This is a genomic window from Synechococcus sp. CCAP 1479/10, assembly GCF_019038515.1.
Lineage (GTDB): Bacteria > Cyanobacteriota > Cyanobacteriia > PCC-6307 > Cyanobiaceae > Cyanobium.
The window spans coordinates 1-48,653 of sequence record NZ_JAFKRJ010000020.1; the positions used below are offsets into that span (position 1 = coordinate 1).

50 protein-coding genes, 1 tRNA gene, 1 other RNA gene, 1 pseudogene and 1 riboswitch are annotated in these 48,653 nt (G+C 64.9%); of the genes and pseudogenes, 33 read left to right on the forward strand and 20 right to left on the reverse strand.

All coding sequences use genetic code 11. The features are described from left to right. Nucleotides 1-61: 61 nt before the first annotated feature. Nucleotides 62-562: an SsrA-binding protein SmpB gene (gene smpB / locus KUG39_RS05620; protein ID WP_216913476.1), complete on the reverse strand. Its 501-nt coding sequence runs from the start codon at nucleotides 560-562 to the stop codon at nucleotides 62-64. A 62-nt stretch (nucleotides 563-624) separates the two neighbouring features. Here smpB and ruvB point away from each other — a divergent pair, with 62 nt between their 5' ends. From ruvB to KUG39_RS05685, 13 genes are all read left to right on the forward strand, one after another. Continuing rightward, the gene (ruvB, locus tag KUG39_RS05625; RefSeq protein ID WP_216913478.1) at nucleotides 625-1,695 is read left to right on the forward strand and encodes a Holliday junction branch migration DNA helicase RuvB; all 1,071 of its coding nucleotides are present in this window, start codon (nucleotides 625-627) and stop codon (nucleotides 1,693-1,695) included. Beyond that, nucleotides 1,692-2,474 (forward strand): tetratricopeptide repeat protein, encoded by a 783-nt coding sequence (locus KUG39_RS05630; RefSeq protein ID WP_286192953.1) that lies wholly within the window; start codon nucleotides 1,692-1,694, stop codon nucleotides 2,472-2,474. The genes ruvB and KUG39_RS05630 overlap by 4 nt, the downstream gene beginning before the upstream one ends. 13 nt (nucleotides 2,475-2,487) lie before the next feature. After that, nucleotides 2,488-3,708: an amidohydrolase gene (locus KUG39_RS05635; RefSeq protein WP_286192954.1), complete on the forward strand. Its 1,221-nt coding sequence runs from the start codon at nucleotides 2,488-2,490 to the stop codon at nucleotides 3,706-3,708. Beyond that, the gene (locus KUG39_RS05640) at nucleotides 3,705-3,968 is read left to right on the forward strand and encodes a DUF3188 domain-containing protein (protein WP_216913480.1); all 264 of its coding nucleotides are present in this window, start codon (nucleotides 3,705-3,707) and stop codon (nucleotides 3,966-3,968) included. Before KUG39_RS05635 ends, KUG39_RS05640 begins: the two co-directional genes overlap by 4 nt. 5 nt (nucleotides 3,969-3,973) lie before the next feature. Continuing rightward, on the forward strand, nucleotides 3,974-4,573 hold the full coding sequence (locus KUG39_RS05645; protein WP_216913482.1) for a HEAT repeat domain-containing protein: 600 nt from the start codon (nucleotides 3,974-3,976) through the stop codon (nucleotides 4,571-4,573). 179 nt (nucleotides 4,574-4,752) lie between these two features. After that, a riboswitch (TPP riboswitch) is annotated at nucleotides 4,753-4,869 on the forward strand. 32 nt (nucleotides 4,870-4,901) lie between these two features. Continuing rightward, nucleotides 4,902-6,290, forward strand: coding sequence for a phosphomethylpyrimidine synthase ThiC (gene thiC, locus KUG39_RS05650; protein WP_106222913.1), 1,389 nt, complete (start codon nucleotides 4,902-4,904; stop codon nucleotides 6,288-6,290). 116 nt (nucleotides 6,291-6,406) lie between these two features. Beyond that, nucleotides 6,407-6,772 carry a cupin domain-containing protein gene (locus KUG39_RS05655; protein WP_353617336.1) on the forward strand — a complete coding sequence of 122 codons (366 nt, stop codon included), beginning with the start codon at nucleotides 6,407-6,409 and terminating at the stop codon, nucleotides 6,770-6,772. A gap of 80 nt (nucleotides 6,773-6,852) precedes the next feature. Continuing rightward, nucleotides 6,853-7,068, forward strand: a complete 216-nt coding sequence (locus tag KUG39_RS17555) for a type II toxin-antitoxin system HicB family antitoxin (RefSeq protein WP_106222915.1) — start codon at nucleotides 6,853-6,855, stop codon at nucleotides 7,066-7,068. Beyond that, complete coding sequence (locus KUG39_RS17560) at nucleotides 7,065-7,289, forward strand: type II toxin-antitoxin system HicA family toxin (RefSeq protein WP_216913486.1); 225 nt, start codon at nucleotides 7,065-7,067, stop codon at nucleotides 7,287-7,289. Before KUG39_RS17555 ends, KUG39_RS17560 begins: the two co-directional genes overlap by 4 nt. 73 nt (nucleotides 7,290-7,362) lie before the next feature. Then, entirely contained in the window at nucleotides 7,363-7,620 is a 258-nt protein-coding gene (locus tag KUG39_RS05670) for a hypothetical protein (RefSeq protein WP_286192955.1), read from the forward strand. 13 nt (nucleotides 7,621-7,633) lie between these two features. Next, on the forward strand, nucleotides 7,634-8,749 hold the full coding sequence (locus KUG39_RS05675; RefSeq protein ID WP_216913489.1) for a rhodanese-like domain-containing protein: 1,116 nt from the start codon (nucleotides 7,634-7,636) through the stop codon (nucleotides 8,747-8,749). 237 nt (nucleotides 8,750-8,986) lie between these two features. Then, nucleotides 8,987-10,600 (forward strand): ATP-dependent nuclease, encoded by a 1,614-nt coding sequence (locus tag KUG39_RS05680; RefSeq protein WP_216913491.1) that lies wholly within the window; start codon nucleotides 8,987-8,989, stop codon nucleotides 10,598-10,600. Nucleotides 10,601-10,746: 146 nt separating this feature from the next. Further along, nucleotides 10,747-11,493, forward strand: coding sequence for an NYN domain-containing protein (locus KUG39_RS05685; protein ID WP_216913494.1), 747 nt, complete (start codon nucleotides 10,747-10,749; stop codon nucleotides 11,491-11,493). Nucleotides 11,494-11,521: 28 nt separating this feature from the next. On the opposite strand, the gene KUG39_RS05690 is transcribed toward KUG39_RS05685, so the two are convergent. Both KUG39_RS05690 and KUG39_RS05695 read right to left on the reverse strand, forming a co-directional pair. Then, nucleotides 11,522-12,565, reverse strand: a complete 1,044-nt coding sequence (locus KUG39_RS05690) for a hypothetical protein (protein WP_216913496.1) — start codon at nucleotides 12,563-12,565, stop codon at nucleotides 11,522-11,524. 4 nt (nucleotides 12,566-12,569) lie between these two features. Next, nucleotides 12,570-13,130, reverse strand: coding sequence for a J domain-containing protein (locus tag KUG39_RS05695; protein WP_216913499.1), 561 nt, complete (start codon nucleotides 13,128-13,130; stop codon nucleotides 12,570-12,572). 190 nt (nucleotides 13,131-13,320) lie between these two features. Between KUG39_RS05695 and rfbF the strand changes: the two genes are divergently transcribed. From rfbF to KUG39_RS05725, 6 genes are read left to right on the forward strand one after another with little or no spacing between them, the layout of a single operon-like run. Beyond that, the gene (gene rfbF, locus KUG39_RS05700) at nucleotides 13,321-14,094 is read left to right on the forward strand and encodes a glucose-1-phosphate cytidylyltransferase (RefSeq protein WP_216913502.1); all 774 of its coding nucleotides are present in this window, start codon (nucleotides 13,321-13,323) and stop codon (nucleotides 14,092-14,094) included. 2 nt (nucleotides 14,095-14,096) lie between these two features. Next, nucleotides 14,097-15,230, forward strand: a complete 1,134-nt coding sequence (gene rfbG / locus KUG39_RS05705) for a CDP-glucose 4,6-dehydratase (protein WP_216913504.1) — start codon at nucleotides 14,097-14,099, stop codon at nucleotides 15,228-15,230. Then, complete coding sequence (rfbH, locus tag KUG39_RS05710; protein ID WP_216913505.1) at nucleotides 15,227-16,717, forward strand: lipopolysaccharide biosynthesis protein RfbH; 1,491 nt, start codon at nucleotides 15,227-15,229, stop codon at nucleotides 16,715-16,717. The genes rfbG and rfbH overlap by 4 nt, the downstream gene beginning before the upstream one ends. Next, nucleotides 16,717-17,583 (forward strand): NAD-dependent epimerase/dehydratase family protein, encoded by an 867-nt coding sequence (locus KUG39_RS05715; RefSeq protein WP_216913507.1) that lies wholly within the window; start codon nucleotides 16,717-16,719, stop codon nucleotides 17,581-17,583. Before rfbH ends, KUG39_RS05715 begins: the two co-directional genes overlap by 1 nt. Before the next feature lie 5 nt (nucleotides 17,584-17,588). Continuing rightward, nucleotides 17,589-18,644, forward strand: a complete 1,056-nt coding sequence (locus KUG39_RS05720) for an SDR family NAD(P)-dependent oxidoreductase (RefSeq protein ID WP_094584312.1) — start codon at nucleotides 17,589-17,591, stop codon at nucleotides 18,642-18,644. A gap of 19 nt (nucleotides 18,645-18,663) precedes the next feature. Beyond that, on the forward strand, nucleotides 18,664-20,439 hold the full coding sequence (locus tag KUG39_RS05725) for a hypothetical protein (protein WP_216913508.1): 1,776 nt from the start codon (nucleotides 18,664-18,666) through the stop codon (nucleotides 20,437-20,439). Here the strand turns inward: KUG39_RS05725 and KUG39_RS05730 are convergent. Then, the gene (locus tag KUG39_RS05730) at nucleotides 20,436-20,777 is read right to left on the reverse strand and encodes a hypothetical protein (RefSeq protein ID WP_216913509.1); all 342 of its coding nucleotides are present in this window, start codon (nucleotides 20,775-20,777) and stop codon (nucleotides 20,436-20,438) included. The genes KUG39_RS05725 and KUG39_RS05730 overlap by 4 nt on opposite strands. 6 nt (nucleotides 20,778-20,783) lie before the next feature. Between KUG39_RS05730 and KUG39_RS05735 the strand changes: the two genes are divergently transcribed. The 6 genes from KUG39_RS05735 to KUG39_RS05760 all read left to right on the forward strand — a co-directional run bounded on the left by KUG39_RS05735 (nucleotide 20,784) and on the right by KUG39_RS05760 (nucleotide 27,382). Beyond that, the gene (locus tag KUG39_RS05735; protein ID WP_094584315.1) at nucleotides 20,784-21,749 is read left to right on the forward strand and encodes a glycosyltransferase family 2 protein; all 966 of its coding nucleotides are present in this window, start codon (nucleotides 20,784-20,786) and stop codon (nucleotides 21,747-21,749) included. Nucleotides 21,750-21,822: 73 nt separating this feature from the next. Further along, on the forward strand, nucleotides 21,823-22,551 hold the full coding sequence (locus tag KUG39_RS05740; protein ID WP_216913510.1) for an SDR family NAD(P)-dependent oxidoreductase: 729 nt from the start codon (nucleotides 21,823-21,825) through the stop codon (nucleotides 22,549-22,551). A 19-nt stretch (nucleotides 22,552-22,570) separates the two neighbouring features. Continuing rightward, on the forward strand, nucleotides 22,571-23,707 hold the full coding sequence (locus KUG39_RS05745; protein WP_216913511.1) for a 3-dehydroquinate synthase: 1,137 nt from the start codon (nucleotides 22,571-22,573) through the stop codon (nucleotides 23,705-23,707). Next, nucleotides 23,707-25,512: a thiamine pyrophosphate-binding protein gene (locus KUG39_RS05750; RefSeq protein WP_216913513.1), complete on the forward strand. Its 1,806-nt coding sequence runs from the start codon at nucleotides 23,707-23,709 to the stop codon at nucleotides 25,510-25,512. The genes KUG39_RS05745 and KUG39_RS05750 overlap by 1 nt, the downstream gene beginning before the upstream one ends. A 48-nt stretch (nucleotides 25,513-25,560) precedes the next feature. Further along, nucleotides 25,561-26,364: an aldolase/citrate lyase family protein gene (locus KUG39_RS05755; RefSeq protein ID WP_094584319.1), complete on the forward strand. Its 804-nt coding sequence runs from the start codon at nucleotides 25,561-25,563 to the stop codon at nucleotides 26,362-26,364. An 82-nt stretch (nucleotides 26,365-26,446) separates the two neighbouring features. Next, the gene (locus KUG39_RS05760) at nucleotides 26,447-27,382 is read left to right on the forward strand and encodes an NAD-dependent epimerase/dehydratase family protein (protein WP_216913515.1); all 936 of its coding nucleotides are present in this window, start codon (nucleotides 26,447-26,449) and stop codon (nucleotides 27,380-27,382) included. On the opposite strand, the gene KUG39_RS05765 is transcribed toward KUG39_RS05760, so the two are convergent. The 3 genes from KUG39_RS05765 to KUG39_RS05775 all read right to left on the reverse strand — a co-directional run bounded on the left by KUG39_RS05765 (nucleotide 27,372) and on the right by KUG39_RS05775 (nucleotide 29,982). Continuing rightward, nucleotides 27,372-28,523, reverse strand: a complete 1,152-nt coding sequence (locus tag KUG39_RS05765) for a class I SAM-dependent methyltransferase (protein WP_216913516.1) — start codon at nucleotides 28,521-28,523, stop codon at nucleotides 27,372-27,374. The genes KUG39_RS05760 and KUG39_RS05765 overlap by 11 nt on opposite strands. Nucleotides 28,524-28,607: 84 nt before the next feature. Continuing rightward, entirely contained in the window at nucleotides 28,608-29,006 is a 399-nt protein-coding gene (locus KUG39_RS05770) for a hypothetical protein (protein WP_216913518.1), read from the reverse strand. Then, nucleotides 28,999-29,982 carry a glycosyltransferase gene (locus KUG39_RS05775; protein ID WP_216913519.1) on the reverse strand — a complete coding sequence of 328 codons (984 nt, stop codon included), beginning with the start codon at nucleotides 29,980-29,982 and terminating at the stop codon, nucleotides 28,999-29,001. Before KUG39_RS05775 ends, KUG39_RS05770 begins: the two co-directional genes overlap by 8 nt. 384 nt (nucleotides 29,983-30,366) lie before the next feature. Here KUG39_RS05775 and KUG39_RS05780 point away from each other — a divergent pair, with 384 nt between their 5' ends. Beyond that, entirely contained in the window at nucleotides 30,367-32,073 is a 1,707-nt protein-coding gene (locus tag KUG39_RS05780) for a hypothetical protein (RefSeq protein WP_216913520.1), read from the forward strand. Nucleotides 32,074-32,127: 54 nt separating this feature from the next. Here KUG39_RS05780 and KUG39_RS05785 read toward each other — a convergent pair. The 5 genes and pseudogenes from KUG39_RS05785 to acpP all read right to left on the reverse strand — a co-directional run. After that, nucleotides 32,128-32,298 (reverse strand): annotated as a pseudogene (locus KUG39_RS05785) (transketolase-like TK C-terminal-containing protein); the annotation flags it as partial. A 121-nt stretch (nucleotides 32,299-32,419) separates the two neighbouring features. Next, on the reverse strand, nucleotides 32,420-33,997 hold the full coding sequence (locus KUG39_RS05790) for a glucosyltransferase domain-containing protein (RefSeq protein ID WP_216913523.1): 1,578 nt from the start codon (nucleotides 33,995-33,997) through the stop codon (nucleotides 32,420-32,422). 57 nt (nucleotides 33,998-34,054) lie between these two features. Then, nucleotides 34,055-36,073 carry a transketolase gene (gene tkt, locus KUG39_RS05795; RefSeq protein ID WP_190612523.1) on the reverse strand — a complete coding sequence of 673 codons (2,019 nt, stop codon included), beginning with the start codon at nucleotides 36,071-36,073 and terminating at the stop codon, nucleotides 34,055-34,057. 75 nt (nucleotides 36,074-36,148) lie between these two features. Then, nucleotides 36,149-37,396 (reverse strand): beta-ketoacyl-ACP synthase II, encoded by a 1,248-nt coding sequence (gene fabF, locus KUG39_RS05800; protein WP_190612524.1) that lies wholly within the window; start codon nucleotides 37,394-37,396, stop codon nucleotides 36,149-36,151. 7 nt (nucleotides 37,397-37,403) lie between these two features. Further along, nucleotides 37,404-37,646: an acyl carrier protein gene (gene acpP, locus KUG39_RS05805; protein WP_035833476.1), complete on the reverse strand. Its 243-nt coding sequence runs from the start codon at nucleotides 37,644-37,646 to the stop codon at nucleotides 37,404-37,406. Between the two features lie 149 nt (nucleotides 37,647-37,795). Here acpP and psaC point away from each other — a divergent pair, with 149 nt between their 5' ends. After that, nucleotides 37,796-38,041: a photosystem I iron-sulfur center protein PsaC gene (gene psaC, locus KUG39_RS05810; protein WP_011377242.1), complete on the forward strand. Its 246-nt coding sequence runs from the start codon at nucleotides 37,796-37,798 to the stop codon at nucleotides 38,039-38,041. Between the two features lie 77 nt (nucleotides 38,042-38,118). Beyond that, nucleotides 38,119-40,017 carry a glutamine--fructose-6-phosphate transaminase (isomerizing) gene (gene glmS, locus KUG39_RS05815; protein ID WP_216913525.1) on the forward strand — a complete coding sequence of 633 codons (1,899 nt, stop codon included), beginning with the start codon at nucleotides 38,119-38,121 and terminating at the stop codon, nucleotides 40,015-40,017. A 232-nt stretch (nucleotides 40,018-40,249) separates the two neighbouring features. Here the strand turns inward: glmS and KUG39_RS05820 are convergent, their stop codons facing one another. The 3 genes from KUG39_RS05820 to rimM form a co-directional block, all read right to left on the reverse strand. Next, a complete protein-coding gene (locus tag KUG39_RS05820; protein WP_216913527.1) occupies nucleotides 40,250-41,284 on the reverse strand; it encodes an ATP-grasp domain-containing protein in 1,035 nt (344 codons plus the stop codon). Further along, nucleotides 41,281-42,729: a mannose-1-phosphate guanylyltransferase/mannose-6-phosphate isomerase gene (locus KUG39_RS05825; protein ID WP_094584331.1), complete on the reverse strand. Its 1,449-nt coding sequence runs from the start codon at nucleotides 42,727-42,729 to the stop codon at nucleotides 41,281-41,283. Before KUG39_RS05825 ends, KUG39_RS05820 begins: the two co-directional genes overlap by 4 nt. Nucleotides 42,730-42,821: 92 nt before the next feature. After that, entirely contained in the window at nucleotides 42,822-43,337 is a 516-nt protein-coding gene (gene rimM, locus KUG39_RS05830; RefSeq protein ID WP_216913543.1) for a ribosome maturation factor RimM, read from the reverse strand. Between the two features lie 185 nt (nucleotides 43,338-43,522). Here rimM and KUG39_RS05835 point away from each other — a divergent pair, with 185 nt between their 5' ends. Then, on the forward strand, nucleotides 43,523-43,702 hold the full coding sequence (locus KUG39_RS05835; RefSeq protein WP_015109734.1) for an NAD(P)H dehydrogenase subunit NdhS: 180 nt from the start codon (nucleotides 43,523-43,525) through the stop codon (nucleotides 43,700-43,702). Here KUG39_RS05835 and rnc read toward each other — a convergent pair. The 4 genes from rnc to KUG39_RS05855 form a co-directional block, all read right to left on the reverse strand. Then, nucleotides 43,680-44,435 (reverse strand): ribonuclease III, encoded by a 756-nt coding sequence (rnc, locus tag KUG39_RS05840; RefSeq protein WP_094584332.1) that lies wholly within the window; start codon nucleotides 44,433-44,435, stop codon nucleotides 43,680-43,682. The genes KUG39_RS05835 and rnc overlap by 23 nt on opposite strands. Nucleotides 44,436-44,447: 12 nt before the next feature. Beyond that, an RNA gene (gene rnpB, locus KUG39_RS05845) (RNase P RNA component class A) lies at nucleotides 44,448-44,861 on the reverse strand. Nucleotides 44,862-44,895: 34 nt separating this feature from the next. Beyond that, the gene (locus KUG39_RS05850; RefSeq protein ID WP_216913529.1) at nucleotides 44,896-45,663 is read right to left on the reverse strand and encodes an HpsJ family protein; all 768 of its coding nucleotides are present in this window, start codon (nucleotides 45,661-45,663) and stop codon (nucleotides 44,896-44,898) included. A gap of 146 nt (nucleotides 45,664-45,809) precedes the next feature. Next, nucleotides 45,810-46,403 (reverse strand): hypothetical protein, encoded by a 594-nt coding sequence (locus KUG39_RS05855; protein WP_216913531.1) that lies wholly within the window; start codon nucleotides 46,401-46,403, stop codon nucleotides 45,810-45,812. 359 nt (nucleotides 46,404-46,762) lie between these two features. On the opposite strand from KUG39_RS05855, the gene KUG39_RS05860 reads away from it, so the two are divergent. From KUG39_RS05860 to KUG39_RS05875, 4 genes are all read left to right on the forward strand, one after another. Continuing rightward, nucleotides 46,763-46,836: transfer RNA gene (locus tag KUG39_RS05860), tRNA-Arg, on the forward strand. Between the two features lie 43 nt (nucleotides 46,837-46,879). Beyond that, complete coding sequence (locus tag KUG39_RS05865) at nucleotides 46,880-47,131, forward strand: hypothetical protein (RefSeq protein ID WP_216913533.1); 252 nt, start codon at nucleotides 46,880-46,882, stop codon at nucleotides 47,129-47,131. An 89-nt stretch (nucleotides 47,132-47,220) separates the two neighbouring features. Beyond that, nucleotides 47,221-47,538 (forward strand): DUF8670 family protein, encoded by a 318-nt coding sequence (locus KUG39_RS05870; protein WP_094584336.1) that lies wholly within the window; start codon nucleotides 47,221-47,223, stop codon nucleotides 47,536-47,538. An 81-nt stretch (nucleotides 47,539-47,619) separates the two neighbouring features. After that, nucleotides 47,620-48,099: a DUF8661 family protein gene (locus KUG39_RS05875; RefSeq protein WP_216913535.1), complete on the forward strand. Its 480-nt coding sequence runs from the start codon at nucleotides 47,620-47,622 to the stop codon at nucleotides 48,097-48,099. A gap of 16 nt (nucleotides 48,100-48,115) precedes the next feature. On the opposite strand, the gene KUG39_RS05880 is transcribed toward KUG39_RS05875, so the two are convergent. Continuing rightward, a partial coding sequence (locus KUG39_RS05880) for a glycogen/starch/alpha-glucan phosphorylase (protein ID WP_216913537.1) occupies nucleotides 48,116-48,653 on the reverse strand: 538 nt, incomplete at its 5' end.

Consider the following 48,653-nt stretch of genomic DNA (forward strand, 5'->3'; position numbering starts at 1 on the left):
GGCGGCCCCGGCCCCCGCGACCCCACCGGCGCCCCCCGCACCGCCCAGCAACTGAGGCCGCTCAGAGCCTGGCGACGGCGGCCCGGGTCTCCTTGGCGATCTGCTTGTTCTTCTCGTCCGCGCGCTTGTCGTGCAGCTTGCGGCCCTTGCCCAGGCCGATGGTGATCTTGATCCAGGAGCCCTTGAGGTGCAGGTTCAGCGGGATCAGGGTGAGTCCCTTCTGATCGAGGGCGACGCGCAGCTTGTCGATCTCGCGGCGATGGGCCAGCAGCTTGCGCACCCGCAGGGGCTCGTGGTTGAAGAACTTGCTGGCGTGGCTGTGGGGGGAGATGTGGACGTTGTGAAGCTGCATCTCGCCGTTGCGGATCAGGCAGAAGCCGTCGCGCAGGTTCACCTGGCCGGCCCGGATCGACTTCACCTCGGTGCCGAGCAGTTCGATGCCGGTCTCGAGGGTTTCGAGAATCTCGTACTGGTGTCTGGCCAGGCGGTTGTCGGCCAGCAGCCGGTTGGCCGGGTCGGCGCCCTTGGCGCCACCACCCTTCCTGCCGGGCCCCTTCGCCATCGCCGCGTTCCTGATCACCTGGGTGCTCCCCGACCCTAGGCAGCAGCCGGTACCCTCCAACCATGGCGATCATCTCTTCGGGAGGAACGGCCGCACCCGCTCCCCGGGGGCCACGGTCCGGGGCGGCTCCGGAGCGGCTCGTGGACCCCACCGCCGCCGTCGAGGAGCCCCCCGTACGGGAGGACGGCCTGCGGCCCCGCCGGCTGGATGACTACATCGGCCAGAGCGAGCTGAAGCAGGTGCTGCGCATCGCCGTGGAGGCCACCCGCCGCCGCCAGGAGGCCCTCGACCACGTGCTGCTCTACGGCCCCCCCGGCCTCGGCAAGACCACCATGGCCCTGGTGCTGGCCGAGGAGCTGGGGGTGCGCTGCCGGATCACCAGCGCCCCGGCCCTGGAGCGCCCGCGCGACATCGTCGGCCTGCTGGTGAACCTGCAGCCCCGCGAGGTGCTGTTCATCGATGAGATCCACCGCCTCAACCGGGTGGCCGAGGAGATCCTGTATCCGGCCATGGAGGACTTCCGCCTCGACCTCACCGTCGGCAAGGGCACCACGGCCCGCACCCGCAGCCTGGAGGTGGCCCCGTTCACCCTGGTGGGGGCCACCACCCGCGCCGGCTCGCTGAGTTCGCCGCTGCGGGATCGCTTCGGCCTGATCCAGCGGCTGGAGTTCTACGGCCTCGATGACCTCGAGGCGATCGTGCAGCGGGCCGCCGGCCTGCTGCAGCTGGCCCTGCAGCCCTGCGCCGCCCAGGAGGTGGCCCGCCGCTGCCGGGGCACGCCCCGCATCGCCAACCGGCTGCTGCGCCGGGTGCGGGATGTGGCGGCGGTGGGGGGTCACGGCCGGATCGATGCGGCGCTGGTGGAGGAGGCCCTGTCCCTGCACCGGGTGGATGGCCGCGGCCTGGATGCCAGCGACCGGCGCCTGCTGGGCCTGATGCTGGAGACCTACGGCGGCGGGCCGGTGGGGCTGGAAACCCTGGCGGCGGGGCTGGGGGAGGATCCCGCCACCCTGGAAGCGGTGGTGGAGCCCTACCTGCTGCAGCTGGGCTTCCTGCAGCGCACGCCCCGGGGGCGGGTCGTCACCCCCGCCGGCCGCGCCCACCTCGACGGTGCCTCCGCGGTGGCGGCATGAGACGGCGCGCAGTGGCGGTGCTGCCCCTGCTGGTGCTGCTGGTGGGGCTGTTGGCCTGGCCGCCGAGCGCGGCGGCGTCACTGCCGGCCCTGTTCGAGCAGGCCCTGGCCGCCAGCCGCGAGGGGCGCTTCGGCGAGGCCCTGCCCCTGTGGGACCGGGTGGTGGATCTGGCCCCCGAGGACGCCTCGGCCTGGAGCAACCGCGGCAACGTGCAGCTGGCCCTGGGGGACGCCCGGGCGGCGATCGCCGACCAGGACCGGGCGATCGCCCTGGAGCCCGCCAGCGCCGACCCCCACCTCAACCGCGGCACCGCCGAGGAGGCCCTGGGCCTTTGGAGCGCCGCCGCTGCGGATTACCGGTGGATCCTGGAGCGCAATCCGGAGGATGCCTCCGCCCTCTACAACCTGGGCAACGTGGAGGGCTCCCGGGGTGACTGGCCGGCGGCCCGCCAGTGCTTTGAGGCGGCCGCCGCCGCCCGGCCGGGCTTCGCCATGGCCCGCTCCAGCGCCGCCCTGGCCGCCTTCCAGCTGGGGGACATCCCGGTGGCGGAGAAGCAGCTGCGCGACCTGATCCGCCGCTACCCGCTGTTCGCCGATGCCCGCGCCGGCCTCACGGCGCTGCTGTGGCAGCGGGGGGCCCGGGGCGAGGCCGAGAGCCACTGGGCCGCGGCCTCCGGCCTCGATCCCCGCTACCGGCAGGAAGAATGGCTGCTGCAGATACGGCGCTGGCCGCCCGTGCCCGTGCAGGCTCTGGCCCAGTTCCTGGCCCTGGCCTCCTGAACCACCCCCGTCCATGACGCCTCCCCCCCTGTCCCCCATGGCCCCGGCTGATGCCACCTGGGACGCCCTGGGGCTGGAGGACACCCTGCAAACGCTGCTGCCGGAGCTGATCCAGATCCGCCGCCACATCCACCGCCACCCCGAGCTGAGCGGCCACGAACAGCAGACCGCCGCCCTGGTGGCCGGTGAGCTGCGGCGCTGGGGCTGGGAGGTGCGTGAAGGGGTGGGCCGCACCGGGGTGGTGGCCGAGCTGGGGCCGGTGGGGGCGCCGCTGGTGGCCCTGCGGGCCGACATGGATGCCCTGCCGATCGAGGAGCGCACCGAGCTGCCCTATGCCTCCAGCCGCCAGGGCCTGATGCATGCCTGCGGCCACGACATCCACACCACCGTGGGCCTGGGGGTGGCGCGGCTGCTGGCCGGCGTGGCCGACCGGCTCACGGCCCGGGTGCGGCTGCTGTTCCAGCCGGCGGAGGAGACGGCGGAGGGGGCCGCCTGGATGCGGGCCGATGGGGCGATGGAGGGGGTGCAGGCCCTGTTCGGCGTGCACGTGTTCCCGAGCCTGGAGGTGGGCACGGTGGGGGTGCGCAGCGGCAGCCTCACGGCCGCGGCTGGGGAGCTGGAGGTGGAGGTGCTGGGGGAGGGGGGCCACGGCGCCCGGCCGCACCAGAGCACCGATGCGATCTGGATCGCCGCCCGGGTGGTGAGCGGCCTGCAGGAGGCGATCAGCCGCCGCCTCGACCCGCTCCATCCGGTGGTGGTGAGCTTCGGGTTGATCGAGGGGGGCAAGGCCTTCAATGTCATCGCCGACCACGTGCGGCTGCTGGGCACGGTGCGCTGCCTGGATCTGGAGGTGCACGCCCAGCTTCCGGGCTGGATCGAAGACACGGTGCATGCCCTCTGCCAGGGCCACGGCGGCGAGGCCCGGGTCCATTACCGCTGCATCTCCCCGCCGGTGCACAACGATCCGGAGCTCACCCAGCTGGTGGCCGACACGGCCGTGGGCCTGCTGGGCCGCTCCAAGGTGCAGTGGTTGGAGCAGCCGTCCCTGGGGGCCGAGGACTTCGCCCAGCTGCTTGAGGGCACCCGCGGCACCATGTTCCGGCTGGGGGTGGCCGGGCCCGGCGGATGCACGCCCCTGCACAGCAACAGCTTCGATCCCGACGAGGGCTGCCTGGAGGTGGGCATCAAGGTGCTCACCCTCAGCCTGCTGCGCTGGATGGAGCAGCCGGTTTGAGCGGCCGTCGGCCCTCCCGCTTCCGGGCGGCACTGCTGGCGCTCTCCTCGCCGCTGCTGATCCTGCTGGCCCTGCTGGTGCTGTTCACCCGCCAGGGGGCCGACAAGCTGCCGGCCGTGCCGGCTCTGGTGATCGGCTCCGGCCTGCTCACCACCAGCTGGATCCGCCGGCGGCGGCGCCGGGCCGAGCTGCTGCGGGCCCTGCGCCAGGCCCCCCCGGCCAGCGGCGAGCTGCGCCAAGGTGAAGGATCCCCGCCCTGATCCCCGTGAGTGAGTCCACCCCCGATCTGGAAGCGGTGCGGCAGGCGATCGCTTCGGGTGATCCGAGCCGGGCGATGCCGGCCCTGGCGGGGCTGCGGGGGGTGGAGCCGGAGGCGGCGATTCCGCTGCTGCTGCTGGGGCTGGAGCAGACCACCTTCGTGATCCGTTCACTGGCCTGCGCCGGGCTGGGGGTGAAGCGCAGCGAGGCGGGCTGGGCGGCCCTGGAGACGGCAGTGCGCCAGGACGAGGACGCCAATGTGCGCGCCGAGGCCGCCAACGCCCTGGCCAGCTACGGGGTGGAGCGGGCCTGGCCTCTGCTGCGGGATGCCTTCGTGGCCGACGACCAGTGGCTGGTGCGCTGCAGCATCCTCTCGGCCCTGGCCGAGCAGGAGGCGATGCCGGCGGCCTGGCTGCTGGAGCTGGCCCGGGAGGCGGTGACCGATGGCGACGGCACGGTCCGGGCCGGTGGGGCCGAGATCCTGGGCCGCCTGGTGCGCGACGGCCGGGGGCCGGAGGCGGCCCAGGCCCGCGAGGCCCTGGCGGCGCTGCAGGGCGACGGCGACCATCGCGTCACGGCCATTGCTTTGGACGGGCTGCAGGCCTGAGGCCTGCGCCCTCGCCAGCGGGCGTTCGTGGCCCCGGGGATGCGCGCGCGCGCCGTTTCCCGAACCTGTACAGCCTGTACAGAATCGGGAAACATGGATTCGGAACCCTGTCCCCGTTCCGCCTTGGCCCTGCCCCCTTCCGGCCCTGGCCCCACCCCCGTCCAGCCTTGCTAGGTTTCGAGCGTCACTAGGGGTGCCCGGCGCAGGATCCACCGATCGCTTCGCCCAGGGCTGAGATCACACCCTCCGAACCTGATCCGGGTCATGCCGGCGCAGGGAAGTGCGGAAGCTCTCAGGCTGCGCCCAACAGTCCTTCGTCATTCCTGTCATGCGCAGCGCCTGGATCCAGAAGCGTCGTGGTCAAGCCAACGTCACCCAGCTGCATTACGCCCGCCAGGGGGTGATCACCGAGGAGATGGCCTACGTGGCCAAACGGGAGAACCTGCCCGAGTCGCTGGTGATGGAGGAGGTGGCCCGGGGCCGCATGATCATCCCCGCCAACATCGAGCACCCTGGCCTAGAGCCGATGGCGATCGGCATCGCCAGCAAGTGCAAGGTGAACGCCAACATCGGCGCCTCCCCCAATGCCTCCGACCTCGATGAGGAGGTGGCCAAGCTGAAGCTGGCGGTGAAGTACGGCGCCGACACGGTGATGGACCTCTCCACCGGCGGGGTGAACCTCGATGAGGTGCGCACGGCGATCATCAACGCCTCCACGGTGCCGATCGGCACGGTGCCCGTGTACCAGGCGCTGGAGAGCGTGCACGGGATGATCGAGAAGCTCGATGAGGACGACTTCCTGCATGTGATCGAGAAGCACTGCCAGCAGGGCGTCGACTACCAGACGATCCATGCGGGCCTGCTGATCGAGCACCTGCCGCTGGTGAAGGGCCGGCTCACCGGCATCGTCAGCCGCGGCGGCGGCATCCTGGCCCAGTGGATGCTGTACCACCACAGGCAAAACCCGCTGTTCACGCGCTTCGAGGACATCTGTGAGATCTTCAAGCGCTACGACTGCAGCTTCTCCCTCGGGGATTCCCTGCGGCCCGGCTGCCAGCACGACGCCTCCGATGCGGCCCAGCTGGCCGAACTGAAGACCCTGGGTGAGCTCACCCGCCGGGCCTGGAAGCACGACGTGCAGGTGATGGTGGAGGGTCCGGGGCATGTGCCGATGGACCAGATCGAGTTCAACGTCAAGAAGCAGATGGAGGAGTGCAGCGAGGCGCCGTTCTACGTGCTCGGCCCGCTGGTGACGGACATCGCCCCCGGCTACGACCACATCACCAGCGCCATCGGCGCGGCCCTGGCCGGCTGGCACGGCACGGCGATGCTCTGCTACGTGACGCCGAAGGAACACCTAGGCCTGCCCAACGCCGAAGACGTGCGCGAGGGCCTGATCGCCTACAAGATCGCCGCCCACGCCGCCGACATCGCCCGCCACCGCCCCGGCGCCCGCGACCGCGACGACGAGCTCAGCCGCGCCCGCTACGCCTTCGACTGGAACAAGCAGTTCGACCTGAGCCTGGATCCGGAGCGGGCCCGCGAGTACCACGACGAAACCCTGCCGGCCGACATCTACAAGCAGGCCGAGTTCTGCTCGATGTGCGGGCCGAAGCACTGCCCGATGCAGACCAAGATCACCGACGAAGACATCGAGGGTCTCGAGCAGGTGCTTGCCGAGCAGAAGAAGGCGCAGGGGGAACCGCTGGGGGTCTGAGGTTGGGGGTGGTACAGCCAACGGCCCAGAGGAGGTGATCACCCTCCTGGGCCTGGAGCCCCACCGCACCTGCGGCCTGGTGGCCCAGAGCTACACGGCCGGAGCAATCCCTGGCGGTGCCCTTTACTTCCTGGCCAGCCCGGAGCGCGGCATCCAGCTGCATCGCATCGGCCCAGGATCAGGTGTATCTCCACTACCTGGGAGATCCACTGGAGGTGCTGCTGGTGGCTGCCGAGGGCGTGGTCTCACGGCATCGGGTGGGGAGTGACCTGGCGGCGGGGCAGCGACCCCAGTTGGAAATTGCCGGTGGCACGTTTCATGCCGCACGGGTGGCTCCGGGTGGCGCCTTCGGCTACGCGCTGCTGGGCACCAGTGTGTGGGGGCGGGTGGATCCGGAGCGGGTGGAGCGCATGGAGTTGGGGGCTCTGGGTGAGGTGTTTCCGGCGGCGCTGCCAGTGTTCGAAGCGTTTGCCTCCTACTGACCGGGAGGGTCTGGTCGGCTTGTGAGCCAGGGCGGAGGGCAGAGGCAAAGCCGCTAGAGTGAATTAAGGAGGTGTCTTCAATGTCTAGACAATTTGATGTCGTCGTCGAAAGGGATTCAGAAGGTTTCTTTGTGGCGACCGTCCCGGCACTGCCCGGTTGTCATACGCAGGCCCAATCCTTGGATCAATTAATGGAGCGAGTCAAGGAGGCTATTGAGCTCTGCCTTGAAGTCGCCGGTACCGCTCCTGAGTCGCTTGACTTCGTAGGAGTGCAGCGCGTTACCGTTGAGGTGTGACGAGATATTCTGCGGTTTCAGGAAAGGCTCTCATCGCAGCGTTGAAAGACATTGGCTTTGAAGAAATCAGGGTGAAAGGTAGTCACCATTTCCTGAGGCACCCAGACGGTAGAGCGACGGTTGTGCCCGCTCATTCCAATGAAATGTTGGGGCCTGGCCTTCTGGCAAGCATTCTTCGTGATGTCAAGGTCACAAGAGCCAGACTGCAAGAGCTTCTGTAACCCGTCCACGGCCGGGAGTTGCCTCCCGCCACCGATGTGTTTATGGTCCAAGCGTCGTTGTTGACCGCATCGATTGGGCTTTCCTTTCCCCAATCGCGTCACGTCCTATCTGTTCGGGGGGCTGTTCCTCGGACTGCTGCTGGTGATGGCGGCGACCCTGACGGTCACTACCATCGGCTTCCGGCTGGCCCCGCGGCTGCGGGAGTCCACGCTGCTGGGGCTGCCCATCTCCCATGAGCTGAAGCCGATGCTGATCGGCCTGGCCGGGATGTTCGTGGGCGCCTACCTGCAGGGCGTGCTGGCGGAAGGCCGCCCCAAGCTGCAGGGCTGACGCCCCCGACGCGATGGCTTCCCACGCCCCCTTCGCCCTGGTGGCCGCCGCCGGCGGTGCGCCGCTGCTGCTGCGGCAGCTGTTTGACGCCGAGACCAGCACCTTCACCTACCTGCTGGCGGATGTGGCCTCCCGGCAGGGGGTGCTGATCGATTCGGTGTACGAGCAGCACCCCCGCGATCTCTCCCTGATCCGGGAGCTGGGCATCCAGCTGGTCGCCAGCCTCGACACCCACGTGCACGCCGACCACGTGACCGGCAGCTGGCGCCTGCACCGGGCCACCGGCTGCGCCATTGCCCTGGCCGCCGTCGCCGGGGCCGAGAACGTGACCCTGCCCCTGCGCCATGGGGATCGGGTGAGCTTCGGCGGCCGCCATCTGGAGGTGCGTGCCACCCCCGGCCACACCGACGGTTGCCTCAGCGTCGTGCTCGATGACCACAGCGTGGCCTTCACCGGTGATGCCCTGCTGGTGCGGGGCTGCGGCCGCTGCGACTTTCAACAGGGGGATGCCTCTACCCTCTACCACTCGATCACCGGGCAGATCCTGTCGCTGCCCGAGCACTGCCTGCTCTACCCGGCCCACGATTACAGCGGCCGGGCGGTGAGTTCGGTGGCCGAGGAGAAGGCCTACAACGCCCGGCTCGGGGGCGAGGCCGACGAGCGCGACTTCGTGGGCTACATGGAGAACCTGCACCTCCCCCACCCCAACCGGATCTCCGTGGCCGTGCCGGCCAACCTGCGCTCCGGCCGGCCCGCCGACGGTGGCCTGGAGGAGGCGGACGACTGGGCGCCGATCGAGCGCAGCTATGCCGGCCTGCCCGAACTGACGGCCGACTGGGTGGCCGACCACCGCGAGGCCCTGACGCTGGTGGACGTGCGTTCCGAAGCGGAAGTGCAGGGCCCGGACGGTCGCATCCCGGGCAGCCTGCTGATTCCCCTGCCCGAGCTGCCGACGCGAGCCGACGAGATCCCCACGTATCGTCCCACGGTGGTGCTTTGCCACTCCGGCAGCCGCTCCGCCCTGGCTACACAGCAGCTGCAGAAGAAGGGGCTCACACGCGTGGCCAACATGCGCGGCGGTCTGCGGGCCTGGAAGGCGCAGGGGCTGCCGTTGGAGCATCCCGCCTAACTCACACCCTTGCGCTTTGTTGTAGCTGAGGGTACAAGTGGTTCACGGACACGTTGACCATGGCTGGCGTTGGTGTCCCTGGTTAAAGTGTCGTCGAGAGCCAAAGGTTTCTGAGACTGTTGCCATGTCCTCAGTCGTCATATCGGAATGGACCTGCAGCAGGCTAAGTGTGGTTCGCGGAACTGCCGAAGAACAAGCTCTTGAAGAAACAGAACGTGTCTGGACTGAGGAAAAGTCATGAAGATAAAAAAAGTGCAATTAAATCGATTTAAGAGATTTACCTCGCTTAAAGTAGTCGAAATACCAGAATCAGCAAGACTTGTTGTGCTGGTAGGGCCAAATGGAAGCGGAAAAACCTCCCTTTTTGAAGCCCTCAATCATTGGTATAAATTCAAAGGCTTTAGCGATCGAGGACATCAAGACTACCTTGAAAAGAGCGATGGCGAAAATTCAAGTCCGAATACATGGAAGCAAGACTCGCCAAACAAAGTATCAATAGAATTTTATGATTCTCAGCAATTAAGCCAAAAGCAAGTTAGAGGAAAGTTCTATTTTAGAACTGCATATAGAAATGAACCAGACTTTACTGTTTCTAATCTGAACAAACAAAATAATCCAGCAGAATCGATAAAGCTACAGAATCTAATGCAGAACGATCAAACGGTGTCTGAAAACTATCAGAGACTCGTTGCTCAAACATTGGCTGGAGTTTATTCAATATCAAATAATACTATGACAGTAGAGCAGCTTAGAACCGAGTTAGTTGGAAAGATTAAGGGCTCTCTCTCGACTATATTCGATGTCCTAAAGCTAAGTACAATTGGCGATCCTCTTTCAAATGGAAGCTTTTATTTCGAAAAGGGCACAGCCAAGGACTTCCATTACAAGAACCTATCCGCAGGCGAAAAGTCTGTCTTTGACCTAGTTCTCGATATGATAATCAAGTCGAGCTTTTATTCTGACGCAATCTTTTGCATTGATGAGCCAAAGGCTCACATGCACACAAGACTCCAGTCAAAAGTTCTTAGGGAGCTTTATAATTTAACACCTGATAACTCCCAGCTCTGGATTTCCACACATTCCATAGGGATGCTTAAAGAAGCTGAAGATATCGAAGAGGTAAATCCAGGAACGGTTGTGTTTTTAGATTTTGACAACAGAGATTTTGATTTATCTGAGGTAATACGACCAACCAAGATAAGCAGAGCAATTTGGGATCGATTCTTTGATCTTGCTTTTGCTGATTTTTCAAAGCTGATCGCACCCAAAAGAATTGTTTTCTGTGAGGGGACAAGTCAAGGAAGAAGATATAAAGACTTTGATGCTCTGATATATGGAAAGATACTTGGCGAAAAGCATCATGATGCAACCTTTATCTCAATCGGATCTTGCTCAGATATTGAAGATATCGAAAACCAGTCTGTAAAGATGATTTCAAACATCCTTAAGTCGTCTGAAATTATAAAAATCGTCGACAGGGATGATAAAAGTAAAGGCGAAGTTGCTGAACTGCTTGCGAAAGGCATTAGAGTCTTATCTCGAAGACATATTGAGAGCTACCTATTCGACGATGAGATTCTTTGCAAGCTTTGCGCTCATTTGCATAAAGAAGAACTAGTGGAGCACTGTTTACAGGTAAAAGCACAGGCTATGGCTGATAGCATTGCCAGGGGAAATCCCCCCGATGATGTTAAGTCTGCTGGGGGGAAGATATTCACAGAAATCAAGAGAATTCTAGATCTAACACAATGTGGAAATAATACGTGTGCGTTTTTGAGAGATACAATTGCACCTTTAGTGTCTGAAGATGCAAACGTCTATCAAGAATTAGAAAATGATATATTCGGTTGAGAGAGTAACATGCGGCAATTCGCTCATTCGTGTGCTCCTTCCGCCGCGCCGCTTAGGCATCATTCTAGTACAGCTAGACGCCATGAAAGCAGAAGCTGCCATGAGTAGAGTGGAACAAATGAAGTAACCTCCAACGCCCGAATCAGATGCAAGCAACAGAATCCAAGATCGCACTGCTAATTGATGCCGACAATGCGCCAGCCGCCAAGATCGCAGCGATTGTCTCTGAAATCGCAAAGTATGGCATTGCCAATATACGTAGGGCCTATGGCAACTGGAAGAACCCAACCCTTAGATCCTGGGAAGAGTGCCTGCAGGAGTATGCGATTTGCCCAGTCCAGCAATTCGATCTTACTAAAGGGAAAAATGCTACCGATGCAGCGATGATCATTGATGCCATGGACTTGCTGTATACGCAGAAGCTGGATGCGTTTGCGATTGTATCGAGTGACAGCGACTTCACCCCTCTGGTGATGCGGATCCTGACCAGTGGGTTGAAGGTGTATGGCTTTGGCGAGAAGAAGACACCTCTGCCATTCGTTTACGCTTGCTCGACGTTCCTGTTCCTTGAGTCAATTGACCAGGTGATGGATTCCACCGAGGCTTCCGTTGTATCTGCGGGCATCAAGAAGACTGGAAAAGAGTTGAAGCAAGATACAAAGCTAATGAATATTCTGAGGAGCGCGGTATCAATCTTTTCAGATGATGATGGCTGGTCGAATCTTGCTCCGGTTGGAGGACACATTGCCAATCAAACATCCTTTGACCCACGCAACTATGGCTACGCAAAGCTCAGTGGGTTGTTTGAGGCGATTGACTTGTTCGAGACGCAGCGAAGAAACAAGGCTGTTTATGTGCGCAGCAAGCAGCGGAACGGCCATCCTCAAAAGTAGGAGGCAAGTGAACTCCTAATAAGGTATTTCAGCTCCGGTGATACCTCACCCTCTGCCCCTCCCGCTCACTCTCGAACCGCTGCAGCCGGTGCGTCAGCGCCCGTAGCCGTTTCATGTGGTGGGAGTTCACCGGATCGAACAGATCCCCCCGCGCAGTCTCGATGAAGATCAGCACATCCTTGGGGGTGCAGGGGCCGCTTTTCCAGCCATGGAATTCCCGGTGCAGGTCGGGCACCAGCACCAGGATGTTCTCCGGCAGGTCGGCCAAATCCGGGCGGCTGCGGCGGTCGAAAAGATGGTGGCCGTCCAGGTCAATCTTCTTGTGTACCTCCGCCTTCCTACCGGTGATCTCGCAGCGATGGCCGGCCGCCGCCTTGGCGCGCTTCATGGCTCGGTCCACGCCTTGGGTGAGGTAACGGATCTCGGAGTTGAAGCAGGCTTCCACCACATCGCCCACGGCTTCGATCCAGGCCTGGCGCGTTTTGGTGATCTTGCTGTTGGCTCGCATGTCGCGGGCCACACGGGCGATGCCTCGCTGGCTGATCAGCACCTGCCGCTCCTCGTTCTCCAGGAAGTCCTTGTTCAGCTCCAGGGCTTCTTCCCCCTCCTCCGTACCGGATGTGCGCAGCCGCTCCCAGGAATTGGATAGGCCCTTGTAGTTGGTCTGCAGGATGCCCACGGTGGTTTTCCGGCTCACGAAGGCCAGATCGCCCCGGATCTCCAGGGTGCCGCCGGCCTCGATGAACTCCTGGGTGATCCGCCGTGACACGAGCAGTTGCTTGCGCTTCTGCTTCACGTTGAACAGTCTTTCGCGGATCTTGCCAAGCAAGCCCGTTTTCTCGGTGGCTTCGATGTAACGGGCTAGCGCCTCCACACCTTCCTCGGTGAAGCGTCGGGGCCGCTGCCCATTCGCACCGGCCACCGCTGGGCCGCTGTATTCAAAGTGCTCGCTCTCCACCAGGTCCCATTCGTCGTCGCCCTTGGCATCGAACGCCTCCACGATCTTGTAGAGGCGTGTGATGCGTTTTCCGAGTATTCCGGCCGTTTCCTTGTCCGTCAGCAGGTCGCGCATCGTTTCAGGGCATTAGTGCAAGGATCGAGTCCTTCATCGTCTGCAGGCGTTCCGCCACGCGGGGATCGCCGCCGTGGTCGGGGTGGTGCACCTGGATCAGGCGCCTGAACGCGTCGCGCACCTCATCCGCCGTGGCGGTCTTCGGGTCGAGGCCGAACACCACCCAGGGCCGGAAGTGCTGCAGCACGTCGATGCCGTTGATCACGGTGGGTCCGTCCGCCAGGTTCCGCTCGTTGGCCGGAATGCCGATGAAGCGCCGGTAGAGCACCAACCAGTCGTCCTTGGTCTTCAGCGCCACCTCTTCGCCCGTCATCGAGAGCTGGAAGTTCTTGTCCTTGCGCAGCTGGGTGACGGTCTTGCACCTGAAGTGGGCCAGCACCTTGCTCTTGATCTCGGTGGCGGTGGGCGGCTTGGGCTTCGGCGGCGGCGGATCCTTGAACGCTGCCCCGTTGACCGTCTGCGCGAAGGCCAGCAGGTCGGCCTCGTCCAGGTCCGGCTTCGCCAGGAGCGCCTGGATCAGCCCCCTGACCTCCGTCAGCGTCAGCTTCTTGCTTCGGGCGGCCACAGGCCAGTGGTGGAAAGGGGTTTCATGCTGGCCAGTGGCCTGTGGCGTTGCCTGGGGGCTTAGGAAACTGTCGTGTTTCGCCTGCCTGCCTGAGCCCGCGGCAGCCACCAGAACGCCTGGCCTGTCTGGGTTCGGTGGTAAGGAGCGCCTTTGCTAGGTTGCCGCCGCCTGCCTGGCCCGTTGCTGCCTGATGAAAGCCGTCATCCTGGCCGGTGGACTGGGTACCCGACTCGCAGAGGAGACCCACCTGCGGCCCAAGCCGATGGTGGAGATCGGCGGCAAGCCGATCCTGTGGCACATCCTCAAGATCTACAGCCACCACGGCATCAACGATTTCATCATCTGTTGTGGCTACAAGGGTTATGTGATCAAGGAATACTTCGCCAACTATTTCCTGCACACCAGTGATGTCACCTTCCATATGGATCTCAACCACATGGAAGTGCACCGCCAGAAGGCCGAACCCTGGAAGGTCACCCTGGTCGACACCGGCGACGCCACCCTCACCGGTGGCCGTCTGGCCCGGGTGCGCAGCTACCTCCCCGACGACGAGTCCTTCTGCTTCACCTACGGCGACGGCGTCGCCGATGTGGACATCACCGCCCTGATCGCCCACCACCAGCGCCAGGGCCTGCAGGCCACCCTCACCGCCGTCCAGCCCCCCGGCCGCTACGGCGCCCTGCACCTCGACGGGGATGTCGTCACCGATTTCGAGGAGAAACCCGACGGCGACAATGCCTGGATCAACGGCGGCTTCTTCGTGCTCGAGCCCCCCGTGATCGACCTGATCGACGGCGACCAGTGCATCTGGGAGCAGGCCCCCCTCAAGGCCCTGGCCACCCAGGGCCAGCTCAACTCCTTCAAGCACCGCGGCTTCTGGCAGCCCATGGACACCCTGCGCGACCGCCAGCGCCTCGAAGACCTCTGGCAGCAGGGCCGCGCCCCCTGGAAGATCTGGAGCTGACCATGGCCAGCACCTCCCTTCGGCGGGCCTGGCACCAGCCCGATCCCGCCTTCTGGCAGGGCAAGCGGGTGCTGCTCACCGGCCACACCGGCTTCAAGGGCAGCTGGCTGGCCCTCTGGCTCTGCGAGCTGGGGGCCCACGTCACCGGCTTCGCCCTGGCGCCGGACACCGAACCCTCCCTGTTCGACCAGCTGGGCCTGGCCGGCCGCCTCGATCACCACGTGGGGGATCTGCGCGATCCGGCGGCCCTCAGCGCGCTGGTGGCCGCCGTCCAGCCGGAGGTGGTGCTGCACCTGGCGGCCCAGCCCTTGGTGCGCCGCAGCTACGCCGAGCCGGTGCTCACCTGGGAAACCAACGTCCTGGGCACCATCCACCTGATCGAGGCCCTGCGGCCCCTGGCCCAACCCTGCGCCGCGGTGCTGATCACCACCGACAAGGTGTACCGCAACAACGAATGGCTCTACGGCTACCGGGAGAACGACCCCCTCGGCGGCCACGACCCCTACAGCAGCAGCAAGGCCGCCGCCGAGCTGGCGATCAGCTCCTGGCGCGCCAGCTACTGCGGCACCCTGCCCCACCAGTCGCCCCACCTGCGCCTGGCCAGCGCCCGGGCCGGCAACGTCATCGGCGGCGGCGACTGGGCTGCCGACCGCATCATTCCCGACACCGTCCGCTCCCTGCGCGCCGGTGAACCCATCACCCTGCGCAACCCCGGCGCCACCCGCCCCTGGCAGCACGTGCTCGAACCCCTCGGCGGCTACCTGGCCCTGGCCGAGGCCCTCGCCGAGCCGTCCGATGGGCTCTCGATGGCCGAAGCCTTCAACTTCGGGCCCCAGCTGGAGGCCAACCGGCCCGTGCAGGAGCTGGTGGAGCAGGCCCTGGCCCACTGGCCCGGCACCTGGATCGATGCCTCCGATCCCACGGCCCCCCACGAGGCGGGTCTGTTGAATCTGGTGGTGGACAAGGCCCACCACCGCCTCGGCTGGTCGCCCCGCTGGGATTTCGCGACCACCACCGCCCGCACGCTTCAGTGGTATCGCCGCGTGATCGAAGCCGGCGACGACCCCGTGTCCTGCTGCCTCGACGACCTCACCGCCTATCTCGCCTGCTGCCCGCCGGGCCGATCCACCCCATGACCGCCGACCTCGACCAGCTCAAGCAGGAGATCCTCCGGCTCACCCGCGATTACGCCCGCCAGGCCCACGCCGGCTTCCGCCCCGGCGATGACCCGGAGCGCACCCCCCACGCCGACGGCCAGACCATCCCCTACGCCGGCCGTGTCTTCACCGAAGACGAAGTCGAAGCCGCCGTGGGCACCACCCTCGACTTCTGGCTCACCCTCGGCACCGAAGGCGCCGCCATGGAGAGCGAGCTGGCCGCCTTCCTCGGGGTGCGCCACAGCCTGCTGGTCAATTCCGGCTCCTCAGCGAATCTGGTGGCCATCTCGGCCCTCACCTCCCACCGCCTGCCCGCCGAGCGGCGCCTGCGCCCCGGCGATGAGGTGATCACCGTGGCCGCCGGCTTCCCCACCACCGTGGCGCCGATCCTGCAGGTGGGCGCGGTGCCGGTGTTCATCGACGCCGATCCGATCACCGGCAACGCCCGCTGCGACCAGCTCGAGGCCGCCTTCACCCCCGGCGTCACCAAGGCCGTGATGATGGCCCACGCCCTGGGCAACCCCTTCGACCTGGCGGCGGTGCTGCGCTTCTGCCGCGCCCACGACCTCTACCTGGTGGAGGACAACTGCGACGCATTGGGGTGCTCCTATTCCATGCCCCGGGAGCTGGCCGAATCCCTCGGCTTCAGCGACAACAGCCCCGGCCTTGATGAGGGCCCCGACCGCGTCATCCGCTGGACCGGCACCTGGGGCGACATCAGCACCCAGAGCTTCTACCCGCCCCACCACCTCACCATGGGCGAGGGCGGCGCCGTCAACATCGTCCGCGACCAGAAGCTCAAGGTGGTGGCCGAGAGCTTCCGCGACTGGGGCCGCGACTGCTGGTGCCCCTCCGGCAAGGACGACACCTGCGGCAAGCGCTTCGACTGGCAGCTGGGCGAACTGCCCGCCGGCTACGACCACAAGTACATCTACAGCCACCTCGGCTTCAACCTCAAACCCCTCGATCCCCAGGCCGCCATCGGCCGGGTGCAGCTGCGCCGCCTGCCGGAGTTCATCGAGGCCCGCAAGCGCAACTGGCAGACCCTGCGCGAAGGCCTGGTGGCCACCGAGCACGTGCTGGAGTTCTCCCTGCCCACCCACGCCACCGGCTGGGATCCGCAGACCGGTTTCTCCTGGGATGCCAGCGGCTGCCGCACCGACTGCTCCTGGTTCGGCTTCAAGATCGCCGTCAAGCCCGACGCCCCCTTCCGCCGCACCGACCTGGCCCGGGAGCTCGATGCCCACCGCATCGGCAACCGCATGCTGTTCGGCGGCAACCTGGTGCGCCAGCCGGCCTTCGTGCAGCTGCGCGCCGATCGCCCCGACGCCCTGCGGGTGGTGGGCGATCTGGCCGGCGCCGACGCGATCATGGTCGACACCCTCTTCCTCGGCACCTACCCGGGTCTCACGGCGCCGATGCTGGCCAAGGAGATCGACGTGATCCGGGCCTTCTGCCAGGCCTGATGCGGCTGTTCCTCACCGGCGGCACCGGCTTCATCGGCTCCCACGTGCTGGCGGCGGCCCTGGCGGCGGGGTACCAGGTGCGGGCCCTGCGGCGCTCGTCCCGCTCCGCCCCGGTGATCCCCCTGCCGCGCCAGCCCCAGTGGTGCGAGGGCGATCTGCTCACCCTCCCGGCCTCCGCGCTGGAGGGGGTGGAGGCGGTGCTGCACCTGGCCTCGGCGGGTGTCAGCCCGAAGCAGGTGCCCTGGGCCGAGCTGGTGCAGGCCAACGTGGCCGGCAGCCTGCGGCTGCTGGAGCTGGCGGCGGAGGCGGGGGTGCGCCGCTGCGTCGTCACCGGCACCAGCCACGAGTACGGCAACGCCGCCCGCCGTTTTGCGGCCATCCCCCCAGACGCCCCCCTGGAGCCCCTGAGCGCCTACGGGGCCAGCAAGGCGGCGGCCTTCCAGCTGCTGCGCACCTTCGCCATCCAGCGGCACCTGGAGCTCTTCTACGGCCGCATCTTCACCGCCTACGGCGAGGGCCAGTTCGCGGGCAACTTCTGGCCCTCCCTGCGGCGCGCCGCCCTGGCCGGGGAGGATTTCCCCATGACCTCGGGCCGCCAGGTCAGTGATTTCGTGCCTGTCGCCGCCGTGGCGGCCCACCTGCTGGAGGCCTGCACGCGCCCCGATGTGGCCCCGGGCCGCCCCCTGGTGGCCAACATCGGCTCGGGCGTCGCCACCAGCCTGCTGGCCTTCGCCGAGGCGGAGTGGAGCCACCTGGGGGCGACCGGTAGATTGCGCCCCGGTGTGCTTCCCGACCGCCCCGATCAGATCGAGCGATACGTTCCGGACCTGGCTGGTTTGAGGCTTCCCGCGTCCCCTCTGCCCTGAATCCGATGAAGGTCCTGATCACCGGCGGTTGCGGCTTTCTCGGCTCCAACCTGGCCGCCTCCTACCTGCAGGAAGGCGCCGAGGTGATCGTGCTCGATGCCCTGTTCCGGCGCGGCTCGGCGGCCAACCTGGCCTGGCTGGAGTCCCAGGCCGCCCCCGGGCGCTTCCACTTCATCCAGGGCGATCTGGCCGAAGCCGAGGCCGTGATGGCCGTCTTCCGCCGCCACGCCCCCTTCGACTACATCGCCCATGTGGGCGGCCAGGTGGCGATGACCACCTCCCTGACCGATCCCGCCCGCGACCTGCAGACCAACGTGCTGGGCACGTTCCACGTGCTCGAGGCGGCCCGGGCCCTCTCCCCGGAAGCGCTGATCGCCTACAGCAGCACCAACAAGGTCTACGGCGACCTGGAGGGCCTCCGCTACGAGGAGACCCCCACCCGCTACCGCCTCCCCGACCACCCCGAAGGCCTCGACGAAGCCCTCGGCCTCGATTTCTCCACCCCCTATGGCTGCTCCAAGGGGGCGGCGGATCAGTACGTGCGCGACTGGGCCCGCGTCTATGGCCTCAAGACGGTGGTGTTCCGCCACTCCTCGATCTTCGGCGGCCGCCAGTTCGCCTCCTTCGACCAGGGCTGGGTGGGCTGGTTCTGCCAGAAGGCCATCGAGCAGAAGCGCGCCCACCAGGCCGGTGTGGCCCCCGAGCCTTTCACCATCGCGGGCACCGGCAAGCAGGTGCGCGATGTCCTCCACGCCGACGACCTGATCCGCCTCTACCGGGCCGCCTACGAGCACCGGGAGCGGATGACCGGCGAGATCTTCAACATCGGCGGCGGCGCCGCCAACTCCCTCAGCCTGCTGGAGCTGTTCGCCCTGCTTGCCGAGCTGCTGGCCATTCCGCCGCTCGTTTACACCCCCACCCCCCGCCGCGCCAGCGACCAGGACTGCTTCATCGCCGACATCGCCAAGGCCCAGCGCCTCCTGGGCTGGTCGCCGGCCATCTCCTGCCGCGACGGGGTCAGCCGCATGCTCGCCTGGACCGAAACCAACCTGATGGGCTGAGGCCGGGGTGAACCGAACCATGCCCGTTGCCCTGCAGAAGCTGCGCCCCCTGCTCGTCTCCGCCGGCTTCATCGGCCTCTGCGCCCTGTTCTATTTCCTGAGGCGGCCCTCCATCACCCTGGAGCCGCTCCTCTATGCGGAAGACGGATCGATCTTTCTGCAGACGGCGATCGATTCAGGCGTCCACTCCATCTTCAAGACCTACGCCGGCTACAGCCACCTGCTGCAGCGCCTGGTGGCCCTGTTCGCCGTCAACAACCTCTCGCCGCTGGATTACCCGCAGTTTTTCCTGGCGGTGGCCTGGGCCAGCTACCTGGTGCCCCTGTGCTGCATGGAGGCCCTGATCCGGATGGGGTTCTTCGGCCGGATCCTGCGCTTCTCCTATATCCCCTATGTCTTCTACCCCTACGGCCAGGAAACCTATCTCAATCTGCCCAACGCCTATATCTTCTTCCCGCTCGGCTTCATCCTGATCGCCTACGCGGTCTATGGCCGCCTGCTGCAGGGCAGCGAGGCGTCGCCCCTCCGGGTGTGGCCGGGCTTCCAGCTGCTGCTGTTCCTCTATGGCCTGGTGGCGGTGTTCACGGGTCCCTTCGTCGCCCTTTACGGCCTGCCCCTGCTGGTCTTCGTGCTGCTGAAGCGGCGTCGTCTCTCGCTGGCCCCGCTCTGGCTCACCGTGCCGGTGCTGCTCTCCTCCGTGCAGCTCTATCTCTCCCAGCTGACCTTCAGCTACAAGGTCTCCACCGCCCAGGCGATCAGCAAGTTGCTGGCACGGCCGGATGTGCTGCTCGACTGGTTCACCATCCACCTGGTCAGCCCCCTGTTCGGCGGCTACAAGCCGGGCTGGTACCTGCGGGTGCTGCCGGAGCCGCTGCAAATGCTGCTGGTGGCGCTCCTGGTGGCCGTTGTGGTGCTGGCCGTGCGGGTGGTGAGTCGCCGGATGCGGCAGCCGTCAATGCTCTATCTGGCCATGTTCTCCACCATGGTGCTCTCCTTCTCCAGCCTGCTGGTGGCGTTGCGCCGGGGTGCTCCCCTCGCCGCCCTGACCGTGGAGGATGCCGGCGGGCGCTTCTTCTTCTGGAACACCGTTCTGTTCCTCACGATCCTGCTCACGGCCTTTGTTCTCCTGGTGCGCGATCGCACAACCCGCCAGGGAACGGCCTCCAGGATCATGGCCTGCTGGCTGATCCTTTCGATCGTCTTCTATCACAACAACGTCGCCCGCCGCGAGGCGCCGATCAGCTACAGCGAACAGCTCGAGCAGCAGTGCAGGGTGCCCGGCAAGCTGCCGATGGAGCTGCAGATCTTCGCGGGCCCGATCTGGAGTTTCCAGCTGGGTCGGCCCCAGATCGACAGACTCTGCGCCGGCGTGATGCACTTCACGCCGATGAATTCGAAGGTCAGCGACCTCCTGCCCAGGCAGCTCCAGCCGATGCCCTTGCACACCGGCCAGACGATGCGCTTCCCCGTCGTTCCACAGGCGGATCTGAAGATGGAGGCCGTCGGTCTGATGATCGGCACCAACAACCGGGTCAACCATGGCGTCCTGCGCCTCTGCGTTCAATCCCCATCGGCTGATGCTCCTGCCTGTTCGGCGGATGTGGACAAGAGCCGATTGCAGGACAACCACATCGCCCGGTTCCCCTTCGCCGATGGCCTGGCGGTGCGCTCCGGCGAGACACTGGAGTTTTCCCTGAGCGATCTGGATCGGCCTGGAAACAGCTCCAAGGGTGAGACGGCCATCTATGTGTCGAGGCTGATCAGCAGCCCCGTGGCCTTTGCGGGAGTGAGCTAGCGGCCCGCCATTCCAAGGGCCACGATCCCATAGCCCAGGGTGATGGCCAGGATGTTGGCCGGAGCCACCGGGGCCGCATCCTTCAGCGAGAAGAACACATACAGCAGCGGATATTGCAGGCTCAGCACCAGCACGGCCAGTTTTCGATCGACCCCGGGAAGCACCAGGGCCGTGATGCCGAAGGAGGCGCCGTAGCAAACAAGCGAAGCCGCCAGGTAGATCGCACCGGTGCGGACGCCTTCGGCCGGCGGCCGGATCCGCAAGATGAATTGGCCCAGGCATGCCGCAAGAACGGCAGCCAAAAGATACACTGCCTGCAGCATGCTTTTTGACAACATTTGCCCATGACGACGTCGACGCATCATATCGCCATTTGCATTCCCTGTTACAACGAGTCGTCCAACGTCGAAGCGCTCTATGTGAGGCTGGCCAAGGTTCTCGAGCAGTTTCCGGACGATGTCTTTTCGATCGTTTTTGCCGATAACTGCTCCACCGACCACACGGTGCAACTGATCGAGGGGCTGGCGGCCAGGGACTCCCGCGTCGGCCTGATCCGCAACGTCTCGAACTTCGGTTTCGTGCGCTCCTCGGCCAATGCCCTGCTGGTGCCCGATGCGGATGCCAATGTCTTTCTGATGGCGGATCTGCAGGATCCCCCCGAGCTGGTGGCCGATCTGATCAGCGCCTGGAAGAAGGGCGATGACCAGGTGATCTTCGCGGTGCGGCGCTCCAGCCACGAAAGCCCGATCCTCTTTCTCTGCAAGAAGATCTATTACGCCACACTCTCGTGGCTGTCCGACTACCCAATGGTGCGCGACACCACCGGTTTCGGCATCTACGACCGCTCCGTGATTCTGGCCCTGCGGCAATCGATCGACTCCTACCCCTTCATCAAGGGCCTGGTCTGCGCCATCGGCTTCAAGTGGTCCACGATTCCCTACGTGAGCGCCGATCGCAAAGGCGGCAGCAGCTCCGCCTCGCTCTCGTTCCTGGTGGATTTCGGCGTGCTCGGCATCGTCACCTCCTCCCGCAAGCCGATGCGGTTGATCACCACCGCCGGCCTGTCGCTCGGGGCCCTTTCGATTCTGCTGTCGTTCGTGGTGATGGTCAGCAAGCTGATCTTCTGGGACAGCTTCCAGTTCGGTGTGGCCATGCTGTCGGTTTCGGCGCTGTTCTTCGCCGGCACCATGATGTTCGCCCTCGGCATCCTGGGCGAATACATCGGCTTCATCAACCAGCGCACCCTGCGCCTGCCCCTGGTGGTGGAGCGCAGCCGCCACAACGTTCCCTCCCGCGAGACGAGGGTCTGAAAATCCGGGGAGTCCCCTTACCATGGGGCACAGCAACGCTTCCTGCTGCTGGCGGCCTAGGGGTCTTGCTTCCATGAGCGCCGTTTCCCCTGACCCGCGACCCCGGAATGTGCTGGTGTTCGGCGCCGGGGGTGCCCTGGGTTCGGCCGTCGCCGAAGCACTGACGGCTGCGGGTGATCAGCTCCACACGGCCGGCTCGGCAGCCGTTTCCCCCTCAGGGAGTGCCCGTTCCCACGTGGCCCTCTCCTATGCCGAGCCGGTGAGTGCCGAGCTGTTTTCGGCCTTGCCGCCGCTGGATGCGGTGGTGTGGGCCCACGGCCTCAACGCCAGTGATTCGATCGCTGATTTCGATCCGACCACCTTCGAGCGGCTCTGGCAATGCAATGTGCTGTTCATTGCGGCCAGTCTTTCGGCGCTGTTGTCGGCGGGGCGGCTGGAGCGCGGCAGTCGCCTCTGCGTCATCAGTTCGATCTGGCAGCTGGAGAGCCGGCTGGGAAAACTCTCCTACACCGTCTCCAAGGCCGCACTGCAGGGCCTGGTGAAGTCCTGCGCCATGGATCTGGGAGAGAAGGGCATCCTGATCAATGCGGTGCTCCCCGGTGTGGTGGATTCACCGATGACGCGACGTCACCTGTCCCCCGAGCAGATCGGGGCGATCACGTCCCAGACGGCCCTCGACCGCCTCGCCCAACCCGAGGACATCGCTGCAGCCACGGCTTTCCTGGTCGGCCCCGGCAATCGCTTCATCACCGGCCAGTTCCTGACCGTGGACGGCGGTTTCATCGGCTTCAAGCACACATAACCAGCACTCCCAGTCCTTCATGACGTCCCTGTCCCTGGCTTCGCTCCCCCCCATCGTCATCCGCAGCTCACTGTCCGACTACAGCATCGACTTCCAGGGGCTGACCGATCTCGGGGCATGGAAGCCTGAGGCGGACCTGATCCTGATGGATGCCTTCTTCCGGGACAGGATCAGCTTTCCAGCAGAGCAGCCCGTCATCTTCGTGGAGGCCACCGAAGACGCCAAGTCCCTGCCGCAGACCATCGAGCTGTTCGTGGCGCTCAAGCAGGCCGGACTCGGTCGCGGCTCCCGCCTGCTCGCCGTGGGAGGTGGCGTCATTCAGGACATCGCCACCTTCGTGACCTCGCTGTACATGCGAGGTATCGCCTGGGACTACGTGCCGACCACCTTCCTGGGCATGGCCGATTCCTGCATGGGGGGCAAGAGTTCGATCAATGTCGGCGCCTACAAGAATCTGATCGGCAATTTCCACCCCCCTCGCTGTATTCAGATCCTTCCTGTCTTCGCACGCACACTGCCTGCCGTGGAGATGGCAGGCGGGGCTGCAGAGGCTGCCAAGATCGCCTTCTGCCGTGGACCTGAGGCCTTCTCCAGCTATCTGGAGCTGGTGCAGCCTGTGTTGGCCGGAGCCTGGAGCGAGCAGGACCTGGCCGCCTTGCTGCACGCCACCCTGCGGGTCAAGCAGTGGTTCGTGGAGAAGGACGAATTCGACCGGGCAGAGCGACGCTGCCTCAACTTTGGCCACACCTGGGGGCACGCCCTGGAATCGGCGACCGAGTTCGCCATTCCCCACGGGCTGGCGGTGGCCCTGGGGATGATGGCGGCGGTCCGCTTTCTCGGGTCACCGTCCGATTGTCTGCCGCTCTGGGATCATTGCCTTCAGCTTCTGCATCCGACGCTTGATCCCACGGCCGTTGAATCGTTTGACCCAGAACGCTTCCGTCGTGCCTTTCTTGCTGACAAGAAGCATTCTCCCGGTTACTATCATCTGATCGTTCCGACCTCCAGCGGTGTGAAGCCAGGATTAGAGCCTTCCAGTGTGCTTGGGGTCGAGGAAATCAAGATCCCGGCCGGTGAGCCCCAGTTGGCAGCCATCCAGCTCGCCATGGAGGAGGCCCTCAAGGCTGTGTCTTCCGTTCCCCAGGAGATTGGTTGATGAAATACTCCGATGTGATGCTGGAGTGGCTCAAGTCCGCGGGCTTCACCCACTGCTACTTTGTCGCGGGGGGGAACATCATGCATCTGCTGAATTCCGCCCGCCATCAGATGGTGTGCGTTCCCACGGTGCATGAGGTGGCTGCCGTCATTGCCGCCGAACATCACAATGCCACCCTGAATTCGGGAACCGCGGCAGAAGGAATCGGCCGTGCCTTTGTCCTGGTCACGGCAGGTCCGGGTCTGACCAATGCCCTCACGGGCCTGGCGGGGGCCTGGTTGGAGAGCCGCGAGCTGCTGCTGCTCGGAGGCCAGGTCAAAGTGAGTGATCTGGCCCCTCCCGGCCTGCGTCAGCTGGGTATCCAGGAGGTGGACGGTGTGGCGCTGGCGGCCCCACTGTGCAAGCAGAGTCTCTGTCTGCGGGAGCCCCTGGATCATCTCTCCTTCCTGGCCAGCGTGGCCCTGAGCTGGCAGGGTCGGCCCGGGCCGGTGTTTCTGGAGCTCCCCCTGGATGTCCAGGCCCATCCGGTCCCCGAGGACTGGCTGGCCGCAGAGGGGGCCCCCCTCACCCCAGCGACCACGGCCGCGGTTCCCGACACCGCCCCCACCGCGGCCCGGATCGCGGCCCGTGTTGCCGCAGCCCAACGGCCGGTCCTGCTCCTCGGTGGTGGTGTCTCGCGGCCCTGTGCCCAGAAGCTTGAGTCCCTCTTGGCGTCCCTGGGGCTGCCGGTGATGACCACCTGGAATGGGGCCGATCGCTATGGGTCCGAGCATTCCAATTACTTCGGTCGGCCTAACACCTGGGGGCAGCGTTACAGCAACATCCTGCTGCAGCAGTCCGACCTGCTGATTGCCATCGGCAGCCGGCTCGGGCTGCAGCAGACAGGCTTCAACTGGCAGGAGTTCCTGCCGGTGGGGGATGTGATTCAGGTGGAGATCGACCCAGCCGAGCTGGCCAAGCCGAATCCGACGCTGGCGGAGGCCATTGAGGCCGATGCCGATGCCTTTCTGAGCCAGCTGCTTCGTCATGATCTTGGCCAGCACCCGGAATGGCTGGCGTTCTGCCATGACGTCAAATCCCGATTGCCCCTCTCAGAGGCCTGCAATGCCACGGCCGAGGGCTATCTGAATCCCTACGACATGGTGATGGACCTCTCCAGGGTCTGCGGTGATGCCGACCACATCGTTCCCTGCAGCAGTGGTGGTGCCTTCACCGTGATGATGCAGGCCTTTCACCTGCGTCAGGGCCAGACGATGCTCACGAACAAGGGGCTGGCGAGCATGGGCTATGGCCTTTCGGCGGCGATCGGTGTGGCCCTCGCCGACCGCCACCATCGCACCGTTCTGGTGGAGGGGGACGGTGGGTTCAGTCAGAACCTTCAGGAGCTGGCCACGGTCGCCGTCAACGATCTGAATCTCAAGATCTTCCTGTTCTGCAATGAGGGCTATGCATCGATCCGCATGACCCAGAAGAACTACTTTCAAGGCTCTTACGTCGGCTGTGACGTTCGCTCCGGTCTGGGGTTTCCCGATTGGAGGCTCCTTGGCAAGGCCTATGACGTGCCCGTCCACACCCTCTCCGCTGGGTGGTGTTCCGACGATCCTGTGTTCCTTGAGTTATGGGAGCGTCCATCGCCAGCGTTGTTCCTTGTGCCCATCGATCCGGAGCAAAGCTATTTCCCCAAGATCTCCAGCCGTATCAGTGCCCAGGGTGGCATGGAATCCAATCCGCTTCACAGGATGACTCCCGACCTCCCCGACGAGATTGCATCTTGTGTTTACCGATACCTGCACACATCCGAGTAATCAAAAGCGTCCATTTCTGGTAAGATTCGACCAATCGTCACGAGACCGATGAACGCTCATGAACGGAAGATGTTGGATATTCTTAAGCGCGGAAGAGAATGTTTCGGTGTGGTTGCAACAAAGGCTGAGTTTGAGGCTGAAGGTACCCGTACGGACGAGCTCCTGAGGTTGCTCGAAATCGCCCATAAGGCCGATGTGGGTATGGCCCTGAAGGTGGGTGGCTGCGAGGCCATCCGTGACATGCTTGAGGCGCGGCAATTTGGGGTCAATTACATCATTGCACCCATGGTGGAATCCCCCTATGCCTTGGGGAAATTCATTGCCGCCAAGAACAAGGTCTTTGCTCCCGAGGATCAGGAGGATGTCAAGTTCCTGTTCAACGTGGAAACGATCGCGGGCTATCGCTGCATCGATGATCTGATCGCAGCAGCCTCTGCGGAGGTTGGCTGCAATGGCGTCGTGTTCGGACGTGTTGACTTCAGCTGCTCGCTCGGCGTTGGTCGGGAGGGTCTGGAAGGAAATGAGGTCACCGAGGTTGGTGAAGATATCGCCAGGAAGTGCCAGAAGGCCGGTCTTGAGTTCGTTGTTGGCGGAGCCGTGTCGATTGATGCGTTTCCCAACCTGAAGCGATTCCAGGCTGTCCATCTGGATCGTTTCGAAACCCGCAAGGTCATCTTCCAGGGATCGGCCCTTGACTCGCCCGATCTTGCAGAAGCCCTGCTGCAGGCTGTTCACTTCGAATTGCTCTGGCTGCTCAATAAGCGTGAGTACTATGGCCTGATGTACCAGGAAGACCAGATGCGCATCGAGATGCTGGAGAGCCGCTGGAAGGTGCTTGAGCGCGACACCTGATCTTGAGCGATTCGATGCTGAATCCTGAGCCATTCGATCAATAACCGACGAATCAGTTGTTTCACCTACACGCCATTTTCTGATGTCTGAGTTTCATTCCAAGCCCATTGCCGTCACCGGTGCCACCGGGTGGGTGGGAAAGACCGCACTGCACGAGCTGCAGCGTCTGCTCGCGCCCGATATCTTTCGTCAGAAGGTCCGTGCCTATGCCAGCAAGCCCGCCTTGCTGAGCACCACAGCCTATGGGCAAGACCAGTCGTTCGATTATCCCGTCCACCCACTGGCTGAGCTGCCGGAGCATGCCAAGCAGGAGCCCTTTGGCTATCTCTTCCATGGGGCCTTCTTCCCTCGCTCCGGGCTGGATGCTGTCGGTGTTGACGCCTATATCGCGATCAACCGGGAGATCACCAGGCTCGTGTGCGAGGCCATTGTGCATTCACCCGGCGTCAGGGCTGTGAACATTTCCTCCGGTGCCGCGGCGGCCTTTGACAGCACCGGTCGGGCCTCTGAAGAGAAGATCGCTGAAAACCCCTATGGCGCCCTCAAGTATGAAGAGGAAGTGCGGATCAGGGAGCTCACCGCCAGCCTCATCCTGAGGATCTACACGCTCTCGGGCAGATTCATGACGAACCCTGAGATCTATGCCCTGGGTGACTTTCTTCTCAAAGCCCGGGACGGTAGCCAGATCTTCCTGAAGTCCAAGAATCGCGTGGTTCGCGGCTTTGGCCATGCTGGCAACATTGTGGCGTCGGCCTGGGCGTGGCTCGCCAGTGACCATCCTCCATTGGAGGCCCCCCTGGCCACCGTCAGCGAGGAAACCGATCTGACGTCCCTGGCACAGAGGGTCAGCAGGTTATTCAGCCTTCCTGAGCCCGTCTCCTCTGTTGACCCGGGCCTCACTCCGAATGTCTACTCCTCTGATCCCGCTCCTTTCCTGGACTTCCTCTCCACCCATGGCCTTTCCGCATGGACCATGGACGAGCAGATCACCGATACGGCTGCTGGCCTTAAGGGCTGACCGGCTGATGAAGAACCTCAATCCCGTCTTGCCGGAGGGCGGAAACATGGGTATCCGAAGGATAGGTCGACAGGATCACGCCGAGGATTTCTTTCGTATAAGCCGGAGCGGCGATGATGATGGCATTGGCTGCCCGGGATAGGGCTTCGGCGGGAGAAATGATCTCAATGTGCGTGGCGGGCGAGTACTTGCCCTGTTTGAACTCTGCCGAATCAATGATGTACTCAATTTTCTCTCCAATACCCGCACAGGCGATGATCGTAAAGCCTTGATGGCTGGCTCCCCATAGGGCCACGCGCCTGCCCTGGGCCTTGAGATCATCAATCAACGCATTCAGCTCGCTGCGCAACTTCATGTAGTTGTTGGACAGTCCACTCAAGGCAACAACTGGCCGTTTTTTGACGTAGGCATAAATTGTATCTTCATTGAAGAGGCCCATCTCCAGGATGTCAAACCCATTTGTTTCGAGCATGCGCCGCAACGTGGTTTCTGTAAAGTAGAGCAGGTGATCCCTGACAAACTCGTAATAGGCGTCATAGCGCAGAATGTGATCGAAACTGGGCACCGTAATCAGGCCAACGCCATCGGGCGTCAGGCTTCTGTGAATTCCAGCCAGCATGCCGCAAGGATCTGGTTGGTGTTCAAGGAAGTTGATCGAGAGAAACCCGTCATAGGGCGCGTTCGGCACCCCGCATTCAGCGGAGTCGACAAATCCTTGGGCGACGTCCAGGCCCTTGCTTTGTGCGGCGAGAACGGAGGCGCTTGAATGCTCAATTCCAGAGATCCTTACCGATTCGCTGGAAAAGAGTTGGATGAAGTCACCCTTGCCACAGCCGACTTCGATCAGATGCTTGTCCTCCAAAGAAAACTTCTTGGCAAAGTCCTTGAACAGCTCAAGCTTCAGATTGGCAAAGACACCCTTGACCGGCATCGCCCTGATCACATCGCGATAATACGCAACGGGTTCGCAGTCAAGCTGCAAGGTCTCACAGGAGAGGCATTGTCTGACGTTGAAATCGATTCCCTTGTCTGAAGCCAGCTCTTCCTTCGTTGGCATCTGTTGGGCGCCCGAAGGGAGATCGCTGTAGTGCAGGATCGGCTCCGACAGCTGATGGCCGCAAACGAGGCAAGTCTGTCTCATGATGGATGCTGCTCATCGCAATGGCATCGTAGTACGGACTCATGGAGAAGTCTTCCATGCTGCCCATCTCCCCGGGCAGGAGAGTCAGCTCTGGGGTTCGTCATGCTCTGTGCGCCTGGTGGATATCTTCTGCTTGTAAACAAACGTGCTCCATGCATAGCCAACGATCAGGGACGTGGCGGCGCCCAGCACCGTCAGCTCCGTTCTACCGATCACTCCCTTGAACAGGGTGACGATGACGGCTCCCGCCGTAATGGTGGGCACGACGGAAATGATGTAGCGCCCGATGGAAACCCGATATCCCTGGCTGCTGGGGAAGACAAGAAAGCGAAAGCTGAAGTATCTCAGGACATGACAGGTTGCTTCTGCAATGCCCAGGGCGAGAAAGGCACCCATCGGATAGGCAAGCCAGAAAAGAGCGGGGCCGAGGATGGTGAAGGCGATGCCGTTGAGTCCGTAGCGGGTGAATGAATGGCTAATCATTCGGACCTTTGCTCTGGCGCATCAAGGTATATCTGAGCTTCGGCCTGAAGCCGGAAAGGCGCAGGCCTTCGATCTGCCTCGAGACCACCGCCATGGTCAGCATCTGCAGGCCAAAGCTGATGAGAACCAGGGCCATGACCGTGGGGATGCCGCCTTCGTACTGACTGTTCCCGGATAGATAGTTGGCGAGCAGGAACACGGCCACCATGAAGGCAAACAGAACCCCAAACCCGCCGATGGTGAGGGCCAGGCGACTGGCGGCTGCGTCTGCGGACAGCAGAGCTCTGATGGCCTCCAGGGCATACCCTGCACCGCGATAGGAGGATGTCCCCCGGGTTCGATCGGCCTGCCTGTAGTGAATCAGCACCGGCGAATGGCAGCTGTTGGCGATGCACATGCGCAGGTTCATCCCGGACTCATCCCAGTAGCGCAGGATCTCCTCGACAACCTCTTTTCGGTAGCAGCCGAAGCCATGGAAGCCACTGGGAACCTGTTGGAGCCTGGAGGAATAGCCGAGGGCCTTGTAGTACGTCCTGCGCGCCATCTGCAGCAACGGCCCCCCTGCCGATCGACTCTTCACGGCCAGCACCGCATCCTTGGAATTGTCCTGCAGCAGCCGCACCACCATCTCCACACTCTGCTCGGGAGGATCCTGAAGATCGGAGCAGAGACAGATCATCAAGCTGCAATCGCCCGCGTGCTTGAAGGCGTTGACGGCTGAAGCTTCCGGGCCATAGTTACTGCTGTTGGCGATCCCGATAACCTGCGGGTCCTTCGCGACAATGCGCTGAATCACCGTCAGGCTTTCGTCGCTGCTGTTGTTGTCGGCAATCACCATGCCGAACTCAAGGTCGTCAGGGTTCGGAAGGGCCTCCCTGATCTGCTCGAAGGCTTGACGACAGCGCGAATGCAACTCCTCAAGGTTCAGCGACTCATTGTAGGCCGTCGATACGTATACGAGTCGTTCGGATGTCATGCTGCAGACGAGTGCTGTCGTTTCCACGTTAGCCGATGTTTCCCGTTTGTCTTCAGATTCCGAGACGCCTTTGGGCCCGTTGCATGCTGTCCTTTGAACATGGTGTCACAACCGATGATGGGCGTCGCGTCAGCATCATGCTCAGATGGCATCTTCGCTGCAGCACCACCGAGGACTCATTCGGCGTTCGGCGAAACTCCATGAAGGTCTGTTGCACTCAGTGGTTGAAGACTGCCATGCCCATTGGCGATTGCTTCCATCCAGGCGATCTCAGTCTTTCGTTTCTGCAGAGAACCCGTGCCCTGTTCTCCTTGTTCCCAGCCTCAAACTGGCTATTCAGCTGGGTTGATGTCGTGTATCTTGGTGAACCAGCGTGATTGTTTCATGGATCTGGCCGATCGAATTCGTCGTCCATTCAGGCTCAGAGCATCTGACCTGAATATCGGTCTTCTTCTGTTTATTGCTACGTCCCTTGCCATTCTTATTCGGGTTCTGTGGGCGGGTGTGATTACCAGTGGATTTCAGGATGATGTCCATGTGGCTGCGTCACTGGCACGCCGCTACTTGCAGCGCCCCCCAGGCACCGAGGTCGTTGACATGTATACGCAAGGTTTTCTCCACCCCCTGCTATACGTCCCGCTCTTGGCTTTGCTCCGCTTCATCGGCATCCCACCTCCATTACAGGACGGATTCGCGATCGCTTTCGTGCAGTCCGTGGCCGTGGGTCTTATTGCCATGCTGGCCTATGCAGGAAGTCGTGCCCTGCTGAATCGCGGGGCATCCGTTGCCGTTTGCTTCTTTTGCGTCGGACCGCCTCTGCTGATCCGGCCAGTGGATCTGTCGATCACCCAACTCACTCCTAATGGCGAGATCCTCGGCAGTGTGCTGCTCCTTGGCATGTGGACGCTGCTGGTTCATCGACCAGCGGGACGCCGAGCACTCTCAGGTGTCGTTGCCCTTTCCGTGGCCGCCTTTCACCTTAAGTATCAGCTCGTCCCCCAGGTGTGGGCTCTGATCCTGGGTGGGGGCCTCGGCCGGCGGCGGACTTTCCGGCTTCTAGCTATCTCTTTCGTGGCGTGTCTGGTGGTTGACCTGCTCGTTTACCGGATGGGGGGCTATGGGCTGTTCAGCCGCGCTGGTTCCCTGTTGGGCGACTACATGGGCGTCGTAGATATCGACGCCTCCAGTAGGGAGCCGTCTGGGTTTTCTCTCCGGGCTGTGGCCGTCTGGTTCATTGTCAAGGTTTTCACTTTCGTCCGCAATGCACCTGATCTGCTCATGGGTTTGCTTGCCAAGCTGCGCACGCTGGCATTCGAAGCCCCTCAATTCCTGCTGGCCTGGCTTGTGTGGCTCGTTCCCCTGGTTCGCCCCCAGCGCTACCCGCCCCACTCTCTTCATTTCTTCAGGGCGTCGCTTCTCCTGTCTCTCGCCACCATCGCCGCGATTCTGCTGCCCAACAAGGGCATGTTGAACTACTACCTGCTTCTTATTCCCACGGCTGTCGTGGTTATGGCCACAGGCCTGGCCAACGTCCCTGGCCTTGTCAGCTCCGCTGCATCGGCAAAGGTCCCGGCTTCATGGCCTGCCCGACCGTTCGCGATGCCATGGTGGGCCCCACTTCTGGCCCTTACACCTGTTCTCGCTCTGCTGAGCGTTACGGGCCACAGGATGACCCGGGAGCTGGCTTCTGGCGGCAGTCGCATTGGTTCCCTCCTCCCCGCCGAAACGCGTCAGGAAGGTCTCCATGTCTTTGGATTGAATTCCCACCTTCTAGGGGTTCATGACACCCATATCAGCGACCTCAACCTCGGCACACTAATCGTCTTGTCCTGGGTCAAGAACGACACGACGGCATACATCCGCGCGCTCACCACTTCGCAGGACAGGCCCAGATTCGTGCTTGACCATGTGTCCTCCCCGCGAAAGGGTGCTGGTCTTGCTCCGGCCAACTACCCGCCCCTGGAGGAGCTGGCCCGGCGCCACGGCGTCAACTTGCTTGAGGTTTACCGCGTGCGTCAGACCAATGAATTGGGCATCCTCTATGAACGGATCAGTGATCCCCAGGAGAAGCATCAAACAAGACGGGAGTGAGATCCCGGCTTCCTGTTGATGAATGTCTTGGCGTTGCCTTCGGCCAGGCCGAGGTCAGCCCAGCGCCTGGGCGGTGGCCACCACGTTGTCGACGGTGAAGCCGAACTTCTCCAAGCAGACACCGCCGGGGGCGGAGGCACCGAAGTTGTCGATCGAGACGCTGGCGCCGTCAAAGCCGGTGAACGTGTGCCAGTGGAAACGGTCAGCGTCTCCAGCGAGAGCCCGCAGCTCACTATGCAAAGCGACGTCGCGTCGGTGCACGAAGGTTACGGTGATTTTGGAGAACTCTCCGGCAGTGAGAATGTCTCGACACTTCGTCAAGGCGTAGTGACTGTGTCTTCAATGCTTAGCTCAGCTTGATCAGTACGGTGTCGTCATTCACCTGGATGGAGCCTGGTTGCGGCCAGGGTTTCATGGTTGCAAACTCGGTCTCAAATCTTTTCTTCTCTTTTTCTTCCACGGGTTTCAGGCCTGGAATGCCCATCGCTCTCAGCCAGGCACTGATCCGCCGAGCACTGCCTCCATCCCAATTGAAAAAGGAGGAACCGGCAAAGGAGTACCATCCGGTTCGATAAGGTTGCTCCCGTTGCAGTGAGCCATCGGTTGCAATTCTGGAGACCCGGGGTGCTTGCTTGGAACTCGTGGCAATCACGGAAGCAACAGTGTTGGCAACCAGCTGATCAGCACGTTGATTGAAAGCACGTGCTGCGTAATAATGGGAAATCGTAATAAGGCTTTGCAGAATCAACACGCAAGACAGTGCTGCGCCAACCATGAGAATCCTCAATCTCCGTGAGCCTGCCGCCAGCTCCATCCACACCATTGACGCCAGCCAGGCCACATAGGGAACGGCGAAGAGAGCCCGCATCGGAATCCGATACGGTTTTGAGACAATGTTCAGGGCCAAGGGGATGGCAAGCATGAATAGCCAGCCGAGCATTCCTTGCCAACCTGCCTTGAGTTGGATCCCGGAAGCCTGCGTTAAATCGCGAGCTGGGCCGCAGTAGATGAAGTAAAGAATAAGAGCGCCAATCAGAAGCAGGGGCAGGCCCCAGAGGGGATGGCCATAGAAGAAGCCAGGCGTGAGATAGGTTCTGGTGTATTGCTCCAGGTTGCCGGTGATGTACTGCAGCGGCTCTGTCCTGAGCATGAAATAGGGGCTTCGAAAGTAGATATTCACATGTTGGATGTTCTGGCCTGTGAGCGTGAGATACGCCTTGACGGTGAGCGCATAGGCCAGGACGGATGCTACCCCGTACACAATCCAGGTTCGAAGGCTGGTAATGCCAAATGCTGATTGATTGCTCTCTGCCTGAGAGATCGAAAACAGGGTTACCCCCATTCCGATGGCAAAATAGACGGTGATCTGGGATTGAAAGGTGCTGAGAGCGAGAACCAGCAGAGCTACCGTGAGTACTGAGAGCAGGCTGTGCTGGAGGGGAGGGCGTTGATTCCTGATTCTGTCCACCGTCAACAAGGCAGCCGTGGATGTGCAGATCAGCCCAAGAGCAAGGCCTGCAGCCAGGCCTGAATACTCCTGAGTAAGCCAGTTCGTTGGAAACAGAATAAAAATCAGAAAGCCTAGCTGGGTTCTCCAGGAATGGCGCAGGCCGTGAATGGAAACAATGGTGTTATATGAAATGATATAGGCTGCAGCCAGCAGTGCATAGGGGGCCAAGGGTAAGACTCCCGGTGGCTGCAGTATTTGGCCTAACAGTTCAAGGGAAAATCGGCCCTGAAGGGAGATTGAAAACGGGGTATACAAACCTAATTCTTCGTCGATGTTCAGCCCATGGCTGAACATGAACCCCCCCATCGCGACGCATGCAAACACGAACTGTGCCAGCGCCGCGGTTGGGGTCAGGCCACTTGATAAGAAGAGGGCCAGCAAGTCTGCCGTGGGACTTTCTGGCTTCTTCTTCATCGGAATTAGGAAGTACTCGCTAGGAAGATAGTGCCCATGGATGGATTGGGCACCACCTCAGCCCAGCGCCTTGGCCGTCGCCACCACGTTGTCGACGGTGAAGCCGAACTTCTCCAGGCAGACGCCGCCGGGGGCGGAGGCACCGAAGCTGTCGATCGAGACGCTGGCGCCGTCGAAGCCGGTGTACTTGTGCCAGCCGAAGGAGCTGGAGGCCTCCACCACCACCCGCTTGCGCACGGCGGCGGGCAGCACCGACTCGCGGTAGGCGGCGTCCTGCTCCTCGAACAGCTCGACACAGGGCATCGACACCACGCGCACGGCCTTGCCTTCGGCGCTGAGCTGGGCGGCGGCCTTGACGCAGAGGTCGAGCTCGGTGCCGGTGCCGATCAGGATCAGGTCCGGCGTGCCGTCGCAGTCGTTGAGGATGTAGCCGCCCTTGGCCACCTTCTCGGCTGCGGAGTTGGCCTGGTTGACCATGGCCTGGCGGCTGAGGGCGAGCACCGTGGGGCGCTTGCGGTTGGTGACGGCGACCTTGTAGGCCCCCACCGTCTCGTTGCCGTCGCCGGGGCGGATCACCAGCAGGTTGGGGATGGCCCGCAGGTTGGCGAGGGTTTCCACCGGCTGGTGGGTGGGGCCGTCTTCGCCCAGGCCGATCGAATCGTGGGTGAGCACGTAGATCACGCCCAGCTCGGAGAGGGCCGACAGCCGCATGGCGCCGATCATGTAGCCGGCGAACACCAGGAAGGTGCCGCCGTAGGGGATCAGGCCGCTGTTGTGGTATGCGATGCCGTTGAGGATCGCCGCCATGGCGTGCTCCCGCACGCCGAAGTGCAGGTAGCGGTTGGCTTCGTGGCCCTTCTGGAAGCTGGCCTCGCCCTTGATGTCGGTGAGGTTGGAGTGGGTGAGGTCGGCGGAGCCGCCGATCAGTTCGGGCAGGCCGGGGCCGAAGGCGTTGAGGGCGTTGTAGGAGTGCTGGCGGGTGGCCAGGCCCTTGTCCTCTGGGGTGAACACCGGCAGGGACGCATCCCAGCCCTCGGGCAGCTCACCGCGCAGCAGCCGCTCGAACTCGGCGGCCTCGGCGGGGTAGCGGCTGCGGTAGGCGGCCAGGCTCTCGTTCCAGGAGGCTTCGGCGGCGGCACCGCGCTGGATCGCCTGGCGCCAGTGCTCGTAGGCGGGCTCGGGCACTTCAAAGGCCCCATAGCTCCACTCCAGCTGCTGGCGGGTGAGCTCGGCCTCCTCGGCCCCGAGGGCGGCGCCGTGCACGCCGGCGGTGTTGGCCTTGTTGGGGGAGCCGTAGCCGATCGTGGTGGTGACCTTGATCAGGCTGGGACGGTCGGTGACCGCCTTGGCCGCCTCGATCGCCCGGGTGATGGCGGCCACGTCGGTGTTGCCGTCCTCGACGTGCTGCACATGCCAGCCGTAGGCCTCATAGCGCTTCATCACGTCCTCGGTGAAGGACACGCCGGTGTTGCCGTCGATGGTGATGTGGTTGTCGTCGTAGAGGGCGATCAGCTTGCCCAGACCCAGGTGGCCGGCCAGGGAGGCGGCCTCGCCGGAGACGCCCTCCTGGTTGCAGCCGTCACCCATCAGCACGTAGGTGTAGTGGTCGACGATGGTGGCGTCGGGCTTGTTGAACTTCGCCGCCAGGTGGGCTTCAGCGATCGCCAGGCCCACGGCGTTGGAGATGCCCTGGCCGAGGGGCCCGGTGGTGACCTCGACGCCCGGGGTCTCGAAGGTTTCCGGGTGGCCGGGGGTGCGGGAGCCCCACTGGCGGAACTGCTTGATGTCCTCCAGGGTCACGCTGTCGTAGCCGGTGAGGTGCAGCAGCGCATACAGCAGCATGCAGCCGTGGCCGGCCGAGAGCACGAAGCGGTCGCGGTTGAACCACTGCGGATTCTTCGGGTTGTGCTGCAGCACCTTGTCCCAGAGGGAGAAGGCCATCGGTGCGCAGCCCATCGGCAGCCCGGGGTGCCCCGAGTTGGACTTGTTGATCGCGTCGACCGCCAGGAAGCGGATGCTGTTGATGCAGAGCGTCTCTACGTGACTATCGACCTGGGTGGAGGGGGCGGCGACCATGGCTTGACGGGGGAGTACAGGGAGGAGGGAGGTGTTCCTGGGATGGGTGACCCGGTGCGCTGGCGCGCCGGGTGGTCAGGTCATCCGGCGGAAGGCGAGGCAGACGTTGTGGCCGCCGAATCCGAAGGAGTTGGAGAGCACGACGTTGACGGCGTGTTCCCGGGCCTGGTTGGGCACCACATCCAGATCGCAGGCAGGATCAGGCGTGCTGTAGTTGATCGTAGGCGGTACCAGGTTGTGGGCCACCGCCAGCACCGCGGCGATGGCCTCGATGCCGCCGCTGCCACCCAGGAGGTGGCCGGTCATCGACTTGGTGGAACTGACCGGGATGGTCATGGCGTGGGCCCCGAGCGCCGACTTGATGGCGGCGGTCTCGTTGCTGTCGTTGGCCTGGGTGCTGGTGCCGTGGGCGTTGACGTAGTCCACCGCCTCCGGCTCCAGCCGGGCATCGGCCAGGGCCAGGCGGATGGCCTCCGCCGCCCCCACGCCGCCGGGGGAAGGCAGGGTGTAGTGGTAGGCGTCGCAGGTCATGCCGTAGCCGACGATCTCGCCCAGCACCCGGGCGCCCCGGGCCGTGGCGTGCTCGAGGCTCTCCAGCACCAGCACCCCCGCCCCCTCACCGATCACGAAGCCGTTGCGCTCGGCGTCGAAGGGGCGGCTGGCGGTGGCGGGGTCGTCGTTGCGGAACGACAGGGCCCGGGCGCTGGCGAAGCCGGCCACCCCCAGGGGGGTGATCGCCGATTCGGCACCGCCGCAGACCATGGCGTCCGCCAGGCCCATCTGGATGAGCCGGAAGGCATCGCCGATGGCGTTGGAGCCGGCGGCGCAGGCGGTGGCCACGGCGCTGCTGGGGCCCTTGGCGCCGATGGCGATGGCCGCCAGTCCGGTGGCCATGTTGGGAATCATCATCGGCACACAGAACGGGCTGACCCGGTCGGGACCGCGGTCGGCCAGCACGTGGGCCTGGGTTTCCATCATCAGCAGCCCGCCCACGCCGGAGCCGATGGCGACCCCGATGCGCGAGGCGTTGCCGTCGTCGATGGTCAGGCCGGCATCGGCGACCGCCTGCTTGGCCGCGACCACCCCGAACTGGCAGAAGCGATCCCAGCGCTTTGCTTCCTTTGGTTCCAGCCAGCCCGCCGTGTCGAAGTCCTTGACTTCGGCGGCGAAGCGGCAGGCATGGCGGGAGGCATCGAACAGGGTGATCGGCGCCACCCCATTGCGGCCGCTGGTCAGCCCCTCCCAGTAATCCGCGACGTTGTTGCCGATCGGTGTGACCGCGCCCAGGCCGGTGACGACGACGCGGCGGAGACCCTCCACCATGGACGCCTCAGGCCTGCTTCTCTTGGATGTATTTGACGGCGTCACCCACCGTGGTGATCCCTTCGGCCGACTCGTCGGGGATCTCGATGTCGAAGGCTTCCTCCAGGGCCATCACCAGCTCGACGGTGTCGAGGGAATCGGCGCCCAGATCGTTCTGGAAATTGGATTCCGGCTTGACCTCGTCAGCCTCCACGCTGAGCTGTTCGGCAACGATCGACCGGACTTTCTCGAAGATCGCTTCCTGGGACATGGCTGCTGTGAGGGAGGCAGCATCCTACGGGTCGCCCCGTTCGGGGCCTTTCGGCGTATGAACAAGGGTGACGGCCAGCCCCGGGTGTCGCCCTGCGCCGGAACGGTGTGGGTACTTTGGGCACCTCGCCGTTCGTTCCCGGCCCTGGCATGTCCCACGCCGTCAAGATCTACGACACCTGCATCGGCTGCACCCAGTGCGTCCGTGCCTGCCCCCTCGACGTTCTCGAGATGGTGCCCTGGGATGGCTGCAAGGCCGCCCAGATCGCTTCCTCGCCCCGCACCGAAGACTGCGTCGGCTGCAAGCGCTGCGAAACCGCCTGCCCCACCGACTTCCTGAGCATCCGCGTCTACCTGGGTGACGAGACCAGCCGCTCCATGGGCCTGGCCTACTGAGCACCGGCGCCGCCGCTGCCCTCCCATAAGCTCATGCCCGGCGCCTGCGCCGGGCTTTTTTTTGGCCTACTTGTTCTATGTGCGGCATCGTTGCCCTGATCGGCTCACGGGAGGCGGCCCCCCAGCTGCTGGAGGGCCTGCGCCAGCTGGAGTACCGCGGCTACGACTCCGCCGGCATCGCCACCGTTGACGGGGCCGGCCTGCACTGCCTCAAGGCCGAGGGCAAGCTGGTCAACCTCACGGCCCGCTTCGAGGAGCGGGGAGCGCCGGGCCAGTGCGGCATCGGCCACACCCGCTGGGCCACCCACGGCAAGCCGGAGGAGCGCAACGCCCACCCGCACCTCGACGGCAGCGGCCAGCTGGCCGTGGTCCAGAACGGCATCATCGAGAACCACCGCAGCCTCCGGGAGGAGCTGCAGGGCGAGGGGGTGGAGTTCCGCTCCGACACCGACACCGAGGTGATCCCCCACCTGATCGCCCGCTGGCTGCGGCAACGGCAGGCCGAGGGGGCCAGCGCTTCGCCGGCGCTGCTGCTGGAGGCCCTGCAGCAGGTGCTGCCCCTGCTGCACGGGGCCTATGCCCTGGCGGTGGTGTGGGCGGCGGTGCCTGGGGCGGTGGTGGTGGCCCGGCGCCAGGCGCCGCTGCTGATCGGCCTGGGGGAGGGGGAGTTCCTCTGCGCCAGCGACACCCCGGCCTTGGCTGGCTTCACCCGCACGATCCTGCCCCTGGAGGACGGCGAGGTGGCCTTGCTCACGCCCCTGGGCATCGAGCTCTACAACCGCGACGGAGCGCGGGTGCAGCGCAACCCGACGCTGCTGGTGGGCACCGAGCACGTGGCGGACAAGCGCAGCTTCCGCCACTTCATGCACAAGGAGATCCACGAGCAACCCGAAACGGTGGCCCTGTGGGTGGCCCGCCATCTGCCCGAGGGCGCCCTGGTGGCCCTTCCCCTCGATGAGTCCGTCTACGAGGGGGTGGAGCGGATCCAGATCCTCGCCTGCGGCACCAGCCGCCATGCGGCCCAGGTGGGGGCCCATCTGCTCGAGCAGCTGGCGGGGCTGCCCACGTCGGTGTTCTACGCCAGTGAATTCCGCTACGCCCCGCCGCCGCTGGAGCCCCACACGCTCACCATCGGCGTCACCCAGTCAGGGGAGACGGCCGACACCCTCGCCGCCCTGGCGATGGAGCAGGACCGGCGCTTCCTGGTGGCCGATCCGGCCTACGCCCCCAGGCTGCTGGGCATCACCAACCGCCCGGAGAGCTCCCTGGGCCGCCTGGTCCCCCACCTGCTCGACATCGGTGCCGGCATCGAGGTGGGGGTGGCCGCCACCAAGACCTTCCTCGGCCAGCTGCTGGCCTTCTACGGCCTGGCCCTGGCCTTCGCCGAGCGCCGGGGCGGCACGGCCCATCCCCTCGGTGGCGGCCGCACCCCCGCCCAGCTGCGGGAGCTGGTGGAGCAGCTGCGGGCCATGCCGGCGGTGCTGCAGCGCCTGGTCGACGACCATGACCGCTGCTGCGCCGAGCTGGCCCACCTGTTCGCCGACACCCAGGACGTGATCTTCCTGGGGCGGGGCATCAACTATCCGATCGCCATGGAGGGGGCCCTCAAGCTCAAGGAGATCAGCTACATCCACGCCGAGGGCTACCCGGCCGGTGAGATGAAGCATGGACCGATCGCCCTGCTCGATTCCCGGGTGCCGGTGGTGTCGATCGCCGTGCCGGGAACCGTGTTCGAGAAGGTGCTCTCCAATGCCCAGGAGGCCAAGGCCCGCGATGCCCAGCTGATCGGCGTGGCGCCCGCCTGCCCCGACACCGAGCTGTTCGACGTGCTGCTGCCCCTGCCGGAGGTGGACGAGCTGCTCAGTCCCCTGCTCACGGTGATCCCGATGCAGCTGCTCAGCTATCACATCGCCGCCCACCGGGGCCTGGACGTCGATCAGCCCAGGAACCTGGCCAAGTCCGTCACTGTCGAGTGAGGGTGTGGCGCTGCGGGGAACCTCCGGTCGGCGAGCCGGCCTGGGCCGGCAACGCCGCCTCCGGTTCACCGCAGCGCCACACCCTCCCGGGGGAGGGGGCTCGAGAGCCTTCTGCCGCAAGCGTGGATGGTCTGTTCCTCCCTCCCCCTCCCGCCAGCTCCTGTGGCGCTGAGGGCGCCGACCGAAGGCGGCGTTGCCCGCTCCGCGGGCTCGCCGCCCCAGGCCGGCGCCCTCAGCGCCACAGGCTGGTCCCCGGCCAGAGCTGGCCGAGTTGCAGGTCCAGGTCCCTGCCCACGAAGGGGAGACCGTTGCTGGGGGAGAAGGTGACCTCGTTCAGGTAGATCCGGCCGTCGTCCCCCACCATCAGGTCGACCCTGACCGAGTGCAACGGGCCGGCGACGGTGCGGGCCACCTCCAGGCAGCGCCGCTGGAGAGGTTCGCTGAGCTGGAAGTCCGCCAGCCGCTTCTCCGCAGGATCCTGCTCGGCCAGGGGGACGAAGCGTCCGTCCAGCAGCAGGCGACGGTTGGGCTTGCCCGGCTGCAGCGCCTTGGCGAAGACCGTGATCAGGGCCACCTCTCCCCCGAGCACGTAGAAGAGCAGGGACAGCGACGGGATGCGGGAGGAGATCGACCGCTCGATCAGGAGGCGCCGGGGGAAGCTGTTGTACCACCACTCACCCTGCCCGAGGCCGAAGGGGCGGCTCAGCCACCGCCGGCAGGTGGCCTCCAGGGCCTCCCGCTGCCCTGCCTCCAGCGGGAAGCGGATGCGCTGGACCATGTCGGAGCCGTGGCTGGCCTTGAGGTAGTACTCGCCCGGCTCCAGCTGCCCATTGGCGGGCAGCTGGGGCTGGTCGTGGTGCCAGACCACCTCCGGCACGCTCACCTGGCCCGCCAGGGCCGGGGGCAGGAAGCTGCCCGTGAGCAGCTTGTTGCCGCTCTCGGGCACCTTGATGGGGGCGAAGAACTTGGCGTGGCTCACCTTCTCGGAGTAGGAGCGGGGCCTGGCGAGATCGGGGTAGCGGCCGCAGGCCCTCCGGTAGGAGGCCAGGACGTTCTGCAGGACCGCGATCAGGTCCTGGCGGCTGTAGTGGTCGATGCCGCGGCGGAACCCCTCCGGTGGGGCCGTCGCGAACGGCGACGGGGTGGCGCGCTCCATCCTCCGCAGGAGGCGGCGGGCCAGGTGGCGGCTGATGGCCGCCGACAGGGCGCGCCTGAGCGGTCGCAGGGGCCGTTCCGCCCCTGCCATGAAACTGGACACGCTCTTCAAGGGCAGGTCAGGGGGGCGTCACTGCGGCCGTACTGGTCGTCGAAGCGCACGATGTCGTCCTCGCCGAGATAGGGGCCGCTCTGCACCTCGATCAGCTCCATGGGGATCTTGCCGGGGTTGGTGAGGCGGTGCCGGGCGCCGAGGGGAATGTAGGTGCTCTGGTTCTCGCCCACCAGCTCCTCCACCCCGTCCTTCTCCACCACGGCGGTGCCCCGCACCACCACCCAGTGCTCGGCCCGGTGGTGGTGCATCTGCAGGGACAGGCTGGCGCCGGGCTTCACCGAGATCTTCTTGACCTGCCAGCGCTCCCCTTCCACCACCCCGTCGTAGTGGCCCCAGGGGCGGTAGATGCGGCGGTGGGCGCGGCTCTCGGGGGCCCCGTCCCGCTCCAGCCGGCCGACGATGCCCTTCACCTCCTGGGCGCGGTCGCGGTGGGCCACCAGCACCACGTCGTCGGTCTCGACCACCACCAGATCCTCGACCCCCAGCCCCACCACCAGGCGGTGCTCACTGCGCAGGTAGCAGTTGCGGCTGCCCTCGCTGATCACCCGGCCCCGCAGCACGTTGCCTTCCGGGTCCTGCTCCGAGGTCTCCCAGAGGGCCGCCCAGCTGCCCACGTCGCTCCAGTCGGCATCGAGGGGCAGCACGACGCCCCGGTCGGTCCGCTCCATCACCGCCACGTCGATGGCGATGCTGGGGCCGTTGGCGAAGGCCTCCCGCTCCAGCCGCAGGAACTCCAGGTCGGCGCTGTCGTGCTCCAGGGCGGTGCGGCAGGCGCTCACCACCTCGGGGACGAAGCGATCCAGCTCCGCCAGGATGGCGCTGGCGCGGAACAGGAACATGCCGCTGTTCCAGGTGAAGCGGCCGGTGGCCAGGAAGGCCTCGGCGGTGGCCCGGTCCGGCTTCTCCACGAAGCGGGCGATCGGCACGGGGGTGGCCGCCAGGGGTTCGGAGGCCTCGATGTAGCCGTAGCCCGTCTCGGGGCTGGTGGGCACGATGCCGAAGCTGACCAGCTGGCCGGCGGTGGCGGCGGCCATGCCGGCGGCCACGGTGGCGCGGAAGTCGGCGGCCCGGCGGATGACGTGGTCGGCCGCCAGGATCAGCAGCAGGGGGTCCTCGCCGCGGGCGGTGGCCTGCAGGGCCGCCACCGCCACCGCCGGGGCGGTGTTGCGCCCCACCGGCTCCAGCAGGATCGCCGCCGGCTCGACGCCGATCTGGCGCATCTGCTCGGCCACGATGAAGCGATGGTCCTCGTTGCAGATCAGCAACGGCGGCGCCAGGTCCGGCAGCCCCTGGAGGCGCTGGTGGGTCTGCTGCAGGAGGGTTTCCTCGGTGGTGCCGGCCAGGGGCCAGTACTGCTTCGGATAGCTGGCCCGGGACAGGGGCCAGAGGCGGGTGCCGGTGCCGCCGCAGAGGATCACCGGAACCAGGGAGGGGGTAGCCATCGCGGCGGCAGCTGTCCCGCAGGACCATCAGACGGGCCCATTCAACCGGAGCCGCACCCGGCCGTCAGCGTCCGGGTGAACCCCGGAGGGTTTCAGAGGTCCAGAAGGCCGGGGGGCGGCGTCAGGCCGATCCAGCCCTCCGCCAGGTTCACCTCCGGCACGATCGCCTCCACGAAGGGGATCAGCAGCCGCCGGCCGCCGTCGCTGAGCTCCACCTCCAGCAGGTCGTTGCCCCCGTGGATCAGGTCGGTCACGGTGCCGATCGGGGCCTGGGGATCCGGCAGCAGCCGCACCTGGAGCCCCACCAGATCGAGGAGATGGAACTCCCCCGGCTCCAGGGTGGGACGGTCGGCGGCCGGCACCATGAGGTGATGGCCCACCAGGCCTTCGGCGGCGTTGCGGTCGCCGATGCCCTCGAGGCGCAGCACGAACAGGGTTTTGCCGGGCACGGGTCTGCCGGCCAGCAGCCGCACCGGCCGGGGTTGGCCCCCGGGGGCCTGCAGCCAGCGGGGGCCGGGCCGGGTGAACCGCTCGGGAAAGTCGCTCAGGGGCAGCAGGCGCACGTCGCCGCCCATGCCCTGGGCCGCCACGACCCGCCCCACGGCCATGAGCTCACCCGGGTCGGCCCCTTGGCTCTCGTTGCTGGTGTCGGCCACGGCCTGATCGCTCCCGTCGCGGCGCATCATCGCGTCACGGGGCTGTGCGGTGCCCGCGGGCACCCGCCAGGGGCTCCATCGGGGCGCTTCTGCATCGATAATGGCCCCACTTGATGGTCCCCTCCAGGGCATCCGCCATGGCCAGCAGCCCGATCCTGCCCGGTTCCACCGTGGTGGTGCGCGATCCCCGCTCCATTTACAACGGCTACCAGGGCTTCGTGCAGCGCATCAGCGGGGCGATGGCCGCCGTGCTGTTCGAGGGCGGCAACTGGGACAAGCTGGTGACCGTGCCCCTCAGCACCCTGGAGCAGGCCTGAGCGCCAGCGCGGCCAGCGCCGCCCTGGCCGCCTGCTGCTCCGCCTCCCGGCGGGAGCCGCCCCGCCCCTCACCGCTGAGGTCGGCCACCTCCACCCGGCATTCGAAGCGCTCCGGATCCCCGTGCACCCGGCTGCGCTCCTGGCTGCGGTAGATGGGCAGGCCCTTCCCCTGGCCCTGGCTCCATTCCTGCAGCACCGACTTCCAGTTGTGGCGCGCGGGGTCGGCCAGCAGTTCGGCGGCGCTCAGCTGCCAGTGGGGGGCCAGCCAGCGCTGCACGGCCATCAGGCCGCCCTGGGGACCGCCCCCCACCGTATAGATGGCGCCCACCAGGGCCTCGGCGCATTCGGCCAGCACGGTGGAGCGGCCGGCCCGGTCGCCGGCAGCCATCGGCCCCATCAGCAGCACCGGCTCCAGGGCGATGCTGCGGGCCAGCTCGCTCAGCCAGCGGTCGGACACCAGCTGGGCCCGCAGGGCGGAGGTGTCGCCCACGCTGAGGGAGGCATGCTCCCGGTGCAGGAACTCGGCGGCCGCCAGCCGCAGCACCGCGTCGCCGAGGAACTCCAGGCGGTCGTGGTGGCGTGGGAGGCCGGTGGAGCTGTGGGTGAGGGCCTCATCCAGGGTGTCGAGGGCGGCGTCCGCGGCGGCCGGATCCGGGGGCAGCAGGCCGGAGGGGGCGCCGAAGCCGAGGCTCTCCAGAAAGGCCAGGATCTGCTGGCGGCGCTGGGGAGTCATCGCGGGGCAAAAGGGGAAAGCAGGACGTAAGCCGGGTTCTGTTCTCCCCAGCCGGCGGCGGACCGCCGGCTGGGGGGGTGATCATCTGTCTGGGACCGCCGTCACCGGCGGCCTCGAGCGGCGCATGGGAATCGGGACGGGGAAGATGGCCAACCGCTGTCCCTGGGCCTTGCTCCCAGCCGGGGTTTACCAAGCCGGCACCTCTCGATGCCGCTGGTGCGCTCTTACCGCACCTTTGCACCCTTGCCTGTGCGCCGGGCAAGCCCGGGCCATCGGCGGTGTGTTTCTGTGGCACTGTCCTCACGGTCACCCGCACTGGGCGTTACCCAGCAGGCCTGGCCATTGGGGAGCCCGGACTTTCCTCAACCGGCCGCGGCTGTGGCCCGAAGGCCGCACCGCACCGATCGCGATCACCTCGCCTGCTTTCCGGGGTCACTGTAGGCAGCCACCCCAGGGGGCTTCACGCCACGCGGCCGCGGCGGCGGGGCTTGTTGCCGAAGATCCCGAGCGCCTTGTCGAGAAGGGTCGGCCCGCCTTCCTTGCCCTGGCCGAAGGCCGCGAATCCAAGGGCGAACAGCAGGGACTTGAGGGTGTTGTTGGCCGCCTCGCTGATGAAGTTCTGCAGCCGCTCGGAGCGGGCCTGATCGTTCTGATAGACGAGGGCGTTGAAGCGGGAATCCGCCTGGGCCACGATGGTCTGCTTGAAGGAGAGAAACGGCTGATTCAGCTTGGGGGGCAGGTTGATGGGCTGGTTGAGCTTGCCGAGCAGGTCGCGGAGCTCCTGCTCGTTGCTGGTGGCCTCCAGTTGCCGCTTGAACTTCCTCCAGGCGGCCTGGGTCCGGCCCTCCTCGCCGGATTTCTGCTGCAGCACCCGCATGCCCGCATACAGCTGAACCGGGATCATCACCAGGTAGAGAATCGCCACCCAGGTGCAGATGTTGCGCAGCAACTTCACGTTTCCGTGGATGGGTTGGGAGGCGCCGGGGAAGGCGCTGGCGGTGCAGATCAGGAGGGTGCCGATCAGCAGGGAAAAGCCCGCTCCCGTCAAGGCACCGGAGAGCTGCAACTGCCAGGCGGGGTCGAGCAGACGCACCGGCAGGGAAGCGAACACCAGCGTGACGAGCCCCAGGCCGAGGGAGACCAGGCCGATGACGGAGAACGCCTGGGCGGCCTCCTTGCCGACGCGGACCTCACTGCTGCCTGAAACACTGGGTTCGGTCGCATCCATCACTGGGCTTTTCTCAGACAGCAGGGCCAAATCTACCGGGAGCCCGCCGTTTGTCAGGATGGGCGTTCATGCCTGTGCGGGGCTCGACCCGCACACAAAAAAGCCCCCACCGGAGTGGGGGCAGGGGATACAGGACGACGCCTGGATCAGACGGTCTGCTTGATGCGGCTGCGCAGCTTGCGGGAGAAGCCGAAGGCGGCGGCAGCACCCAGGAGGGGCAGGGGGCCGGGGACGGACTCATCCGCGAACTTCTGGGTCACGGTGTCGTTGATCCCAGGGGTGAAGTTGTTGGGGAGGTCATCAACGAACAGCTCGGAGATGAAATCAGCCACGACAGGCTGGGCGGCAACGGGGAACGAAACCGGACCGTCGTCGAACTGACTCAGACCAGCCCTGGAGCTTTCCGTGGTGATGGTCGGACCGTTGGTGAGGGCGGTCAGGGTCTTGGTCCAGGCGGGGACGCCGGCACCGATGGCGGCGTTGAGTGCATCGTTGCGGATGCTCGCCAGGCTCTGACCGGTTTCGAGGGCATCAAACACCGTCATGGTGTAGCCGAACGTGTAGGTGCCGGGGATGAACGCCCCGAAGGCCGACAGCGAGTGGTTGGCGCCGATGTTCTGGAACAGGAAGTTGGAACTCCCCAGAGCACCGGTGGTGTCGTTGGTGATGAAGAAGTTGCTGTAGATCTTGTCGCCGATCTGACAGGCGAACGAACCACTGAAGATCGTGGTGGCTGCCACCAGGCTGTTGCCACAGGCGGCAACGGAGGCGGTGCCTTCAACGCCGCCGGGGAACCCGCCGGAGGGGGCGTTGAAAACCTGGGCTTGGGCCGGGGTGGCGGAAAGGAAAGAGGCGGCCAGGCTTGCGCTGAGCGCAGCCCCAAGGCCTATAGGCGATCTGAGCGAAAGCATGGTGGGTAAGAGGAAAGGAGTCGTACCGCCGAAATACTACCACCTCTCACCCGTTTCACAGAATTCCCCCGACCATGTCCGTGAACCCGCAATTGCGGCCCTGGTCGCTGGAGGTCGGAGCCAGGCGGCCACTGGGTTCTGACGGGGCTGGCCGTGCCGGACCCGGCAGCCTTCATAATTGGCCGCAGGGGGCTGTAGCTCAGCCGGATAGAGCGACGGTTTCCTAAACCGTAGGTCGTGGGTTCGAGTCCCGCCAGCCCCGTTCCCCCGGCAGGCCTAGATTTCCTTGAGAATTTCTTAAGCCCATGGCTCCCCGTCCCCTGCTCTCCCCCTGGCTCGCCACCCCCGTCGCCTTCCTCGCCGGTGCGGCCGTCGCCTCGGGCGTGGCCGTGGCCCAGCAGCCCAACATGCAGAACGCCCTGAATGCGCTGTTCAGCGCCCGGTCGTCCCTGCAGATGGCCGCCCCCAACAAAGGTGGGCACCGCGACCGGGCGATCAACCTGGTGAACCAGGCGATCGCCGAGGTGGAGGCCGGCATCGCCTACGCCGGCAACTGACGTCTGGCCTGGGCCGTAACGAGCGCTACCGCTGGTGGGCTTCCCAAAGCGGACGCTCCCGCTAGCGTGTCGCCAGTCGTCAGCAGTGGATGACCCAGCTTCACGACCTGCGCCTGCGGTTGCTGGTGCAACAGGAGAGCGAATCGATCGCCCACAGCCACCCCGACGAACTCGATCTGTCGGTGGTCCAGGCCCGCTGCCTCTGCTGGCTGGCCTTGCTGGCCGATGCCCATGAGGAGCAGGCCGGCGATGCCGAGCGCCGCGGTGACGTGGAGCAGGCCATGGGCTGGTTCGCCGACTCGATGCGCCTGCGCGATGTGATTCAGGTGGTCAGTTCGATCGAGATTCCCCTGCCGCTGCTCCAGGAGGCGGGGGACCATCCCGATCAGGACCCGATGGCCGCCTGAGCGCTTCGGCTCCGGCGCTGCACTTTGCCCCGCTGCTCCCGGTCGGTGCCATGATGACCATTGAATGAAAGAAGGGACGCGGTGCCAGAAGAGCCCTGCCAATGTCCTGATTGCCAGCGGTTCTATCGGGAACACGACCGGCTGATCCGCGAAAATCCCAGCCTGCGTCAGCAGCAGGAGCTCAACTGGGCGGCGCTGCAGTCGTTCCGCACCCTCGCCGGCCGGGTGCTGGAGGAGCTCCAGAAGCAGCACGGCGACGGCGATACGCCCCCCGCCCCCGCGGCCCCTGAAGCCGCCTCAGCCGACGCCAGCGCCGACGCACCCCCTGAAAACGAGGCGATCCAGCAGGCCATGGCTGATCTGGAGAACATCAACGCCCACCTTTTCTCCATCGAAGCCCTGATGGAGCGCATCTTCGACGTGAGGGTGCCCGAGCCCGTGGAGCAGACCTTCCGGGAAGTGGCCGGCGAACTGGCCCCCGACCCCCTCAACGCCGACCGGCTGCGTCTCAATCGGCTGCTGCATCAGACCCCCGACCTGCCCGATCACCGGGGCGGCTGACCCGCCCCGGCCCGTCTCACTGGGCGGCGGGCAGCCGACGGCCCTTGGCCGGGGCCTCGTCGATCTCGCAGGTGATGGTCACGGGGAACTCCTCCGCCTGCCAGATCCGCTCGCAGTACTCCCGGATCGAGCGATCCGAGGAGAACAGGCCGCTGCGGGCGGTGTTCAGCAGCGACATCCGGTTCCAGCGGGGGCGGTCGCTCCAGGCCTCGCTCACCTCCTGCTGGGCCTTCATGTAGGCCTCGAAGTCGGCCAGCACGAAGAAGGGGTCGCGGCCGGTGAGATTCTCCAGCAGCGGTCGGAACAGCTCCTTGTCGCCGTTGCTGAAGTGGCCGCTCTCGATCAGATGCAGCACCTCCGGCAGCTCCGGGGTGGACCCGATCAGCTCCCAGGGCCGGTAGCCCTGCTGCCTGAGTTCGGCGATGCCCTCGGTGGTGCGGCCGAAAAGGAAGAAGTTGTCGTCGCCGACCTGCTCGCGGATCTCGACGTTGGCGCCATCGAGGGTGCCGATGGTGAGGGCGCCGTTCATCATGAATTTCATGTTGCCGGTGCCG

Coding starts and splice junctions, on each gene's coding strand:
- thiC (WP_106222913.1), top strand. CDS start 4,902: ATGCGCAGCGCCTGGATCCAGAAGCGTCGTGGTCAAGCCAACGTCACC.
- rimM (WP_216913543.1), bottom strand. CDS start 43,337: ATGGCCGTGGGGCGGGTCGTGGCGGCCCAGGGCATGGGCGGCGACGTG.
- KUG39_RS05865 (WP_216913533.1), top strand. CDS start 46,880: ATGGCTCCCCGTCCCCTGCTCTCCCCCTGGCTCGCCACCCCCGTCGCC.
- fabF (WP_190612524.1), bottom strand. CDS start 37,396: ATGGTGGAGGGTCTCCGCCGCGTCGTCGTCACCGGCCTGGGCGCGGTC.
- KUG39_RS05780 (WP_216913520.1), top strand. CDS start 30,367: ATGGATCTGGCCGATCGAATTCGTCGTCCATTCAGGCTCAGAGCATCT.
- KUG39_RS05750 (WP_216913513.1), top strand. CDS start 23,707: ATGAAATACTCCGATGTGATGCTGGAGTGGCTCAAGTCCGCGGGCTTC.
- KUG39_RS05735 (WP_094584315.1), top strand. CDS start 20,784: ATGACGACGTCGACGCATCATATCGCCATTTGCATTCCCTGTTACAAC.
- rfbG (WP_216913504.1), top strand. CDS start 14,097: ATGGCCAGCACCTCCCTTCGGCGGGCCTGGCACCAGCCCGATCCCGCC.
- KUG39_RS05685 (WP_216913494.1), top strand. CDS start 10,747: ATGCAAGCAACAGAATCCAAGATCGCACTGCTAATTGATGCCGACAAT.
- KUG39_RS05755 (WP_094584319.1), top strand. CDS start 25,561: ATGAACGCTCATGAACGGAAGATGTTGGATATTCTTAAGCGCGGAAGA.
- KUG39_RS05770 (WP_216913518.1), bottom strand. CDS start 29,006: ATGATTAGCCATTCATTCACCCGCTACGGACTCAACGGCATCGCCTTC.
- KUG39_RS05745 (WP_216913511.1), top strand. CDS start 22,571: ATGACGTCCCTGTCCCTGGCTTCGCTCCCCCCCATCGTCATCCGCAGC.
- KUG39_RS17555 (WP_106222915.1), top strand. CDS start 6,853: ATGTCTAGACAATTTGATGTCGTCGTCGAAAGGGATTCAGAAGGTTTC.
- KUG39_RS05675 (WP_216913489.1), top strand. CDS start 7,634: ATGGCTTCCCACGCCCCCTTCGCCCTGGTGGCCGCCGCCGGCGGTGCG.
- glmS (WP_216913525.1), top strand. CDS start 38,119: ATGTGCGGCATCGTTGCCCTGATCGGCTCACGGGAGGCGGCCCCCCAG.
- KUG39_RS05775 (WP_216913519.1), bottom strand. CDS start 29,982: ATGACATCCGAACGACTCGTATACGTATCGACGGCCTACAATGAGTCG.
- KUG39_RS05635 (WP_286192954.1), top strand. CDS start 2,488: ATGACGCCTCCCCCCCTGTCCCCCATGGCCCCGGCTGATGCCACCTGG.
- KUG39_RS05630 (WP_286192953.1), top strand. CDS start 1,692: ATGAGACGGCGCGCAGTGGCGGTGCTGCCCCTGCTGGTGCTGCTGGTG.
- KUG39_RS05720 (WP_094584312.1), top strand. CDS start 17,589: ATGAAGGTCCTGATCACCGGCGGTTGCGGCTTTCTCGGCTCCAACCTG.
- KUG39_RS05680 (WP_216913491.1), top strand. CDS start 8,987: ATGAAGATAAAAAAAGTGCAATTAAATCGATTTAAGAGATTTACCTCG.
- KUG39_RS05790 (WP_216913523.1), bottom strand. CDS start 33,997: ATGAAGAAGAAGCCAGAAAGTCCCACGGCAGACTTGCTGGCCCTCTTC.
- KUG39_RS05835 (WP_015109734.1), top strand. CDS start 43,523: ATGGCCAGCAGCCCGATCCTGCCCGGTTCCACCGTGGTGGTGCGCGAT.
- acpP (WP_035833476.1), bottom strand. CDS start 37,646: ATGTCCCAGGAAGCGATCTTCGAGAAAGTCCGGTCGATCGTTGCCGAA.
- KUG39_RS05715 (WP_216913507.1), top strand. CDS start 16,717: ATGCGGCTGTTCCTCACCGGCGGCACCGGCTTCATCGGCTCCCACGTG.
- rnc (WP_094584332.1), bottom strand. CDS start 44,435: ATGACTCCCCAGCGCCGCCAGCAGATCCTGGCCTTTCTGGAGAGCCTC.
- rfbH (WP_216913505.1), top strand. CDS start 15,227: ATGACCGCCGACCTCGACCAGCTCAAGCAGGAGATCCTCCGGCTCACC.
- smpB (WP_216913476.1), bottom strand. CDS start 562: ATGGCGAAGGGGCCCGGCAGGAAGGGTGGTGGCGCCAAGGGCGCCGAC.
- KUG39_RS05725 (WP_216913508.1), top strand. CDS start 18,664: ATGCCCGTTGCCCTGCAGAAGCTGCGCCCCCTGCTCGTCTCCGCCGGC.
- KUG39_RS05760 (WP_216913515.1), top strand. CDS start 26,447: ATGTCTGAGTTTCATTCCAAGCCCATTGCCGTCACCGGTGCCACCGGG.
- KUG39_RS05765 (WP_216913516.1), bottom strand. CDS start 28,523: ATGAGACAGACTTGCCTCGTTTGCGGCCATCAGCTGTCGGAGCCGATC.
- KUG39_RS05870 (WP_094584336.1), top strand. CDS start 47,221: ATGACCCAGCTTCACGACCTGCGCCTGCGGTTGCTGGTGCAACAGGAG.
- KUG39_RS05690 (WP_216913496.1), bottom strand. CDS start 12,565: ATGCGCGACCTGCTGACGGACAAGGAAACGGCCGGAATACTCGGAAAA.
- KUG39_RS05740 (WP_216913510.1), top strand. CDS start 21,823: ATGAGCGCCGTTTCCCCTGACCCGCGACCCCGGAATGTGCTGGTGTTC.
- KUG39_RS05850 (WP_216913529.1), bottom strand. CDS start 45,663: ATGGATGCGACCGAACCCAGTGTTTCAGGCAGCAGTGAGGTCCGCGTC.
- ruvB (WP_216913478.1), top strand. CDS start 625: ATGGCGATCATCTCTTCGGGAGGAACGGCCGCACCCGCTCCCCGGGGG.
- KUG39_RS05730 (WP_216913509.1), bottom strand. CDS start 20,777: ATGTTGTCAAAAAGCATGCTGCAGGCAGTGTATCTTTTGGCTGCCGTT.
- psaC (WP_011377242.1), top strand. CDS start 37,796: ATGTCCCACGCCGTCAAGATCTACGACACCTGCATCGGCTGCACCCAG.
- rfbF (WP_216913502.1), top strand. CDS start 13,321: ATGAAAGCCGTCATCCTGGCCGGTGGACTGGGTACCCGACTCGCAGAG.
- KUG39_RS05825 (WP_094584331.1), bottom strand. CDS start 42,729: ATGGCTACCCCCTCCCTGGTTCCGGTGATCCTCTGCGGCGGCACCGGC.
- tkt (WP_190612523.1), bottom strand. CDS start 36,073: ATGGTCGCCGCCCCCTCCACCCAGGTCGATAGTCACGTAGAGACGCTC.